This is a genomic window from Corynebacterium kroppenstedtii DSM 44385, from assembly GCF_000023145.1.
GTDB lineage: Bacteria > Actinomycetota > Actinomycetes > Mycobacteriales > Mycobacteriaceae > Corynebacterium > Corynebacterium kroppenstedtii.
Map to the genome: position 1 here is coordinate 1,903,157 of NC_012704.1, position 55,704 is coordinate 1,958,860.

Here is a 55,704-nt window from a genome sequence, read left to right on the forward strand (position 1 = left end):
GGTGTAAGGAACTGTTTTGTCTGTTTTGTTGGTGAATTGGATGTTTCCATCACCGAGGTAGCGACGACCGGTTTCCCCATAGTGCCATTCAGGGTAGTGATCAGTGTGTGCTGATTCCGGAGTACAACTCTTGTACAGGTTTGTGATTGGGTAGCCTTGAGGCATATCTGGGATGGCCTGTGCGACGGGGGTACCGACTGTAGCCAGTGGGGCTGCGATGAGTAGTGCAGCTCCCAGCATCCGGGCACTTATGCTGGATATAGACATGAATGCTTTCCTGCTGGTTCATTTGCGAGGGGCGCTCCTTGATGGGGAGCTCAATGGGATCAGAATGCGATGATGCTTGCTCGATCCTTTGATAAGGATATAGCAATTCTTAAACATTACAACCGGAGCAGCCTCATGACAGGAACTATGGTTCAAGGTGCTGGTGGTGGTGTTGTACGGTGCTGGTGTGATTGGCGTGCCCTGGTTTTTGTTCCGTTTGAGTAGATGGGAGATTTGGAACATGCTGAGGAAATTTGATCAGGATGTGATGGGCGGCGTCGTTCGTTGAGTTGAGCATCGCATCCTGTCGGAGAGTCTTTCGGTGTGAGCTGTATGTCAGGCCATTGCGGTGTGTTCTTTCTATAGGTCGCTGTCGGGGCGGTCGCCGCGGATCAAGGCGACGAGGTCGTTGAGGGTCATCAACACGTATTGGGCGCCGGGGTTGGTGGTGCCCCTGCATTTGGCGACGACTATTCCCACCACGGCGTCATCGTTTTAACTTCGGTAAATCGATATTTGCATAGTTCTTAGTCGGGTATGACGGGTAGTTGAACCACTTCTACCCCTGCCTGATTAACGACCGAATTAATTACCTCCTGTTGCGCATTGGCTCGTCGTAGCAGGAACGGTGATGACGTCTCGGTTGCTGGGAGCGACTGGTTGATTACCCATGCCCACGGCTCGATACCTGCTCGCGATAGGTCGGCTGCGAGCGACTGTGCCTCGAGCATTGGCGTGGCTTCTGGCAGTGTCACGAGGATTGGCCGGGTAACTTCCGTATTTTGCAGGTGTTGGAGCGTGGTCGCAGAATCGTCACGTCCGGATTGACGCATGAGTTCGCGGTGGTAGGACCCAGTGGCGTCCAGTAACAGCAGGGTGTGCCCAGTGGGGGCGGTGTCGAGGACAACCCACTGGTTTTCGGCCGTTGCTACGATCTCCGAAAATGCATTGAAAACGGCCACTTCTTCTGTACATGGGGAGCGCAGGTCTTCCTCCAACTGTGCGTACCCGTCGGCATCGAGAGAAGCGCCTTTGCTGGCGAGTACTTCTTCTCGGTAGCTAGCCGTCACCGCGTCAGGATCGATAGATGACACCGTCAAACCGCTGATGCTGTCTTCGAGGGAACCGTCGAGGTGATTCGCGGGATCCGTGGTGGACAGATGTACCGGCTTGCCGCGCTTAGCGAGCTCCAATGCCAGCATTTGCGCCACGGTGGTTTTGCCAACCCCACCTTTGCCCATGCACAAGACGAGTTTCGGTTTCCCCTCTGCTAGCTCATCCACCAGATTGGATAAATCAACGTGCGAATTTGAAGTGGACTGCGTAAAGCCCGGCTCTAGTGCGGGACCCGCGTTCGAACTTTCATTACCGTCTGGCTCGCCCAGGTGTGATAGGCCGTCTACCCCCATCACCGGGTTAGCCTTCAACTCGAGCCGTACCGTTGGAATACTATTGATCGCGCTCAGTTCAGGATTTGTGGCAAGGCCATCAAGTAGTGCCTGTTCCCGGGCGTAAATAGACTCCGACAGCTGATCGGTAGCGGCGTTCGCTGGCAGGATTCCGTTGATCACCAACAGCGTCGGTTTGATTCCCATCTCAAGTAGTTCACCGGTGGAACGGTTAGCTTCTTGCAAGGTCGAGATTTGAGCTCTGGCCACCAGAACCAGTGAAGTTTGTGCCGGGTCAGCCAGAGCGGCGACCGCCTCGTGATAGGTTTGCCGGTTCTTCTCCAGTCCAGACATCGGCCCCAGACACGAGGCGTCACCCGCGCCTTTATCAATGAAACTCGACCAATCACCAGGTAAGGACAGTAACCGCAGAGTGTGTCCGGTCGGGGCGGTATCGAAAATGATGTGGTCATAGCGGCTAGTAATGTCTTCGTTTGTTAGATAGTCGACGAATCGATTAAAGCTAGCGACTTCAACGGTGCAGGAACCGGACAAGGTTTCTTCGGTTGTTGCCAGTACCTCGGGTGGCAGCAGGCCACGAACCGGACCCAGGATAGATTCGCGATACCGCGCCGCTTCTGCCTCCGGGTCAATCTCTACCGCATCAAAGCTGGTAGCGCCGGGCACAAGGTCGGTTAGCTCTGCTCCGCCCGACCCGATCTCACGGCCGAATACCTGCCCAATGTTCGAGGCTGGATCAGTTGACACTAGCAGCACTCGTTTACCTTCACTTGCCGCGCGGGTGGCTAGAGAGCAAGCAACCGTGGTCTTTCCGACTCCACCTTTACCGGTGAAAAACGCAAACTTGGTGCTCAGTTCAGGAAGGGACATTAGCAGCACCCACTTTCGCCACAGCAGCCAGACTCAACGACGGGCAAAGTGGTCTTTTCCTCCAGGGATACCCCGGCGAATTGACGGAGCTGATCAACTTGTGGGTAAGAACCAGTAGCAACGATAGTGCCATCGACCACAGTAACTGGCAGGCCGTCTGTACCCGCCACCTCGACATATGCGCGAACTGGCTCGCACGTCGCAAAATCAGTAGGGGCAGACGCCAGATTATGCCTGGTCACGGTAATGCCCTCCTTTTCCAGAGTGGTCAGCGCCGCATTGAAATCAACGAGAGCTTGGTCTACGTCGGTTCCGCAGAGCCCGGAAGAACAGCACAGGGCCGGTTCATAGACATCGATTTGACGCACAATTAACTCCTTACATTTCGATGGTTGTCGTACTGACTCGAACTCTATCACGTTTCGATGTTTATCGAAACATGATAGGGTTCTTGCATGACCAGCCAACATGCTCCGAATTGCTGCCCCGCACCTGCAGTTGCCGACGAAGGACGGTGTCGGGACGCGGCGAGTATTTTTGCGGCACTTAGTGATGTCACGCGGCTGCAAGTGGCTCTGTTCATATACCGCTGTTCACCGAACCCGGTGTGCGCATGTTCATTTCCCGAGGTTTTTAATATCAGCCGGTCAACCATTTCGCACCATCTCACCAAGCTGGTAAATGCTGGCATATTAGGCCGTGAACAGCAGGGTAAGTGGGCCTACTATTCGATCGCCTCGGAATTTGATACTCAATTCCTTGACGTTGTCGCTAAACACGTGCCTCAACAAACCACACGCCGAAAGGAAGCCGCCGTGACCAAAATCCTTTTCGCCTGCAGACAAAACGCTGGTCGCTCACAAATGGCAGCTGCCATTGCGCAAGAACTCGCAACATCTGACGTGACCATCATGAGCGCAGGCACCGAACCGGCCGAGGAAGTACACCCCGAGGTACGCGACGCCCTCGCCGAAATTGGGTTAGAGCCGTTTGCACAGCCAGAAAAACTGGATCCGGCGAAAGTGAAGATGGCCGATTGGGTGATCACGATGGGATGTGGCGAATCATGCCCAATTTTCCCCGGAACCCACTATGAAGACTGGGAGGTCGCTGATCCGTCGGGGGGACCCACAGAGGTCGTACGCGAAATCCGCGACGATATTACCAAGCGCGTAAAAGAGTTGTTGAGCCGAATTTCTTAAGGAAAATCTGCGCACCCCTAAGGGTATTTGCACACACCCACCCCGACCGGAACGGGGAAAACATGCATAGTCTGCGCCATCGGCGTCGTCGCATGTCAAGCCGGATACTCCGTGTCCTGCTACGGGCTGGACCGACTTGTAGAATGTGGTGCAGCGGTCACCATGCTGCTTGTGGGGGCCTTTTGTGTGGTGTTGTGGTGTCTATGATGGGTTTATGCTTGCTAAGCCAACTGTGACTCTTGACCGTGGGACCATCCGTCGTGGTTTGCAGGAGATGTCGGCGCATTGGCTCAGTCGTGTGGATGGGTGGAGGCAGGCCGGGGCGGGCCATATTGAGAAGTCGTATGCGCAGCAGTTTTGGTCAGATTTGTTGCGTTGTTTTGGGGTGATTCCTGAGCGTGTCAAGCTTTTTGAGCGCGATGCGATCCGTGCTTCGTCTGGGAGGACTGGCTACATCGACCTTTTCTGGTCTGGTGTTGTCATTGGTGAGGCTAAGTCGCCTGGTAGGGATCTTGATGCTGCTGAGCGGCAGCTGCTTGACTATCTTTCTGGTGGTTCGATCAGTCAGCATGAGTGGCCCCGCTACTCAATCGTTTCGGACTTTGAGCACCTCAGGGTGGCGAAGCTTGGTGAGGATGGTTGGAGTGTCTCGTTTACTATTGGCGAGATTGCGGATCATGTTGACCAGCTGATATTCCTAGCGGGACAGGAGACCGTCAGCAAGAAGGAGGAGGAGGAAGCCTCCATTCATGCTTCGAGGCTCATGGCGGATCTGTATACCGCGATGGTGGGCGATGACGATGCTGATGAAGCTGTTGGTGATGAGGCTCCCACGAATCCTGAGGATGAGGATTGGCAGATTCAAAAGACCTCCGTGTTCCTCACTCGCCTTCTTTTTTTGCTCTACGGTGATGATGCCGGTTTGTGGCAGGAGGATTTGTTCTACCGGTTTGTTTTGTATGACACGACTCCTGGCAATCTTGGTGGCCAGCTCTCGCAGCTGTTCCAGGTGCTGAATACGCCGGAGAGTCGCCGCCGTCACGTACCTGAATCAATGGCGGCTTTCCCTTACGTTAATGGTGGCTTGTTTGCGGATACGTGGCCTGCGGAGTTTTTCACTGAGGGGATGCGAGACGCCTTGCTGGCTGCGTGTCGTTTCCACTGGACACGCATTTCACCGGCTGTGTTTGGCTCCATGTTCCAGCTAGTGAAGTCGAAGGATGCTCGACGTGCTCATGGTGAGCATTACACCACCGAGACCAACATTTTGAAGGTCCTCGAGCCGCTGTTTCTGGAGGAGCTCCGAGATGAAGCAGAGCGGCTGATTGGAAATAAATCGACGACTGCTCGGGAGCTGCGGCAATTCCGGGATTCGTTATCTCAGATGGTTTTTCTTGATCCTGCGTGCGGGTGTGGGAATTTTCTTGTGGTGGCTTATCGTGAGCTGCGTCGTATCGAGACCGATATTATTGTCGCGCTTCGTGCTAAGGAAGGGCAGCAGACTGCGTCGATGGATGTGTCTTTGGATCAGCGGCTGTCGATCGGCCAGTTTTATGGTTTCGAGTTGAATTGGTGGCCTGCAAAAATTGCTGAGACTGCGATGTTTTTGGTTGATCATCAGGCTAACCGGAGGTTGGCGGAGGCTGTGGGGGATGCCCCGGAGCGTTTGCCGATTACGATTACGGCGCATGTTCGGCATGGTAATGCTCTTCGGATGGATTGGGCCCAGGAGGTGCCCAGTACTAAGGGTGATACGTATGTGTTCGGCAACCCGCCGTTTATTGGTCAGTACACAAAGACTGCAGAGCAGACTGCGGATATGAAGCAGGTCTGGGGCAAGGACTATGACGGATACCTTGATTACGTCACCGGCTGGCATGCAAAGGCAAAAGACCTTCTTGCCGAACGCTCTGGCGATTTTGCTTACGTGACCACCAACTCGATTACTCAAGGCCAGCCAGTCCCTGCGTTGTTTGGGCCTTTGTTCCGGGAGGGGTGGCGGATTAAGTTCGCCCACCGCACGTTTGCGTGGGACTCGGAGGCTCCTGGCAAGGCTGCTGTTCACTGCGTCATTGTTGGATTCACTCGCAACAGTAAGGCTAGTCCTCGCTTGTGGGACTACCCAGATGTGAAAGGCGGAGCCGTTGAGCAGCGTGTAGGCCAAAGGATTAATGCCTACTTGATAGATGGGCCAAACGTGCTCGTTGCTAAGCGGATGAAGCCACTCAGCTCAGTAATCAGTCCCGCTGTACGAGGAAGCCAACCAACAGACGGTGGGAACTTAATCGTAGAAAAGAAAGCCTACGGCGAGGTAGCAGCAGACCCAATTGCGGCAAAATATCTTCGCCCTTTCCGCATGGGCAGGGAACTGGTGCGCGGTCTTGACCGCTGGTGTTTATGGATGGGGGATGATGATTTCAATCCTGCGGATATTTCTAAATCGTCAGTGCTAAAAAAGCGGGTAGAAGCAGTGCGCGAAATGCGCCTTGGGAGTAAAAAGAAGGCAACACAGCAGTCAGCTAACACTCCCCATCTTTTCCAAGAAGACCACCAACCAGACTGTGCTTACGTGGGAATTCCAGCAGTGGTTTCCGAAACCCGGAAGTTCTATACTGCCGCCCATCTGGGAGCAGAAGTAATTGCCGGAAACAAACTTTATACAGCGGTAGATCCGGATGGACTTCTGTTCGGGCTTATTTCCTCGTCAATGTTTATTACGTGGCAACGCGCTGTTGGCGGAAGGCTCAAGTCCGATCTTAATTTTGCTAACACTTTGACGTGGAATACTTTCCCCGTGCCAGAACTCGACGAGAAAACCCGGGAGTCGATCATCAAGGCTGGTCAGGGTGTTCTAGCGGCGCGTGCGCGGCATCCAGACCGCAGTCTCGCTGATGCTTACAATCCGCTGGCTATGGATCCTGCTTTGGTGAAGGCGCATGACAGGCTGGATCGTGTGGTGGATAAGGCTTTCGGTGCTGGCAGGAAGCTGACTACGCAGCGGCAGCGACTGGAGATTCTTTTTGCTCGGTACACTGAGTTGGTAGGCTGAGTGCGCTTATTCGACGACTTCCGGCTCCCCCACCACGCGGCGGACAACGCGGGCATCATCCGCGCCAGTTCCCTCCATGATTTCTTGAGCGGTGTTTAGGTCACGGAACCATACGTCGGGGGCAGCTTCTGGACGTAGTTTGAGGTCGAGGTATCCGGGTGTCCATTCCCATCCGTAGAGGTATTTCCATTCGTCGTCCACGGCTAGAACTTGTACGGCGTACTCATAGCGTGGAGTTTCAGGCGCACTGTGTTCTATGAGTTGTTCCAGTTCTCTAGTCTGTTCGGCTAGCTTCTTAGCGTCACGCTTAGCGTCCACAATTGCGCGCATAATCTCCTTTAGCGGGGCGTTGTCATGCATGGACACGTACAGTGCATGGCTAAGACCGGCAGTTGTTATCTTTGCCTGCTCACGCATTTCATGAGCCTTCATTACTAGCGAGCATAGGAATTTATCTACGCGCCGGCCGGTAGCCTCGCATTGCTCCAGAGGTACGTTTATTAACCCATTTCGGTGATTGAATGACCACGCGAGGACGTATCTTCCATTGCCCCACTCGTCAATGACGACTATTTCTCCGTCACCGTATTTAGCCACCTGCCCTACCAGGTCGTCTGACCATTCAGTGATTGCACCCATTGTTCTTTCCTTCCTTAGAGGTCGTTGTCTGGTCGGTCGCCGCGAATCAAAGCGACCAGATCGTTAACAGTCATCAACACGAACTGCGCGCCAGGGTTGGTGGTGCCGCGTCGTTTGGCGACGACTATTCCGGCTACTGCAGAATCGTTGCCCATTTCGATGTGAGCTTCTTTGACCCATGTGCCTGGCTCGAGTTGGCCTCCGTAGTTTTTGCATTCGATGCATAGTCTTTGGCCGCGGCTGTCGCGTACTCCGGCAATGTCTCCCCTGTCGTTGGCGCCGCTGAGTCTGCGTCGCTCGATATAGTCGCTGTCGAGCTCTTCGGCTAGGTAGGTGGCGATCAGTGTTTCGAATGATCGTCCGGCTTGTTTGGCGGATTGTCTGTTACGCGACATGGGTGTGTTCCTTTCTGCAAAGTTCATGGCGACAGGGCGTCTTTCAGCTAAAATCGTGGGGAGAAAGAGCCTGCATAAAGATGGTGGTGAGCAACGAATGAGCGGCGAGCTTTTGTATCACCGTGCGCGACGCGAGGCGGCTAGTCTTAACCCGGCGGGGCAGCCCCTGGGGTGGGATTCGTTAGTCGCAATCGCTCATAGCCTTGATATCCGTGTTGATGTTGGACCTCTACAGCATGATGTGTCGGGCATGATAATCATGCGCGGAGAAGAATCGTCACCACGTATTCTCATTAATGAGCAAGATTCGCCGATGCGCAGGAAATTCACCCTTGCGCATGAGATCGGGCACTTTATTGATCGGACCTCAGTGGCGGGTGATTTCGAGTTTTCCTTTGTTGATTACCGCAAACCGGGCGATTACGACTTGCACGAGTTTTTTGCCGATGAATTTGCCGGGGCGTTACTCATGCCCCCTGGCCGGTTTGCGGAGTGCTATCAATCTGACGGGCCGATTAGTACGGCTCGCATGTTCGGCGTGTCGGTGCCGGCTGTACACAAGCGCCATGAGCGGTTAATAAAGCAGGATTAGTTGTGGCTGACTTCAATGATTCCCCGGTTGAGGGCATCGCTGCCGATCGTCCTGTTAATCCTGGCGCTCAAGCTATTGAGCAGAACTTCGATGACTTAAAACGGAAGAGGCTTGCTCAGGCGCATAAGTTCCGGTCAGTGACGTTTTATACGATTCTTGGGCTTGTCGTCATAATGATTGTAACTAGTGTAGCAGCGCTTGTTCATGAGCTATTTCGCAAGGGCGGCCCCTCAGATGTAGTCATTGTTGCGTTTATTTCTGGGGCGACGATTCAGGTTATTGGTTTATTGGCGATAGTGACTCATTATCTGTTCCCTCGGGAAGAGCCTGAAAAAGTGTGATTGTCTGACTGAGTACACAATGTTGTCGGTTACGTGGCATGGGTGTGTTCCTTGCGTTGTTCGCCGGATAGCGTCATTGGTTGTGCCGTTCGCAGGTTCTGCAGTAGAGGTAGCCGCCTCGCATGGCTGTGGTGGCGAGGGTGAGTGTGTGGCCTTTCCGGCAGGTGACGTTTCCGGTGTCTCCCCACTCGCGTCCGGCGACAACCCCGGCAATGGGGAGTTTGGCTTTCTCGTAGGTTTGTAGGTAGGCCTCGCACTGGGCTAGTGCCGGGCACTGGTGGCAAGCTTGTTTGAGTTTGGTGCGTGCACTGTCGGTGAGTTTGGTGGCTGACCACTCGGGCCGGCCTGCGCAGAGTGTGCGTCGTGTAATAATCGGCGGGTCAATGGCTGGTAGTGATGGTAGTGTGCGTTGGTTGGTCATAATGCTCCTTTGTAGTAGGTTCGCCCGGCTACCACCCCAAAGATGGGGGCTCCTACTTGTTCATGGGCTTGTAGGTAGTCTTCGCACTGGTTGAGTGCTGGGCACTGGTGACAGATGGCGATGAAGTCGGGGGCCATGTCCTCCTTGTCGCTGTCGGTGGTCCACTCTGGGTGATCTTGGCATAGTTTGCGTTTGGTGATGGGGGGCGGAGTGAATCTTGATGGGGTGTGGATGTGGGGAATGCGGTTTGTTGTCATTGTTTGCTCGCCTTGCGTGGGGGTGTGATGTCGAGCCAGACGGGGTGTGGGGTGTGGCCGGGTTTGTGTAGTGCGGGGTCGGTGACGGTGGCTGTGGGGTACACCGTGTGGGTTACTTGCTGGAGTAGCACGTTGGTGAGTACGAGTCGGAGTTTGTCGTCTGTGCTGGCCTCTCTGGGTTGGTAGTGGAGTGTGACGATGCCGGGTTTGTGGGTGTGGTGGGTGCTGCACCATTTGCGGATATGAGCTTCCAACATTCGGCCTATGATCGTGGCCAATTTCCTGTTTTGTGGTGTGGGTCTGGGGTCGTGGATGGGTGGGCGTGTGTAGGGGATTTTGATGGTGCTCATTGCGGTGTCTCCTTGTTGGGAATGTCTATCAGAAGGGAGGTTCGTCGTCGGTGTTGAATCCGCCCGCGTTCCAGCCGTCACTAGCGAGGGTGGTGTTATTCCATCCGTTTCCGTTTGACGGGTTGTTGTTTTGGTTTCGGGGCTGCTTAGTGTTACCCCCGTTCTTGTCACCCGAAAATAGAACACTTGTTCCAACTTCGTCGGCGGTCAGCTCCAACTTCGACCGCTTCTGACCATCCTGCGTCTCCCACCGGCGCTGCTTCAACACACCAACCGCAACAACACGCTGGCCCTTGTGGAGGGTGGCCACACCCTCGGCGAGTTTCCTCCATGCTGTGCACCCCAGGAAGGTTGCTTCACCGTCTTCCCACTGGCCGGCCTGCTTATTGTAGACCCGCTGTGAGCTGGCAATAGTGAAGCTCGCGACGGGTTTGCCGTCGTTGGTGTAGCGGACTTCAGGGTCGGCAGTCAGTCGGCCGACAATCGTGGTGTGGATAGATGTTTGTGCCATGTGGGGCACTCCTTTCGAGAAAATAGGGTTTTAAGACGTTTGAACCCCCGCGGGTAGGCCAGCTACACCAGCGGTGGCGTGTTCGTGGCTCTGAGGGGCCAATGAGCGCGGATTTAGAGCTTCTTAGGGCTCCACCAGTGGCCAGGCTCCGCCCGATACGGCGGGGAATTCGTCCGACGCTCGGTCATCTCGGCGATCATGCGGGCAAGCTCCGGGTGGACACGCTGCTGGTACTCGCCCGGTGTTTCCTCGCGTTGAACAGGGGTTTTGCTGTAGTAGGCTTCGATCTCCGCCTGTGTGATGGGTTGCCCTCCCCGAGCTTTCGCTATCGCAGCCCTCCCCTCAGGTGACTGCTCCCAGCGTGTTTTAGCTGCTCTAGCTGCCTCGATAATGTCCAGCGGGGTCACCATCCGCTGAGTGATCTTCTCCGTGCAAAAGATCGTGACCGCCTCAAGCCACAGCCAGTCGGGCAGGTTGTAGCGGCCCACCACCTCCGACCAAGCCTGCACCGTCTTCGTGTCAGGGACGGGAAACCGGTCTTTCGCCAGGTAGCGGCCCTTTTCGAGGATGTCGAGGGCTAGTTCTTCGGCTTGGTCTTGGTTCATGGTTCGATCTCCTGCTGGTCCAGGACTTCGCCGTCAATAATGGTTGCTTGGTTGCGCATTTCTCGTTGTTGTCGCAGCTCACGGCGTACGTCGTCCCACTGCTCGGCTTCGCTCTTTCGTTGAGATACCTGCCTAGACGGGGAACGAGACGGGAGCGGTTCGTCATCCCAGCCGCCACGCTCTAGCCAGGTGGTCGGGTGAGGAATGAACTGCTTATCCGGGAGGTTGGGGTCTGCGGCTAGCCGCCTTGCCCCGTCAATGACGCGTTGAGCATCCCCGGCAGCCTTGATGGCCGCCGTGAACTTGGCGCGAGCTTTCTTCTTGCCGACCTTCCGTGGGTAGGCATCCCAGAATTCATCGAACCGATCAGACCGGGGTTCACGCTCGCTCGAACCGGAGGTTTGAGCATGATCTTCTTGAGATAACGAAGTTATCTCTTTAGTTTTCTTGGAATATAGTCTTCTTATGCGTCCGGAATTTCCGGATGCGGGTTTTCCGGATGCGGGTTTTCCGGAACCGGCCAAATCGCCACTTCCGAATTCCTCGGACACGGGGAAGTAACCTGAAAGCACTTCATAGTCCCAACCTGCAAACCTCCCACTTTCAGCACGTTTCTCAATCCGCCGCATATGGCCAGACTCGATAAGGTCATTAATAGCCTTAGCGACCGTGTCTTTGTTCATCCCCAGAGCGTGCGCAACCGACGTGGTAGTGATGTTCCACCCGTCCCTGTGTGACCGCATGAAGATGTAGACGGCCTTGGCCCTTGTTGGTAGCTCAGTAGATCTTGAGATGCTGTTTGGAATCAGCGTGAAGTCGTCTTCAGGCCCTGGGCCCTGAAATATTTGCGACATTACTTTTCACCTCCTACAGATTTCGCTAGCTGCATCCGGGCGAGCCAATGAGCGCGAAAATCCTCATCACTCAACCCGGCAATAAACCCAATCCAAGACTTCACAACAACCTCCAAAATCCGCACAATTGTTCGATAAAAAAGAGTGAGGTAGCCACAGCAACTAAACGCACGCAACTACCCCACCCGAAAAGAAAGTTCACACAACGGGGGTGACTATCCCTCCATGATCGAATACGTCACCCCGCCCGCATCATCCAACACAGCCGGGCGACCCCGATACGCCACCGGAACCTCCCCGGGCTCCTGCCAGGTATGAACACTCAACCCAATCTCCGCCGATTCTTTCGGGTGGGCATGGGCCCAGTCATGACAAGCCTTACAGATAAACACGAGGTTCGTTACCGTGTGTTCACCGCCACGTGACCTGTACTTACGGTGGTGAAGCTGCTCAGCGCCCCCGGTGCACACCGGAAACACCATCGCCTCACACCGGCCAGCAGCACGGTCACCAACAACACGGGCCACCTCAACAGGCATTTTCTTCCGCCTACCCATCGTGACCCGCCGCCTGATACGCCGCATTCACCGACTTCTGCACCGACTGCAACGCCGACAACTTATCCCTATACGAGCGCTGATAATCCACAATCCGCTTATACTTCGCCTCAGCAACACGAGCCGCCGTCGCAGCGTCATACGAGTTCAACACCGCCTTTTGTTTACGGTCCTCGACAGACCCCGACTCAGAGACAAAATACTCAGCGAACACCTTCTTAAACTCCAGCTCCGCTAGCTGCCATTGGCTATACGCCTCACTCGCTGGCTCGATACATTGAGCAATCTTCGTTGTCGCTTTACGTATCTCAGACTCAATCTGAACCGGATTCAACGGCGCATACTCACTCACCGTCCCCACCGCCTTCCAGCTCATCCGTGCGCTTCTTAAACGCCTGCCACAACGACTGATCAGTCACCTGAGCAGCCTTCGCGTCCTCCCACAACGCGCGCAAAGCCCCCACATCAGGCACCGACTTCAACCGGGAAACAATCAACCGGCGGTCCTCATCACGCTTCACCTTCCGCATTTCCTCACGGGTGACACGACGGTTCCCCCCATACCCCAGGTTCGCCAACGCACGCCCAATAGCCGACGTCTCGCACGTCTCCAACGCCGCCGTTTGCTGAGTCTTACCCGCACCATCAAGCTCAAAAGCGTAGCCGGTCGCATCCGGCATCCCCGTATTCTCAGCATCACGCCACACACTGGCCTTAATAATCCAGCGTGTTTGACCCGGATCACCCTCATAGGCCAGCTTAGTCAAACAACGGAAATTCGGATAATCCCTCCTAAAACGCAGTATGCGCTCCTCCACGGACTCATAGTTATCCAGATTGATCTCGTCCATTACGCGGCCCCCTTCCACTTCAATGTGACCCGCTGAGAAGGGGCCTTCCCCGGCTTCACAAACCGCTCATACAGCTCAGGCTCCGCCCTCTTGAACCCGGCGGTATCAAACCGGGACGACCGCTTCGGCGTAGAGAGGGTTACCTGCACCCGATCATCCGAATAGCTGAAATCCTCGCCGCCCGTGAACTCCCGAATCTCCGCTTTAAGCTCATCCTCCAAAGCCCGGGCCTGTTCTTTCAGCTTGGATAGTTCGCGGACACGATCAGCAAAGAAATCGGGCAGCGTGGCCTCAACATGGGTGGCCTCAAACTCCCGCTGCTGAGCCAACAGGGCCAACAGCCGATCCTGCATATCCTTATCCGGGCGAATGATGAAATAATCAATCCCCCGCGGCTCGAAATCCTCGTGATACTCAAACACAAGAACACACGCCTCAGCACCAGTCACCAACAACTGCCACTGAACCTGCCACAAGTAGCGGTCGGGAACATCCTCACGCTTCCACCACATGTTCTTCGTGGTCTTAGCTTCAGCCAGCACCGCCACGGTGCCGTCCTCGTGTGTGCCAACAGCGTCCGGGGTACAAGCAGCGTCTTCTATCTCTGTTGAGACGTAAAGGTCGGTGCTGTGAACCAGCCTCGAGTCCACATGCTCCCGCGCGTAATTCACCAGCACCGGCTCACGCTCATGCCCCCACTGCGTATACGAATTGCCGGCAAACGGCTTATTTAACCCTCGCCGATCCCGATACACCCGCTCACGGGCACCAGAACCACCAGTCGCCAAGTCAGCCATCATCGTCGCCGTGAAATACTGCTTCCGCGCCTCAAGCCACGATTCTTCAGAATCAAACTCCAATACCTTATATTTCTTCTCCGCCATTGCTAGCTCACCGTCCCTAACCAAATCAGATCAACAAACAACACCCCGATAGCCACAACACCGATCAGCGCCCGGCCAAACAACCCCCACGACCAGCGAAAACGACCCCGATTATCCTCGTAAGCCTCATTCGCCACATCAATAAACGTCATATCCAGCTCGTCGTCGTAGCGGGATGCGCGTTTCCCGGCCGGGTGATCCATCATCGACCGCAAAATCTCTTCATCACGAGTCATTTCGCCGACCCCCACATCGCGAACCGCTCAACCTCAGCCGCCGGAATCCTCCACCGACTACGCGCCACATGCTGCGTAGCCCTCAACTCCCCCGACCGACACAAGGCCAAAACTGTTTCCTTATGCATACGGAGCATGTCTGCGACTTCGGGGACCGTATAGATTAATTTGTCCCTCGCCTGTACTGTTTCCACTGCAGACTCCTTTCCTATTGGTCTGTGGATAGGAGGCCCCGCGCATTGATAGCCAAATCCATACTGCGGGGCCTCCTTGCACATCAGGGGACACAAAGTCCCCTTGTGGGTGGGTGGGGAATCGAACCCCACAGGTGGCCGTAGTGCGTTAACCACCCCGCAAACCTTGTTGCACGGGCACCAGCGCCACCCAAAAGTTTTGTTAACACCCCGTGTCGTTACCTCCACTGCGGCCGACGCCAGCAGCAGGTGTAGGAAGGTCATCGCGATCTAAGAAACACGCTCGCTCCCCGTATCCCACAGGACTATTCACTATCCGATTTTCAAATAACACGGGCCGTCAGGCCTTGTGCCCGGACACGGAATCGAACCGCGTAGTAACCACTCGGGCTAACATTCGTTTTATGAACATTGAGAACTGGATCGCAGCCGTATCAGCAGCAATCGCATTCGCCTCGTTCCTCTTGTCACTGTGGAAAGCACACCAAGCAAGCGAATCTGAGCAACAATCTAGAAACTCTGCTGAGCGCGCCACCTCCGCTGCCGAGCAAGCAGCGGACTCCCAACAGCGCATCGCGAATGCATTGGAAAAACTTGAATCGAGGTATTCCAACCCGTGGAAAATCAGACACCAAAAGGACGCCATATACCTGCTCATCAATGACTCCGATGAAAACGCTGTCGACGTCGAGTTCGCCACCGACTCACCCTCGGACCAGGGGCAGGTCCACGACGTCGGCACTCTCGGCCCCGGCGAGGAAGTGCAATTCTGGTATGAAGCAGTTATGGGGTGTGATCGCCAGATCGTTGTTCAGTGGCGTCGCCCCTCCGAGACGGAGCCTCGTCAATGGAGGGGTCATCTCCCCGCCTGAACTCCCATATAGTCACCGCCACCGTGCCTACAGCCGAGATGGCAGCGATAATCGCCGCGATTATTGTGATCATTTTTCCTTCTTTCTTTTTGTGACGTTATTTTCTCTGCGGCCCGTCGGCATGGGCCGTTACGTCAGGTGTGACGAAATAAAACGGCGTAGTTATTCACCCGTTCATGCGGCTTGCCCACCACACGAACCACAGCGGCCAAGAACTAGACGGCCCTTTCCTCAATCCCGAAGAGTTTGTCTATATGAGACCGGGGGAACACCGTGCGACTCCCACATCGGATTGGTCTCAACTCAGGACAGCGCCCTTCCCTCGCCTGCTGATATAGCGTTGTTTTAGGGATGCCACTGATATCCGAAACCTCCGACACTGTGTAAGCACGGGAAAAAGCCATTACTCCTCCCTGCCCGCATCTACCTGGTCTAAAATCTCCGCCAACACCGCTTTAGCCACCTTCGGCAGAATCTCGTACTCAATGAGAATCCCCTCCGGGGCACCATCAATATTGAGATTGATCCCCAACGAATCCGCCTCAATATTGAGCTTCGCAACCTTGCGCATCACTCACTCCTTTCACATAGTGTTCGGGCTATCTACGTTCATTCCGGATACGTACCCGTGGTCGGCTAAGAAGTCGGCAGCACGAAGAACCCTTACTAGGGCTTCAACATCCTCACCGTTTAGCCTTATGGACTTATCTCCAAGGGAGAGCACAACAACACCGTCACCGGTCGCTAGATGGAGCTCTGACGACCGAAACTCCAAAGCTGGTTTCATCACTCTTCACCCCTATCCGTGTAGTCGTATTCAATGTTTTGTTTTTCCATGATCCTTATCCTCTTTTCCTTTTAGGCGGTGACGGCAAAGTATTCGTCCCAAACCTGCTGCATCAAAGACCGGTCCGCCTCCGTGTAGCCATAAGCCTCAATCACCCGACCGTTCGGCAACTCGACCGGAACCTTCTGTGGAACCACGCCATGAGCATCCGTCCACGCAGCCTTCAAACGCTTCCCAAACATGGGGGCTTTAGCCGACAACTGTTTCTTCGACAGGCCCTTGCTCTTGAGGAAATCCTGCACATACAGCGGTTTCCGGGCCGGGTCCAACTGTGGGGCCTCCCCCATACCGCGGGCCAGAATGATGCGGGCTTTAGCCTCAAGGAAATCGTCATGAATGAGGCCTTTCGCTGCCTGCGCTAGCTCCATCTGAGAGCGCAGCTCAAACATCAACGCCTTCTGTTGGTGCTCGGTAGCGCGAGGGTTGATCGCCCCGCCTTCGTTGAAATAGCGGTCGAGAGCGTCGGCTGCTTCGTTTTGGAACGCTTCGAGCGTGGGCCGAGCTTCCGGGGCGACGCGGTTGGTGTCGATAGTGGCTAGCCACATCGTGAGTGTCCGACGATCAACCATGAACATCTCACGGCCTTGCCCGGATACCTGCATGGTCATCTTGACCACGCAGGCCCACGACTTGTCATGCAGCTTTCGATGCTGACTCTTCCAATCGAGACCTAGCACCTCGCAGATGTGGCGGGGTGACGCCCATTCTTTACCGTCCTCGGTTTGAACGGCTTTCAGTTCCGCGTTAGCACCCGGAACTGGTATAGTTACTAACTGCTCCATTTTGTTCCTCCTTTGGAACTCCGCGCCCCGGTTGCTGCCGGGGCATTTCTTATGCGGCTTGTGCAGGGGACAATGGGTCGATACAGGGCAATCCCAGCTTCCGGCGGATGAAATCAATCCCGCTGGGCTGCACATAGGTGGTGTAGCTCGTGCCCTGTGTCCCGTCTGAGCGCTCATAGTGGTGCGGCAGTACCTCGAAGTGGTGCATGTACTGCTGGTATGGGGTGTTCCGCATCGCCCCCTTAGTGATCAGTACGCCCCGGTTGCGGAGCTCCCGAAACAACCAGTTCTGCCCCTTGCCCAGCATCTTTGCCACCGCCCCGACCGAATACTTGCCGGTTGCGTCAAGGAAGGTGTCGTAGGCTTCCGCCTTCGGCGAGAGCTCCTTATTCTCTGCTTCTAGCGCGAGGCGTTCTTCCTCCGCGTTTAACGCAATCTGAAGAATCTCCGCGCGAGTCAACGCAGCCGGGTCAAAGGAAGGCTTCGTCTCCGCTTCGCGGGTACGAAGTGCAAAATAGGACTGGGCAGCCGCAACTTCTGGCTTATTCGGGTCGCCGTTCATCGCCACCAGGTAAGCGGCCAAGCGGTTCAGATGGAAGTCTGTGCGAGGTCGCCCTCCCTCTGGGGCTTTTTCGGTGATCACCGAAAAACCTCCCTGACCTGAGTTCTTAGCAGATGCCTCTGCTCGACGAGTGATCTTGTAGAAGTCTTCCCACCGCGCGTACCCCATGAGTGGCATAAGGTCGCGGGCTGACCAGTATTCGGTACCGTCTTCGCGGGCTCGTTTAATCTGATCGAACGGGGTTACCCCGTCTGATGTGGTATGCTGTAAGTGCTTCATAATTTCCTTTCTGGGACTCTTCGCCCCTCGTTTCCGCGAGGGGCATTTTCTTATGCGGCAACAATGTCTTTGACATACCGCGCCCGACGAAGACGAACTTGCTCTTCAGTGACATCGAAAGCGTCCTGAAACTGAATTGGAAAAGCCGTGAGCACGGCACCGATGAACCGAGGGCTAGCCTCAACTCTCTGGTTAGCGTGACGGCTAACAGTCGAGGTCGTGACGTCCATTTTTTTCGCTAGGTTCGCCATTCCCCCGGCTTCAACAATCGCGTTATCGAGCCAGTCTTGACGGATGCGGATTGTATGTATTGTTTCCATCTCAATCCCTCCAAGTTGTTTTATCCCTCCATCCTGTTGCGGAGGAACAATATTGACCATACACAAGGTATTGGAATTGCGCAACAGTACGTTGTGTTGGAACTCTCCTTGCGGTGTTGCAGACGCGCAACTATTATGGAGTTATGACACAAACCCGCTGGTGGAAATACGTAACCAACCTCATTGGCGACTCCTCATATTCCGCCGCCGCCAACAAAGCTGGATTCGACAAATCCGCTTTCACACGGTGGAAGAAAGGGGCGAAAGCAGACCCAGAGTTTGTTATCAAGCTCGCCCGCGCTTACAACACCAACGTGCTCCAAGCCCTCGTAGAGGCAGAGTTCATCACCGCGAAAGAGGCAAAACTGAACCTTGTAGACACAGGTGGAACAAAACTAGCCGAGGCCACCGACGACGAACTCGCAGATGAAGTGCTCCGTCGTATGAAGCTCGGCGTCGAACGCGACGGACCACTAGACACCCCCATAGACGAGCTTGCACAACGCCGTCATGTCACACCCGACCCCTATGATGACGACGACACCATGCCAGAAGACGCAGCCGCATACGGAGGCCCCGATGAAGACAAACTCAAAGAAGAACGGGGGGAATACGGTTTCGACACGTAACCGACTCGACAAACTCGCCAAAACACTAGGTGTCACCATCACCTACCACCAAGGAGGCCACCCAGGCTGGTACAACCACCACCGCAAACAAATCAACCTCCGCCACGGAATGAGCACCACACAAGAAAACAGCGTCCTCGCCCACGAACTCGGCCACGCCGTCCACGGCGACCTCGGCCACGGCGACACACGGCAAGAAGCCCGGGCAGACCGGTTCGCCGCCCGCCTACTCATCTCAGAGGACGAATACCGGCTAGCCGAAATACTGCACGGCCCCCACCCAGGGGCCATAGCCCACGAACTCGGCGTCACCAACCACCTCGTCACCGTATGGCAAAACACCCACCGGCCAGCCACCACACACCCACACCCGTGAATTAAGCCCAGAAAGACAACGCGCGTGACCACACCCGACATACACCATGACAACCTCGGCGAATTCATCATCTACACCACCGACGACGGAACCACCGAAGTCCAACTCCGACTCATCGACAACACCGTCTGGATGACCCAAACACAAATGGCCGAACTATTCGACGTATCCCGATCCAGTATCAGCGAACACCTCAAACACCTATTCAACGAAAACGAACTCAACCGCGTAGAAGTTGTTCGGAAATTCCGAAAAGACGCAGGTCGTACCCTAGACCACTACAACCTTGACGCGATCATGGCCGTCGGATTCCGCATCCGAGGCCCCCGAGGCATACAGTTCCGACGCTGGGCTACTGAAGTACTCACTGAGTACCTAATCAAAGGGTTCGTGCTCAACGATGACAAACTCAAAGACCCCCTCGGCGCGGACTACTTCGACGAACTCCTCGCACGCATCCGCGATATCCGCTCCTCCGAAGCTCGCCTCTACCTCGAACTACGCAACATCATCAGCCTTGCCGATGACTACGACCCGAACTCGCAACGCACACACCAATTGTTTGCCACAATTCAAGACAAACTGCACTACGCAATCACCGGTAACACTTCATCCGAAATCATTGCTACCCGCTGCGACCCCCAAGCCGACAACCTAGGCCTAACCTCTTGGAAGGGTGACATCGTCCGCAAAGGCGACATCCGCACGGCAAAAAACTACCTCACAAACAACGAGCTCAACCGCCTTAACCTGCTTGTATCCGGATTCTTAAACTATGCGGAAGACCAAGCCCAACGCCGGAAAGTTGTGCACATGAATGACTGGATCAAAAAAGCTGACCAATTCATAGAATTCAATGACTACGAGCCGCTAAAAGATCACGGAAGAATAACTCGCGACAAGGCCAATGAACTAGCACAACAACGCTACGAGATCTTCAACCAAGGGCGAAAACAACTGGAAGACGACAAAGCCGAACGCGAGCTAGTAGAAACCCTCCGCAAAGCTGATCGAGAGCTCCTAGCTCAACGTAAAAGACTCTCGCCACGCCACAAGTCGGATAGAGACGAAATCTCTAGATAGTTTTCGCCCACGAACTCGGCGTCACCATCCACCTAGTAGAGGTATGGCGGGAAACATGTGCCACCCGGATCACACCCCACCCCCGACCGAGCACACGCCCGCGAATTAAGCCCAGACAAGAATAAACAACTTTTACAACAACCAGGTCACGTTGGATTCATTAGATGAGTAAGCCCAACAAAACATAGAAAAAGTCCCCGTCCGTCAATGGACCAAAGACGAACGGGGACTCTGCTGCCCTTTGCCTCTCCGAAGAAAAGGCACCTCCCACTATACACAACAACAAGCCCAGCCACCCACCCCACAAGGAAACACACATGGCTATCAGCAAACGTACCACCACAACAGGAAAAACCAGGTGGGTTGCCCGCTACCGCGACCAGATCGGCACAGAACACTCCAAAACATTCCCCACCCAAAAACAAGCCAAAAACTATCTGCAAGAACAAGAGCGGGCACTCAGGCGCGGAGAATGGATCAACGAAAAAACGGCACCCACCCTAGGCGAACTGTGGGAAACCTGGGAGGCTACCGCCACCACCCCAGGTACTCTCACCGTCCGACAACGAGCCGGAAAAAACCTCGGCAACCTCGCCGAATTACACATCAACCACATCACCCCAGCGCTCCTCCGAACCTGGATAAACCAACTCCGCACAGGCAGACCCTGGGCCAAAAACCACACCGGACTATCAGAACGCACCGTGCGTAACTATTGGTCTCAACTATCCGGATGCCTACACATGGCAGTCGACGACGGACTTCTAGCAGCCTCCCCTACCAGCAAAGTCAGTATCGGTAGATCACCACGTATGGCCGTCGAACGATGCCACATCCCAGACATGGAACAAGTACAAAACCTTATTCACGTCTGCGACGCAACAGGTAGAGACACACTAGCCACTATGGTCATCCTGGCCGCCTCAACCGGAATGCGGTCAAGTGAAGTCGCAGGCCTGAGATGGAAAAACATAGACCGACGACAACACATGGTGCGGGTAGTTGAACAGGCCGCCTCATCACATATCAAAGAGCCACCCACCGGGGAGGCCCGCTGGGCGAAGCTAAAAACGCAGACCTCCCGCCGCGACATTCCTCTACCCGCAGCCACACTGCAACGGCTTCGGAAACACCGCCTCAAACACCGGACAGGACCCGACGAACCCATGTTCCTCACACCGTCGGGGAAGATGTGGCGAGCAGACAATGTCTGCAAGGCGATGGCCCCGTTTGGGTTTCGTTTTCACGATCTTCGGCACCTCTACGCTTCACATCTCATCCGGCAAGGGTTAGGGGTGAAAGCGGTCCAGGAGCTGCTTGGTCATGCGTCGGCGTCAACGACGTTGGATACGTATACGCATTTGTGGATGGATGAGACGGAGCGGGCTCGTGGTGCTGCTGACGAGTTGGTGCGGACTTTTTGCGGATTTTTTGCGGACTCGGCGGAAAAAGAGCACCTGCCGGAGGTGCGTTGAGGTGGTCTCCTGTGGCGACGACGACAGAAAATTTATGCCCTTTGACCTGCTATTTTAGTTCCTTGGAGCTTAGTCCCAGCTCGCGACGGGCAACAATCAACTGCTGGATCTGCTGCGTCCCTTCGAAGATGTCCAGAATCTTGGAATCGCGCCCCCACTTCTCCAGCAGTTCGCGTTCGGAGTAGCCCCACGGACCAGCCAATTCCACAGCCTTAAGCGTGACATGAGTACCAACACGCCCCGCCTTCGCCTTCGCAATCGACGCTTCCTTGGTGTTTGGCTTCTTATTATCCGCCATCCACGCCGCGCGCAGCGTCAACAGGTACGCAGCTTCCCAGTCGCTCTCCAAGTCGAGGTATTCCGCGACGGCAGCCGACTGAGCATACTTCGGCTTGTCATAATCGATGACCTCACCAGCGTCTTCCAGCACCTCACGGAGCTTTTCCAACGCACCGCGGGCACATCCGACAGCCATCGCAGCAACTAGCGGGCGCGTGTTGTCGAACGTCGCCATCGCTCCGGCGAAGCCCTTCTTCGTGCTCACCTCCGGCGAACCCAACAGGTTCTCCTTCGGAACGCGCACATTATCCAGGCGCAATACCGCGGTATCCGACGCCTTAATACCTAGCTTGTGCTCCAAACGTTCCACAGTGAAGCCGTCGGCTGACTTCGGAACGACGAACGACTTGATAGCCGCGCGACCTTTGGACTTATCCACACTCGCCCACACGACGACGTGGTCGGAACGCTCACCGGCCGTCACGAAGATCTTTTCACCGTTAATGACGTACTCGTCGCCGTCGAGAGTTGCTGTTGTTGACACGGCAGCGGAGTCCGAACCAAAACCAGGCTCGGTGATGGCCATCGACGCCCACACCTTGCCGATGCGCTCCAACTGTTCATCCGTCGCGACGGCCGCAATGGCGGAGTTTCCGAGGCCCTGGTACGGAATGGACAGTGTGAGGGCCACGTCGCCCCAGCACAGCTCCAGCACGTTCAGCACCGCGGCCATATTTCCGCCATTGCGGATGCCGTCGGACTTTTTCTTCTTATCTCCGCGACCACCCGACGCACCCGCCATTCCGCGGCCAGCGTCGGCCATGCCTTCCACCATGCTGGCCATGGTGTCCAGTTCGACGGGGCGCTCGTGCTCGGCGAGGTCGTACTTACGGGAAATGGGTCGGAAGATTTCGGCGGCCGCCTGATGCCCAGGGTTCGCACCCTTCTTCAAGAAGCCAGGAAGTTCTAGGTTAATCATGATTGTGTCCCTCCGGGGTCACATAAGAGCGTTCAACGCTGCGGGTTTTATTCGGTTGACAACATCGTGTTCATGTGTGCGTGCATCGCGGGCCAGGTGCCACCTAACGCCGGTGCTGCCTGGCCGTTTACAGAACGATCGTTCCTTCAGCGACGCCGATTGCACGCAAATCCCTGTACCACCGCTCCACGGGATGCTCCTTGGTATAACCATGACCACCCAGCAACTGGACTCCGTCTGACCCGATCGCCATGCCCTTCTCGGCCGCCAAGTCACGGGCAAGGGCGGCCTCGCGGTGGAACGTCAGCCCCTGGTCCGCGCGGGAACAACCGCGCAGCGCGACCAAACGCATGCCGTCGAGTTCAATGCGGATATTCGCCACCGCGAACGCCACCGCCTGACGGTGAGAAATCGGCTCACCAAACGCCTGACGCTCGTTGACGTACGGCTTCACATAGTCCAGCACCGCCGAACATGCCCCCACAGCCAACGCAGCCCAGCCCAACCGGGACCGCCGAATAATGTTCCGGTAGTCGCTCTCCCTGTCCTCGGCAGAGCGATCCGTCCCACCAAGAATGTTCGACGCGGGAACACGCACGTCGTTCAAGAGCAGCCGTCCCAGTCCTGCCGCGCGCAACCCCATGCTCGGATCAGGCTCCACCACGACACCATCAGCATCAGATTCGACGATGACCAGCGTCGGAGCGTCGTCAAGCATGGTAGCGACGACGAATAGTTCGCAATTACCGGCGTCGGGAACCAGGGCTTTGACGCCCTCGATCACTACGTCATCGCCCTCGCGGCGAGCAGTCGTCGACAAGGAGAAAGGATCGAACAGCGGCTGAGGCTCGGCGACGGACACCGCGGAGATCGGAATATCCTCGCCCGCGAACGCTGGCAAATACGTCCGCTGCTGCTCATCAGAGCCGTACGCAGTCAAGGTCGCGGCGACACCGGCCGGGGCCATCACGGAGAGGGCAATGCCCGGATCCGCGTGGGCTAGCGCCTCCGTGACGAGGAAATTCGTCGTGAGGTTGGACCCGGTGGCGATCCCCTCGAACTCCTCCGGCACGTTCACCATGGAAATGCCCAGGCCAAGCGCCTCTTTGCGGAGATCCTCGGAAACGGCTGCCGCTTCGTCGGCGTCGTGGGCCGCGGGGCTAATGCGCTTCTCAGCGAAATCCTTAATCGTCTCGACGATCATCTCCTGGTCCTCGTCGGGCGTGAGGTCCCACACGATCTTCTTGGATTCCGCAGCCTTTTCCTCGGCCTCGGCGTCGGGTTTTTCGTCGCCAATCTTCTTATCATCGCCCAAGCCGAGGAACGGGAGGCGGATCGGGGACTGCCCGCTGGTGACCCGCTTAAATTCGCGGGTGGCCGCGCCGAGAGACTTCATGCCTGTCTTCGTCGACTCATAGGTAATGCGGTCAATGCGTTCATTGAGGCCATACTTCGCGGCGAAATCGGAGCCAGTCACCCGCGTCAACAGGCGCATCGCCGTGCCCATCGCGTCCCGCTTAATGCTATTTTTCCCGACGGTCGAGTCGTTGCCGTCAGAGTTCTTGCCGCGGGATTTCGCAGCGTCGTCGCGGGGGCCTGCCGCGGAGCCAGAGCCATTGTCGCGTTCATTCGTTGAAGACATTAAAGGCCTTTCGGTCGTTCGTATCGGCCACGCACCGGTCGACGATGCATTGCCAGGAAGCTTACATAAGCATAACGCACAAGCGCGTGATCGGTATCACAATTACGAAAGAAAACCGACAAAGCCACGATCAGAACCCCAGTGAAAGCGAGCTCACGACAAAAGCCCCAGGTGAGTACTCACCCAGGGCCACGGCGCGCGGACTACGGCGTGCGGTTTACGGTTTCGCGGTTTACCGCTCCGCCTATTACCGCTCCGGCTTCACCAAGGGGAACAGCACGGTTTCCCGAATCCCCAACCCGGTTAATGCCATCAGCAAGCGGTCAATACCCATTCCGGTTCCCGCCGTCGGGGGCATCCCCTGCTCCATCGCCTGGAGGAAGTCCTCGTCCAAGACCATGGCTTCGTCATCGCCGCCAGCAGCTAAACGGGCCTGATCCTCAAAGCGCTGACGCTGGATCACGGGATCAATCAACTCGGAGTAGCCCGTCGCCAATTCGAAACCTCGGACATACAGATCCCACTTCTCGGTCACACCGGGCTTCGACCGGTGATCACGCGTCAACGGCGACGTCTCGACCGGGAAGTTACGGACGAACACCGGCCCATCCAGTTGGTCAGCGCACAGCTCTTCCCAGATTTCCTCGACGAATTTCCCGTGGCCCCATCCTGTGCCCGGTTCCACACCAATCGTGTCCGCGATCGCCTTCAATTCGTCGACCGTCGAATGAATGGTCACCTCGGGCTGGCCGGGGAACTTGCGCTGCAAAGCCTCGTTCAAGCTGTCGTACATGTCCAGCTTCGGCCACTCACCGCCAAAATCATAAGTGGAACCGTCGGCAAGAGTGACGACCAGCGAATCCGGGTCCTGCTCCGGGTCCCAGTTATCATGCACCAGCTTGTTGACGGCGCGCGCACAGTGCTGGATCAGGCCCTGCGTCGAGGCGGCGTTATCGTCATACGTCGCGTAGGCCTGATAGGTTTCCAACATGGCGAACTCCGGGCTGTGGGAGGAGTCGATCCCCTCGTTCCGGAAATTCCTGTTGACTTCGAAAACCTTCTCAATACCGCCGACGACGCAGCGCTTGAGGTACAGCTCCGGCGCAATGCGCAGGTAGAGGTCCATATCCAGAGCGTTGGAATGCGTCACGAACGGGCGCGCGGCCGCCCCACCATGCAACGTCTGCAGCATGGGAGTCTCGACCTCGAGGAACCCCAGGCCCTGGAGGTATTCACGCACAGCACGCACAACAGTCACGCGGGTGATCATCATGCGGCGGGCGTCGTCACGCATAATCAGATCGGTGTAGCGGTAGCGGATGCGGGTGTCCTCATTCATGTCGGCGAAGGACACGGGCAGGGGGCGCAGCGCCTTCGACGCCAATGTCCAGGTCGACGCGAACACCGACAGTTCGCCGCGGCGCGACGACACCACACGGCCACGAATGGACACGAAGTCGCCCATATCGACGTCGGACTTCCAGCGTTTGAGAGCGTCCTCCCCGACCTCAGCGAGCGACAGCATCGCCTGCAGCTGCGTCCCATCCCCCTCTTGCAGCGTGGCGAAACACAGCTTGCCGGTATTGCGCATGAAAATCACGCGCCCGGCCACGGCCACCTCGGTGTCCGTCTCATCACCGATACCTAAATAACGACGAACGGTCCCGTCGGCACGTTGTTCGGTGGTCCCTGCTTTGTCTTCATCGACGACGAAGGCGTCGCGAATTTGTTTCAGCGTGTGGGTGCGCTCGACGTCGACTGGGTACGGCGCAGTTCCCTCGGAGAGCAACCGCTCCCTTTTTGCCTTGCGAACTTTAACTTGCTCTGGGACATCCTGGTTTTTCGTCGCTTTACTCACGCGATAAAGAGTAGCTGACCTTGCCTCACAGGCAACCGGTGGGCCATCCCTAGCGGGCTTAGCGGGCGACGGTGCTGTCGTCGGCTGTGTCGGGGCTGTCGGCGGGAAGCTCCCCTAACATGACGCCGGCGTTATCAATCAACCGCACGCCACCAACTTTCGCGGCGACGAGCAGACGTCCCTCCCCGTTCTCGGGAGCCGGCCCCAAATCTTTCCCGCGGACGACGGTGTAAAGCACATCAATGCCTTCGCCCTCCATAATCCGCCGTGCTTCCGCCTCGACAGCGCGAGCACCGTCTTTTGCTTTGTATAGCGCAGCGGTCATCGCGGCCGAGATCGCCGTCGCGGTGACGCGAGCCTCCGGGTCGAGGCGCACGTTACGCGACGAGAGCGCCAGCCCATCATGTTCCCGCACGATCGGCACCCCATGCACGGTGACCTCCATGTTGAGGTCCGTGACCAGCTGCTGGATGATCACCAACTGCTGGTAGTCCTTCTCCCCCATCACGATGTCCGTGGCATGGGACAGGTTGAGCAGCTTGGACACCACCGTGGCCACACCGACGAAGTGCCCATCGCGGTCCCCCTCGAGCCCCTCGGCAACGGGTCCAGGGTGGACCATCGTCCGGGTCCCGTGAGGGTACATGTCCTCAGCCTTGGGCGTGAACGCGAGGGACACACCTTCCTCGCGGAGGATATCCAGGTCACGCTGGAGTGTCACGGGGTATTTTTCGAAGTCATCGGGGTTATCGAACTGGGCCGGATTCACGAAAACTGACGACGCCACCACGGCCCCGGGAAGTCTGTGCGCTGCTCGGAGGAGAGCACGGTGCCCCGCGTGCAGGGCCCCCATGGTGGGGACAAGAACAATACGCTTCCCGGTTTTACGCAACGCCCTCGTCGTTGCCGCGAATGTCTCAGCGGAATCATGAACACGCAGCTCGCCGGCCGCAAACCCGGGATTCGTCGGTGTAGACATGGTGGGTTATTACTTCTCGCTATTCTTCTTCAGCTGTTCAAGTAAGGATGCGACGGTGACGTTTTGGCTTGAGTCTCCGTTGTCTGCCCGACGCCGACGACCGCCCGAGGATGAATCCTGCGGCCCTTCGTGACGGCCTCTCGGGTCGGGGGTGTTCGACGAACTTGCCGACGAGCTATAATTCAGGCTCTCCGTGAACATGCCCTTGTGCGGAGAGCGGCCACTGGCTTGGCTACCGGATGCAGGTGCGGATCCTAAGCTGGGTGATTGCGCCCGGAAACCGCCCGTGGTTGGGGCGTGGGTTCGGTCATAGGACGGTGCCGAGGAGCGGCCCGAACCGAACGCAGCGAAAGAACCTGTATCGGGATCTGTGTTCCGACGAGATCCGCCCGTGGTGCTGCTGCTTTGTGTGGTGCTTCGGCTCGGCGTGGAATTGCCGTTCGGGTTAGGTCCGCGATGAGAACCGACATATGGCGTCGATTCCGTTCGAGACGACTGTGGCTGCGACGATCCGGATGCAGGCTGGGCCGAGGATGTTGGCGACGATCCAGCGCCGAATACAAAGAATTGCGAGTTGTCACGGTCTGCGCCGCGGTACACCGCGCTCCCCTGCGGCGCGCTCGACCGCTGGTTGTTCTGGGCCGCACGGTCAAACTGCTGTTGGGTTGCCTGCCGCGTGGGCTGCTGTTGAGCCTGCTGTTGTTGCTGCGGCCGAGACTGCTGGGTCCGCTGTTGTGAAGGCTGAGATGCCCGCTGCTGCGATGCACCGTACCCGGTCGACCGCTGCTGAGCCTGTGGGTTCGATTTCTTCTCCACAGAAGGCAACACCGTGGTTTGATCCGCAGAGTATCCCGAGTCTGAACGGCGCGATGGCTGAGCAGTCCACTTCACTGCATTAAATGAACCCGTGCGCAAGGAATTATCACCCTGCTGCGTGGAGGTCGAATCGGCAGCGCGTGATCCAGACGAGGACTGGTTCGCCCGTCCCGGCTGGCCGGCCGCCGTGTTCCCAGCACCCGATGTCTTCCTTGCACCCTGCGTTTGCCCAGCTCCACCACGGTTCTGCCCACGCTTACCCGATGGTGCGTGTGACGACGCCGGCACAGATGACGTCCGGGACGTCGACCCACTCGTGCGCGCTTCCGTCGTCGATGATGAATCTTTGCTGTCGCGTTCCAATTCCAGGATGCGCTGCGCCTCGGCCTTGAGGGCGGTACGCTCGGTGTCCAGATCGGTACCCATCATGGCGGACAGGTTTTCCCGAAGCACGGTGAGTTCCGCGCGAATATCGGCCAGCGTGTTCTGCTCTTGTTCCTGCAGCGAGTCGTAGTAGTTCTGCTCCAGGATGAGTTCTTGCTCGCGGTGAGTGGCCAGTTCCCGCTCGAGCTCCGCTTGGTGCAGGCGCTCAAGGTTGTCGGTGTCCCGCTGCTGGTTATCCACCTGTTTCCGCAGCCGTGCTACAGCAATACACCCGACAATGGCGGCCCAGAGGGCACACAGAACAGCGATTTTTGTCCATGTTTCGCTGTCCGTAAAGAGCATAAGGATCGTCGCAACAACGGCAAAGACCAGCATGACGACGATGGCTGCGAAGGAAAACTTGCCGCTACCACCTGTGTTGGCGGGCGGGTAATCGTCGCGATAGTCAGGCGACTGGTCATCATAGTGTCCCTGGTTGTTGGAGCTGTCGTAACCATCGTGGGATTGCTGTGGGCCGGTCATGAACTCCACACTACATTGCTAGACTGCGTATCTTCATCGTTTGGTGGGGGTGCCCCGCAACAACGCTCCAGCCATAAACCCGATGCGGCAACGAGAATGGCGGCAATTAGTCCGACGACGACGGCGGGCGTGTCCTCCCGGGCGGCGATCAGCCGGCTGTAATTGATCCACAGGTAGAGGGCGATACCCGCGTACGATCCTGCGCAAATGGACCCAAACCACGCTGTGGACGTTCCCATGACGAAGCATCGGGCAATGGTGAGCGGATGTATTTGTGATCGATCTTGCCCGACTTCGTTATCGGCGATCCGCTTTCTGATGATGAAACCCGCGATAGTGCAGATGACTGCGAGCACGATCAGGATGACCGGGAGCGTCAGATTGAACCCCGGGATGGAGCCATAAAAGCGCCAGATCAGCATGAATGCGCCGAACCCGACGATGAGGGCGGTGGCCACAAGGTAGGTGGGTTTGGTGGAGGTCATTGCGGTTTCACCTCTCCTACCTCGCGGGAATCCAGGTTATCCAACAGGGATGCAATACTCTGCCGCCCTAACCGAGCATGGGGTTCCACTTCCAACCACGGCTTGAGCACGAAGGCACGTTGGTGTGCCCACGGGTGTGGAAGGGTGAGGTCGTCCGTGTCGTAGTGTTCTTCGGAGCCGTTGTTAATGCTGGTGATGAGGTCGATATCGAGGGTCCTGGGCCCCCAATGAACCTCGCGCGTGCGGTGCGCGTCGCGTTCGAGTTCGTGCGCGTCGTCGAGAATATCGTGGGGTGTTTTCATGGTTTCGACGACGGCGACGGAGTTCATGAAGTCGGCCTGCTCGACGCCGCCCCAGGCTGGTGTCGCGTACAGCGAGGACGTGGCGATAACGCGGTAGTCCGCGCTGGTCTCAAACCAGTGCATGGCACGTTCTACCCGTTGGCCTGGGGTGATCCCGTCGGCAGTGATGTTGGAGCCGAGGGAAAGCACCACGTGGCGTAGGTCTTTTCGGCTTCGACGTGCGACGACGGCGACGTCCGCGAACGGGTGCGGGATGGGCGCGTCGGGTTTGTGAATGGTGACTTCGATGGCGTGGACGCGGTTGTTGAGGATGAGGGTGTCGGCGATCTCGCTGGCGACGGTTTCGATGAGGTCGCGGCTGGGCCCGCCGACAGTGGCGTGAATGAGGTCGGCGATGTCGGCGTAACTGATCGTGTGCATGAGGTCGTCGGTGGCGGCGGCCTGTCGGAAGTCGGTCCACACTGTGACGTCGGTGAGAAACCACTGGCCATCGCGTTTTTCGTGCGGGAATACCCCGTGGTGTCCATATACCTCGACGCCTGTGAGTTCTATTCGGTCAGCCACGTCGTGCTCTCCATCCTTGGGGTACGTCGGGTCCGTGGGCGGTGGCCCAGGCGTGGGCGACTTTGACGGCGTCCACGTTGGGGCGCACGTTGTGTACGCGGACGGCCCATGCCCCGTGGCTGGCGGCCAGTGCGCTGACGGCTGCGGTGGCTGCGTCGGCGTCGGCGGGAGCCGTGGGTATGCCGTCGGATCCGGCGATGAGGCTGGTCAGGAAACGTTTTCGGGAAACTCCGATGAGCACAGGGTATCCGAGCTCGGTGAGTTGGTCGAGGCCGTGCAACAGCGACCAGTTGCCGAGCGCCGATTTGGCGAACCCAATTCCGGGGTCGATGATGATTTTTCCCTTGTCGACGCCGTGCTCGCTGGCATACGTGGCGCGGTGGCGGAGGAACTCTACGACGCGGCGGACGAACTGCGGGCCGTGGTCGGCGCCCTGGTTGGCTCCTGCTGCGCCGTGAGAGTCGGCGTCGCCGAAGCGGTCGGTTTCCCAGTGCATGAGGCACAGGTAGGCGCCGGTGTCCGCAGCAACTCGGATCATGTCTGGGTCGGCTAGCCCTCCGGATACGTCGTTGATGAGCGTCGCCCCTGCTTGGACGGCTTGTCGAGCGACGGTGGCGCGCATGGTGTCGACGGAGAGCATGACGTCGTCGTTCGCGAGGGCTTCGACGACGGGGATCACGCGCTGGAGTTCGGTCTGTTCGGTGACACGGACGGCCCCGGGGCGGGTGGATTCGCCGCCGATGTCGATGATGGTGGCTCCGTCGCGGATCATGTCGCGGGCGTGGGTGACGGCGATGTCGGGGCGTGTGAGGTCGGTGGGAAGCCATTGGCCGCCGTCGGAGAAGGAGTCGTCGGTGATGTTAAGGACACCCATCACGTGTGTGCGCGGTGCATCCATGGTGTTTGTTATGGCTCCTTCCGCCTGTTGTGGTGCGTGTGCTCCGACGCTGACGAGGTTATCCGCGGATGAGGCTGAGTACTTCGGCGCGGCTGGCGGGGTTTGTTTGGAACCCTCCACGAACCGCCGAGGTGGTGGTTGTCGCCCCCGGTTTGCGGATACCGCGCATGGCCATGCACAGGTGTTCACATTCGATGACGACGATGACCGCTTGCGGTTGCAGGCGGTTGACCATGGCGTCTGCGACCTGCTTAGTCAGGCGTTCTTGCACTTGTGGTCGTTTGGCGTAGAGGTCAACCAGCCGGGCCAGTTTGGAAAGCCCGGTGACTTTCCCCGATTTCCCCGGGATGTACCCGATGTGCGCTTTCCCGTAGAACGGCACCAGATGGTGTTCACAGGTGGAGTACACGGGAATGTCCCGGACGAGCACGAGTTCGCGATGATCTTCGTTGAAAGTCTTGGTGAGAACTTCCGACGGGTCTTGGTGGAGGCCGGCGAAGATTTCTTCGTAGGCTCGTGCGACGCGCTCGGGGGTGTCAACGAGTCCTTCCCGATCGGGGTCTTCCCCCACGGCGATTAACAGGTCGCGGACGGCTGCCCGCGCCCGTTCATGGTCGACGGCCATTAGTGGTCACCGTCTTCACGGCGGTTGCCTTGCTCGGACGAACCGTTGTGGTCGGACCATTTGTAGCCAGAGGCGTCGTGGTTGTGTCCACTTTCGCTCGAGTTCTGCTCCCCGGTGCTGTGGCGTCCATCGTCCCAGGGGTGGTCTGGGCGCTCATTCTCCGGGAATCGGAAACCGTGGAGCCCATTATCAGCGGGTTCACTTGGTTGGCCGACGCCGTAGTTCTGCATTCCTGGGTGCTGACCCGGTTGCCCTGCTGTGGTGCCGCGGTTCTCGGCAGAGTGTCGAGCACCTGCCTGATGAGCACCAGAGGTCTGGGACTCACCTGATTCCGAGTACCGGGGGGCACGATCCGATGGTGGCCATCCCGGGGCAGTCCATCCGGCGGGGGGTGGGGTTCCACCGTAGACGGGTGTTCCGTCGTCATTGGTGGAGCCCGGTGTCTGCTGGTTTGTTGGCGTTCCGGCTGGGTAGCTTCCGTAATTCGACGATCCATTATTGCGAGGTATGACCGTCGTTTGGCCTTCATATCCAGCGTTGGAGTTGCCATTCGCACCAGTCGTGGCATCGTTCGCCGACCAGCCTCGGGCGTCGGAGCCCTGCGCACCAGGCCCCTGCGCGCCAGGTCCCTGCTGCACCGATTCTTGTTGGCCAGCACCCCCTGTGTTATTAGTGCCACCAGCATTTACCGACTGAGCGTTCGCCTGGTTGGCAGCGGATTCGCGTTCACGCCGTGCCTGCCGGGAGGCCTCCAGAAAATCGTGCCGCTTGGGTGGCTCTTCGCCACGTTCGCGTGCTAATTCCACAGGGGTCTTGACGGGATCTTTGTCATCCTTGGGGTGGAGGACGTCTTCGTTAGTGAAGATTTCCAGCCGCTCGCGCGGTTTCACATTCGTAAAGATGGCTTCGAGGTCGGGGCGCCGCAGAGTCTCTTTCTCCAGCAGCTTCTGTGCCAAGAGGTCGAAGGTTTCGCGGTTCTCTTTCAGAATCGCGTAGGCCTCGTCGTGGGCTTTCTCAATGAGGTAGCGCACCTGTTTGTCAATGGTTGCCGCGACATCGTCGGAGTACTCCAGCTTTCCGCCACTTCCCCGCCCGGAGAACGGGTCGCCCTGTTCCTCACCGTATTTCACGGCTCCAAGGTCGGGGCTCATGCCATATTCGGTCACCATGGCACGGGCGATTTTCGTGGCCTGCTCGATATCCGCGGAGGCCCCCGTCGTCGGGTTACCGAAAATGAGCTCTTCACCGGACCTGCCGCCCATGGCGAAAACTAACCGCGCGAAAAGCTCTGCTCGGTTATACATTTCCTTGTCGTCTTCGCTGGCGGTCATGGCATGGCCACCTGTGCGCCCGCGGGCCAGAATGGTCACCTTGTACACTCGTTCGATGTCTTTCATCGCCCATGCGGCAAGCGTGTGCCCACCTTCGTGATAGGCGGTGACTTTCTTCTCGTGCTCGGAGATGATCTTCGAGCTTCGACGCGGCCCACCGACAACACGGTCGGTCGCTTCTTCGAGTGCGTCGGCGGTGATGATGTTGCCGTTCACACGCGCGGTGAGCAGTGCTGCCTCGTTGAGCACGTTGGCCAGGTCCGCACCGGACATACCGGCGGTTCGCTTAGCCAACGAGTTGAGGTCCACGTCCGGCCCCAATGGCTTGTTCTTGGCGTGAACACGAAGAATCTGCTCACGGCCTGCAAGATCAGGGTTCGTCACCGGAATCTGTCGGTCAAAACGCCCCGGGCGCAGCAACGCGGGATCCAGAATGTCCGGCCGGTTCGTTGCAGCAATCAGGATGACGCCTTGGCGGTCACCGAAGCCATCCATTTCGACCAGCAACTGGTTCAGGGTCTGCTCGCGCTCGTCGTGGCCACCGCCCATTCCCGAGCCGCGCTGACGCCCGACGGCGTCGATCTCGTCGATAAAGATAATGCATGGCGAGTTTTCTTTGGCCTGGGTAAACAGGTCACGAACGCGGGATGCACCCACACCGACGAACATTTCGACGAAGTCTGAACCAGAGATGGAATAGAAAGGTACGCCGGCTTCACCTGCGACTGCGCGCGCCAGCAGGGTTTTACCGGTACCGGGAGGTCCGTAAAGCAGAACGCCGCGCGGGATTTTCGCACCGAGCCGCTCATACCGTTCCGGCCCTTGGAGGAAGTCACGGATTTCGGTGAGCTCCTCGACGGCTTCTTCTTCACCGGCGACGTCGCCGAAGTTGGTTTTCGGCATGTCTTTGGTCAGTTCTTTAGCCTTGGATTTACCGAAGCCGAACATGCCGCCCATGCCGGATCCACCCTGCATGCGGGAGAAGAAGAACATGATCAGCAGGAAGAAGAGGATCATGGGGCCGAGGACGGCGAACATCTGGCCCAGCCATGAATCCTGCGTCACCTTGGTTGTGTAGCTCTCAGGATTGGATTTCTGAACCGCGTCGAAAACCTGATCCGACGTCCTGGCCGGGTATTTCGCTATGACTTTGTCGACGTCCTTGTGGTCGCCTTCGTCAATTTTCTTCTTCAGGTCTAGCTGGAGCTGTTGCTCCCTGTCATTAATCTGGGCTTTTTTGACGTTGCCGTCTTTGAGCTGCTTCAGGGCGACGGAGGTATCGACATCTTGATACCCGCGCGTCGAGCTAGAGAACACCGAGAAAGCGAAAATCCCGAGCATGATGATAGCGATGACCGTCGCTATGCGCATGACTTTCTTGCGGTCCATGGAACCTCTCATTGGGAAAAATATGAATACCTGTCGTCGCAGGTACGGTGGCGATTGCTACCAGGGTAGTCGAACCCTAGGACACGTCGGCCAGACAGGCGTTCGCTGTGCGCGAACAGTGCGAATTCGTCCGCCGCTTGCCCGTTCTGACCTCAACGTCCTCCGGGTTACGCGTCCTCCGGCGTCGGCATCGTCGTGTTCAGTTGTCCTTGTTTGTTTGTCCTGAGCTATTTTTCGTAGACCTGGGGTTTCAACGTCCCTACCCACGGGATGTCACGATAGCGCTCGGCATAATCCAACCCATATCCGACGACGAACTCGTTGGGGATATCAAACCCGACGTCGAAGAGATCAATGTCCACTTTGATGGCCTCGGGCTTGCGGAGGAGCGTCACAATCCGCAGCGAGTTAGGCTTCCGGCTCTTCAAGTTCTTGATGAGCCAGTGCAACGTCAAACCGGAGTCAATGACGTCCTCAATAATGACGACGTTGCGCCCGTGGATATCACGGTCGAGGTCTTTCAGAATGCGCACGACGCCCGACGAGCTGGTGGCATTGCCGTAGGACGAGACGGCCATGAACTCTAGCTGAGTCGGGATGCTCATCTGCCGGGAAATGTCGGTGATGAAGTACACCGCGCCTTTGAGCACACACACCAGGATGAGGTCGTCGTCCTCATCGGCGTAGGTTTCGGAGAGGCGATCGGCCATCTCTGCGATGCGGTTATGGAGTTGCTCTTCGGTGATGAGGACGTGGTCAACATCGTCGCCATAGCCGTGTTCGGGGACGGGGACGGGTTGATGGGATTGCATCATTAGCTCTCGATCATGTGGCGTTGTTGTCTGTGTGGTCCGTAAATATATGGTCGCTTATAGGCGCCCGTCTGGCAATTTTCGCTGAACACTAACGGTCACCCGTACCCTCCGCGGTCAGCTGTAGTTCATCGTGACGACGAACGACGAGCAAGCGTCCAGGCGGGGCGGGCGTGCGCGCCCAAGGAATGGCGACTCCCCCCTGCCCATGCCATTGCGTGGCCAGCGCATCGATCGCGGTCACGTGTGCCCTGGTCAGCGGCCCAGCGCGATGATGCAGCCACTGTTTAATAATTCTCCCGCGCAACGCTTGCGGTTGACGTAGGTACGTGGCGATGTCCAGCCCGCTGCTTTCGGGACTGCCGGAGTTATCTACAGAGGAACCGTGGCACTCACACTCTTTGAGGGCGTCGGTGGCTCGTTGTGCCAGGTAGTCGTCGTCGGTGCGGGTCATGGCCGCGGTGGCAATGGCATTGTCGACGGTACCTTCCCCCAGGACAGAGCGAATCTGCGGAATAAGCTGCGTGCGGACCCGTGATCGGAGGTTATCCCCGGATGTGTTGGTGGGATCGTGCCACGGTGTGATGCCTAGTTCGGCGCACGCTCCGATGGTGTTGTCTCGGCGGATCGAGAGCAGCGGGCGTCCGAGTGCTGTGGCTCCGGCGTCGACGACGGGATGATGGAAGAGAACTGGTGGCATTCCTGCGATGCTTCCTAGGCCGGCACCTCGTGCCAGCCCAAGGAGTAGGGATTCTGCCTGGTCATCCCCGGTGTGTGCCACGAGGACGGGGAGACCACCACGCTCTTGCGCTACCTGGCCTAAGGCGCGGTAGCGTTCTTCTCTCGCAGCGGTTTCGGTTGCCTCGCGAGGGCTCACTTTTACCACCTGAGAGCTCGCCCCCAGGGCTTGGCACACGTTCGCAGCTCGCGTCGCGACGCCGGCTGAACCCGCTTGGAGTCCGTGATCGATAACTACGGCGTGAACTCTCCAGCCTTGTTTGATTGCACAGCCCACTAAAGATAAGGAATCGGCCCCACCCGAACATCCGATGATGCATGAAAAGCTCAGTTCATCGGCCTCAGATTGCTCCGTCGCTGTCAGCCGGGAACTCCAAGTCGCGTGCCACGCTTCGAGTGCATGGCGGATGCGCAACACATGGGGCCCGGGTTTGGTTGAGGGTGGCGAATAAGACGGCGTGGGTTCGCCGGTGTGGTTCACGCTGCAGTTCGAGTTCATGATGGTATTCGTCACGGCGCGTTCCCTATGACGACGTCCTCAAAGCGGACGCCAGATCATCCAAGGCAGAACGGGCAGGCTCAATATCGGAGCCATTCGACATAAACGCGAAGGTCAAGACGCGGCCTTGCTGGTTCATGACAGTTCCGACCAGCGCAGACACGCCATCCAGTGTTCCCGTCTTCGCACGAACCCATCCTGCTCCGGGCCCGGACGATGATCCGGGAGTGAATCGGCCGGCCAGGGTTCCGTTACCGCCGGCGACCGGCAGGCCGTCGAGAATGGGGCGGAGATCATGGCTTTGGCTATCTGCCGAGGACGAATCGGAATTGCCCTCGTTGGTCACCGGAGATGAGGCCTTTACCATGATGCGGTCGAGAAGGCGCGGAGTAATGCGGTTATCCGGGCTCATTCCCGAATTGTCTTTGAGGACCACGCTCTCGAGGGGGAAACCGTGCTGGGAGAGAACCTCTTTCGTCGCGGACGTCGCGCCCTCGAAGGTCAAGGGCTTGCCTTCTTTCTTCGCGATTTCTCGGCCGATCGCCTCAGCTTCCATGTTGTCGGAATTCACAAGCATGTCGTGGATCCTGATGTCTAGCGGTGCGGATTCCACAGCGCCGAGTTCGCCATCCTCGGTATCCACGGATTTCTTGGACACGGACACTCCCTGGGAGTTGTCGTCTCCCCCGCCCGAGTTGCCGGACTCATCATTGGATTCACCGAAGTCGCCGGAGTCGCCAGCATTGTCGGCACCGTTACCGTCGTCGGAACTGCTGCTAGAAAGCCCCAAGGCATTAGCCAACGCTTGTCCGGCAACCAACGCAGGATTATCGGTTCGCGGGGAATCGGCGTCGCTGGGATCCTGCCGTCCCCCGTTGAGCATGACAGAGTCCACGGATGTCACATTGCCCCCGGAAATATCCCCGCGGCTCCACGTCGAATTAAAGGTATCGCCCTGGCCAGCGCGCGAATTATCGACCACCACGCTCGTCACCGGCTGGCCGCCCATGTTTTTCTTCACTTGGCTCGCCAAGTCCTGAATCGTGGGGGCATTGGTATAAAACGCGTTGTCTTTCGACGCAGCGAGCGTCACGTCACCGCCACCAACCAGCACAATCTGCCCGGGCTTCGTGCCGCGTTTCACCACCGTGCGAACTCGATCCTTCGGGCCAAGAGTTAACAGTGCAGCCGCCGTCGTCATCATTTTTGTTGACGACGCCGGAACCATCGCGGTGGACGAATTCTTCTCCCACAACGTCTTCCCGGTGGACGCGTCGGTCACCTGGCCAGCCAGCTGACCCAAAGCACCATTGGATGCTGGCCCCTGGAGGGCTTTCGTGATGTCGGGAATAGGGGCATCCGCGTTCGGCCCAGACACGGAGACGCCACTATCGACTGGACCTGCCGGTTTGGCCGATGTATATGCGTTGCGCTGCTGGTACATGACCACAGCCCCAACGATCACCGCTGCCACCACGATGATGGTGAGCACGGTGAGGACAGAAGAGACAGCGGAACGTCGAAAAGAGCCAGTACGAACGGCCGTCGACCCACCAGAGTTCTTCTTACCTTTTTTCACGGTGGTGAGTTTAGCCGAGACCCCGGACACAACGCGGAACACTTCACCTTCCGGCCCGATGCGCGGCGACGGAAAAGTAGAAAGAAAGGCAGAAATAGCGCCGGTTCTCCAGCGTGGCACCCCCGGTTGCGCGGCGGTTCAGTACAGTAGGACTTATGAGTATTGAAGTTACGATCGAAATCCCGAAGGGTTCACGCAACAAGTACGAAGTCGATCACGAAACGGGCAAGGTCTACCTGGACCGGTACCTCTTCACCCCCATGGCTTACCCCGCCGACTACGGCTTTATTGATCACACGCTCGGCGAGGATGGCGATCCGCTCGATGCGCTGGTCATTCTTCCTGAGCCGGTATTCCCCGGCGTGATCGTTGAGGCCCGCCCGGTTGGTGTGTTCAAGATGACCGACGAAGCAGGTGGCGACGACAAGCTGCTCTGCGTCATCGACGATGTCCGCTACGAACGGTACCAAGACATCAACGACGTCGAAGATCACATTAAGGACGAGGTGGAGCACTTCTTCGTCCACTACAAGGATCTGGAGCCGAATAAGGAAGTCAGTGGCTCTGGCTGGGGCGATAAGGCAGAAGCCGAGCGCATCCTGCAGGAAGCTAAGGATCGCTACGAAGACTAGTTCTGACAGCTAGTCGCGCCTTTGCACCTCGGAGGGTTGGGTTAGGCATTGCTGTTTTCTTGTTTGCGGAGGGTGCGGATCCGTTTTTCTTCACCGTAGGCTACGAGGAGGAGCATGAGGATTCCTGCAATAGCGGAGACGTGGAGAACGGTAAATACTGCTTGCCAGCCGTGGAGGGTGTGGCCGAGGATGCTTAGGCCATTTTTCTCGGGATCGGCGATGGCTGCGAGGCCTACTTTGGCCATGGAGTCGCCGAAGAGGTAGCCGAAGGTGCCGGTCATGCCATTGGTAACGCTTACTGCTTTTTTGGGGACGAAGCCTACCAGGGATACACCGATGAGGAGTTGGGGGCCGAAAACGAGGGCTCCGAGGGCAAAAAGGGAGGCGTTCACGGCCCCTGGGGTGGTGGCGTTGGCATACCAGCTAATGACTCCGATGATGAGGACGAGGGCGCCAGTGGCGACGAGGGCACGGCGTCCTCCGGCTATATCGGAGATCCAGCCCCAGGCTAGGCTGGCAACGAGTGCACCTATTTCGAAGTAGAAGATGGTGTGGACTGCTTGGTCAATAGTGAATCCGAGCTCTTCGGATACATAAACTGGTGCCCAGTTGTCGATACCGATGCGCACAATGTAGGTGAAGACATTGGCTATACAGAGCAGCCAGATCCAAGGGTTGGCGAGGACGTAGCCCCGGAAGATTTCCCATTTGCTGAGTTGCTCGGCGGCTAGATTATCGGCTTCGATGGGTTCTTCGAAGATTTCTTCGCAGCGATTCCAGCCAAGTTCTTTGGGATCGTCTTTGCCGTAAAAGTAGCCGATGACGCCGATGCTAATGCCGATGATGGCGGGGAAGATGAGCATACCGGCTACGTGGCCTCCGAAGAAGGTGCGAGCGCCCCAGAGGGCGATAACGCCGGCGAGGGCGCCACCAATATTGTGGGAGGCGTTCCAGAATCCAAGATATTTGCCTCGTTTGGTGCGTGGTGCCCAGCGGGTGATGGTGGAGTAGCTGGCTGGTCCTCCGACAGATTGGAAAAGGCCGTTGAGGCCCCACAGCACAATAAAGATCGAGACGATTGAGCCGAAGGTTGCCAAAATGATTCCCATGGCCATGACAATCAGGGAGGAGAGTACCAGGAGGAAACTTACGAGTTTTTTGGTATTTCGGCCGTCGGCAAAATAGCCGACAGCAGTTTTACCGATGCCATAAGTAATAGAAAAGGCGAGACCAATGTACCCCAGTTGGGTGGTGGTGAGTCCGTAGTCTTCTTTGAGGAGTGGCTGTGCTGCTTTGAAGTTATTGCGCACCAGATACATGCAAAGGTAGACCACGAAAACCACTATGAAGGCTTTAAGGAAATTGTGAAGCCATAAGGCGCGTTGTTGTTTGATGCTTAAACCCGAGGGTGGAGGAGCATCGTGGGAAAAGAGCGTAAGCATATTTGCCCTTTCTAGAGAAATCATGCCCGAAGGCTTTCGATATAAGTTCTTTTTATTGTAAGTAGGGTGCTGCCTGAAAAATTATCTAGTGAGGTCAATCTCATATAGAACGTAGTGCCCCAGTAAGAGAGTGCTCCTATAGGTTTAGCGAGTCGTGATGACGTGGTTTCGGTCACTTTTAGTTTTTAGGTTGGGCGGGGGATTGAGCATCCGTTTTCCGACTTGGTTCGGGGTGGGGCATGGGTAGAAGCCGGATGTCCGCTTCGGATATCCGGCTTATTGTCTCGCCCGTTTTACGCTGCCGTGGGTTTGTTAACGGGTGGTTGGTTGTAGCTTTCGCTGTAGAAGGCCATGTTCTTCATCAGTGCGAATATGACGTTGCATTTTCTGCGTGCTAGGCACATGATCGCCGCATGATGATGCTTGCCTTCGGCTCGTTTTCGGTCGTAGTAGTGGCGGGAACGCTCGTGGTTTTTGATGCTGGCGAAAGCGCAATGCCATAGGGCCTTTTTTAGTGTTTTATTTCCACCTCGGTTAGGCCCCGAGTTGTTGATCGACACTCCCGACAGTCGTTGTTGGGGACAGATGCCGGCGTAGGAGGCCAGGTGCGCTGGCGTGTCGAAAGCGCTGAGATCACCGACACGCATGAGTATCCGTCCAATACCTAAGATGAGGTGATCTCTGGCGTCCATGGATACGCTTTGTTGCCGTATTGATTGGCACGTGGCGTTGATGAGTGATTCGGGTGATCGGGCGCCATGGCGCCGGGCAAAGCTGGTAAGCCGCCGATGTCCGACTCGGCGTAGACGTTTCGGGTTTTGGTCATGGGCGAGCAAGATAACACCCAAATGAGATGTAGTTTTGAGCCTCGTAGAGTGGGTGCATTCGCCGTTGGATGTGTCTGAACAGGCCGAGAATTGGCAACCACATGACGGAGGCTTCACTGCGCGGCGGGCAGGGGCCAAGCTCCTATCAGCAAACCTCGGACGCCACTGAAATCCGGCGGCAACACCCCCGGATCATCACGGACAGGGCAAAAAGAGCCATACCGGAATCCAGCGACTAACCCCCTCCCCATCGAGAGGGAGCTAGACTCACCCTATTTCCACAACCCGGGTAAGAGGATCACCTAAAACGGTAATGGGATTACTACGACGGGGGATTACTAACGCGCAGAATCACCGGGGGAATTGATTCGGTTACCAGTTTCTGGGTCGAAATAGTGGGTTCGTGTCGCGCGAACAGTGATCACGTACCCGACGGCCACATCAGCAGTCGTAACCTGCCCATTATGTGAAGCGATGCCCGACGCGGCCTTGTTCTGCCCGCTTCCCGGGGAACTATCTCGCGGGAGGAGCACGGCAAGCGCGTCTCGGCCCGTCATGGGATTGATCTGCACACGATGCTGAGATCCTTGTGAGACCGTCGGCGTGCCATAGGCAAATGACTGCGCTCCGAGCTCCTCATTGTGCGTAACGGTTAGGTCCAACACGGGCGCATCGCCTTCCCCACCCGCATTCTGTGCGGCGACCTCCCCCGTCGATTCCGAGTTGTCACCGGACGCCACCGATAGAACTTCCCAGTCCTCCGGGCGCACACCCATAATTGGCCCATCATCAATCGTGAACAGGCCCATCGTCGGCGATCCAATAAACGACGCCACAAACGTGTTTGCCGGATTCTGATAAACATCGCGCGGCGAGTCGACCTGTTGCAGCACCCCATCCTTCAACACGGCCACGCGGTCACCCATGGTCATTGCTTCGACCTGGTCGTGCGTCACATACACAGTGGTTGTTCGCAGCTTCTTCTGCAGGGAGAGAATCTGGGACCTCGTCGAGACCCGGAGTTTCGCGTCAAGGTTCGATAGCGGCTCATCCATGCAGAACACCGCGGGATCGCGAACGATCGCCCGGCCCATCGCGACGCGTTGCCGCTGCCCACCCGAGAGAGCTGCAGGTTTGCGGTCAAGCAGATCGGTGAGCTCCAGCATCGCCGCCGCCTCGTGGACGCGCCGTCGCGTCTCCTTCTTCCCCATCCCACGGTTGCGGAGAGCAAAGCTCATATTCCCCTCAACCGTCATGTTGGGGTACAGCGCGTAATTCTGAAACACCATCGCCGCGTCGCGCTCGCGCGGGGGCACACCCGTCGCGTCCCTGTCGCCAATAAAGATTGACCCCTCATCAGCGGGTTCCAGGCCCGCGAGCATCCGCAGACTCGTGGATTTGCCGCAGCCGGACGGCCCCACGACAACTAAGAATTCACCATCGGCGATATCTAAGCTCAGATTATCGACGGCTTTACGGTCACCATAGATCCGGGAGACATTATTAAAACGTATCGACGCCATTCTTGTGCTCTTTCTTTCTGCAGTCACGTTCTGTGAACAATTACGTGGTCAACAGCGTGATGAGTGAAGGCAGTGCTATAAAAACCCATCACGACGGAATTATCGGTTTAATTTGCGCCTCATAGGCCCGGCTGATTTCCTTATCAACCTTTTTCATCGTGGACCGTATACCGGCGTTATTCGTGAGGATCGATTCGAAAGCACCCCCAATAACCTGGTCTGCGCCAGGAACGAATACGCGCGCCGGATCTTGAATACGCGTATGCGGGAGCTGATTGATCGCGGTCTGATAGTTGGGGTGTTCATCCAAGAATGTCTTCATTTCCGGGTCAGCCGATGCGTCTTTTCGAACCGGCATATACCCCACTTCCCTCGACCAGAAGCATGTATTAGCTGTGTTCGTGATGTAGTTGATAAAAGTTGCCGCGTTTTTCTTCCTTTTATCGGAAATGATGGCCGGGATAGCGAGCCCTGCCCCACCGGTCGGGCATCCACCTGTTCCCCGGGGATTAGGCAATGCTGCCGTTCCCACCGGGAATGAGGCATTGGATACGATGCCGTTCAAATCTCCTGTCGACGCAATCACCGAGGCATATAATCCGGCCGAGAAATCATTGGCCAGCGATTGAGAAATTGCAGCGTACCCATCACTCGACACGGTACGTTTGAGCCATTCCACCGCGGCGATTGTTTCGTCGGATGTAAAAGTAAAATCCCACTCTTTTGAGTACGCTCCGCCTTTTGTCCACAACGGGCCCTCAAACGTCCATGACAAATAATCGACGGCGTTGCCCCACCCGTGCCCTTTCTGCCGATCTGTCTGTAGGCGCGGACCCCACTCATCCATTTCATCCCATGATTCGGGCCCACGGTCGGGAAGGACTGCTCGTTTCCACACGTCTTTGTTGTAAAAGAACAGTGGCGTCGAGCGGGCAAAGGGCAGCGCGAAATGCTTACCGTTGAATGCATAGTCCTCATAAAGAGATGTCACATATGTTGACGTATCCAGCCCCACTTCGGACGCCACATCTTCAATCGGCGTGATCTGCTCATTCAGTGCAAAGTTGAACCACCACACATCCGAGAGCATGACGATATCGGGAACGGTTCGTCTCGTCAGCGCCGCATTGAACTTCTGGGCGCATTCTTCGTAATTCTTCCCCGCATCAATGAGATTGACCGTGAGATCCGGATGATCCTTTTCAAATCGGCGGATCAATTCTTGTTCCACCGGCTTTGATTGCCCCGGGTGCGACGACCACCACGTGATCGTGTTGTCATCCTGGTGCGCCTGGCCTCCTGGGGAGAATCGTGTTCCCGCGCATCCGCTCAGCGCCGTCGTCGCCAACGCGGCGCCCGCGAGCCCCAAGAAAGAACGACGCGATATGCCCGCGCGCTGTGAATCCGAGCGTTGTGAATCCGCGCGTTGTCCCCAATCCGAAATTTTCATTAGCCTTTCACTGCCCCCGTCGTTAAGCCTTTAATCATGTATTTCTGTAGGAAAATGAAGAGGAGCAATATCGGGACCATGGTGAGCAGAGTCGCCGCCATCACGGGACCCCAGTTCGTCACTCCATCTGAGTTTTGGAGTAATGCCAGGCCGACGGGCAGCGGCGCCACTTTGTCGGTATCTGCCATGACATAGGGCCACAAGTATTGGTTCCATTCATTGACCACGGTGATCATGGCGAATGCCACCAATGTGGGGCCTGACACCGGGAGAAGCACTCGGAAGAGCAATTGCATGGGGCCGGCACCATCCATCCGCGCCGCTTCAATTAACTCTTTTGGCAGGCTCATGAAGTGATTACGCATTAAGAACGTTCCGAATGCGATTCCGGCGAGCGGGATAATGATGCCTTGGAAAGTGTTTCTCCATCCCAATCCAGCAACCAATGCATAGTTAGAGATCACGGTGATTTCACTAGGAACCATGAGCGCAGAAATGATGATGATAAAAATCAGGTTGCGTCCGGGGAATCGGAGAATAGCGAGTGCATACGCACTCAGGACCCCCAGCGTAATTTTTACTGTGCACAGAATGACCGTGATGATGAGCGAGTTTCGCAGGTAATGCCAAAAGGGCACCCGCTGTGTTGCTTCATCATAATTTTGTGGATGCATGTGGTGCGGATACCACGTCACCGGGTTGGTATAGATCTCTGGATGCGTTTTCAATGATCCGCTGAGAGTCCAATATAAGGGCAGCCCGATAAGCAGAAGGATAAAAATCATTCCGGCGTAGCCCGCGGCTTTCTTTCCCATGTCACCTCTTCCTGTCTTGTTATGGCTCTTGTTATGGCCAGATGTATGGCTTTCCTTCACAGTCACCGTCTTTATCTCCCGTTATCCATTTGCCGGTCCATATAGCGAACCTGAACAAGAGTGAGGCACAACAGGATGAGGAAAAGGATGGTGGCGACGGTGGCTCCGTACCCCGCCCTGAAATTCGTGAATGTTTCCTGATAGACCTGGTACACCAACGTGGTCGTGCCGGTTGTTTGCGGGCCACCCCGGGTCATTACTGAAATGATGTCGAAGACTTGGACCGAGTTGAGCGTCACGGTGATCGATAAGAAAAAGGTGCTCGGCCGCAGCTGGGGAAGAATGACTTTCCATAATCGTGTCCACGGGCCGGCACCATCGATGGCTGCTGCTTCATCCAGTTCTTTATTCACGCCCTGCAATGCGGCGAGATAAATGACGAATGTGTATCCCAGGTTCTTCCAAATAAAGGTGAAGGTCACCATAAAAAGGGCCCATGCTGGCTCCGAGTAGAAGTTAGGCACGGGGATGTGAAAACGGCTGAGAATGTCCTGGATCAACCCAAAGTGAGGGTCGAAAATGAACTGAAATGCGACCCCGATGGCAGCCCCTGATAATGCGAAGGGAGCAAAAGCAATAGACCGGACAGCATTACGACCAAATAACTTTTGATCCAATATCAAAGCAAGAATAAGGCCTAAGGCCATGGAGCCGATCACGGCAAAGCCGGTAAACACAAGGGTGTTGAGAACAATGGTTCGGGTGTCATCCCGAGTGAGCCATTCCTTGTAGTTATCGAGCCCCACAAACGTCGCCGAGGTCGACGAAATATTCCACCGAAAGAATGATAAACGGATGTTGTCTATTAACGGCCGATACGTAAACACGGTCAGCAGCAGGAGATTAGGAAAAAGCAGTGTTGCAGCTAGCAGCCCTTCTTTCCGTTGAGCCCGCTTGGTGTCCGGTGCGTGAGTTGGTTGACTATCGAGCACCCACGCAGGCTAGCTCTCCTAACGAATCTTCCCGTGACCTTAGAGTAAACCGTCGAGAACATTTAGGTGAACAAACAGAAAACACTTACGCTCTTCCGTTTAGGGGAGGCTAGGGTTAGGATTTAAGTATGTTCTCTCGTTCACGCTCCCCACTAGTACTTTTTGCCAGTTCTACTGCCCTCACCGCGGCTCTCGCAGTGGGTGTGCCAGCACTAACGGCACCGGCGCCCGCAAACGCGGCACCCAGCATCCCGGATAACCTCCCTGTCTTCCCTCAGGTTCAGGAGAACCCGTCCATCACGGTCACCTTTGAAGATGGCACCCCCGCCGAAGGTGCAACCGTGCACCGCGGCGACGTTCTCCTGGTCCACGGTTCCGGGTTCTCCCCGCAAGCCAACAAGGGCGGCTTCCCACTTCCGGTACCCCCGGGCACGTCCAACGGCGTCTTCGTTCTCTACAGCGGGTTCCCCGATCAGTGGAAGCCCAGTGAAAACGCCGACTCCTCCACCCGCAAGCACCCCCACGATCAGATGGCGTGGGTCATGCCCAAGGGAACACTCGACGCAATTCCGCAGCAGCCGATTGACATGCACCGTTCCATCGCTCGCCAGGCTCAACCCATGAACGACGACGGCACCTTCACCGCTCGTATCGTCGTCGATCCCCCTGAGCAGACACCCGGTACCAACTTCGGCGTGTACACCTACGCCGGCGGCGGATCCGTCAACCCTGCCGAGGAGCTCTACGTTCCCATCAACTACTCCCCCGAGCCTGGCCCGAACACTCCGCCAGCACCCACGGAGGACCTCGTCGTTAAGGCAAACGAGCTTTTCACGGCGACGAAACTGGCACAGGGTGGCGTTAATCCCAAGGATGGTGCAGCCAAGCAAGACGATGCCCAGACGGTGTCGTTTAGCCGCGACCGTGCCGCCGAAAAAGCTGCAAACGATGGCATTCGTCGCTACAAGGGTTCCGTCACGGGGTCCGCACGGTTCAATGTTGTTGAGCTGACCGTCGCTAATCCGTGGATCATTACGCTGCCCAATGGCACCGAGATCCTGACTGCGGAGACATCGGACGGTAACGTGGGGCCAGACTCGTTGACTCGGCGCCCCATCGGCATCTTGTCGCCCGCCAATGAGAATGGTGCGAAAACCTATGGCATCGGGCCACTGCAGTACGGCGAGTTGACCGAGCAGCAGTAAGACCGCGCCGATGGTTGCGCCGGTAGGTACGCCGAGTACGCCGAGATCGAACGCCATATACCCGACAAGGAGCAGATTTATGGAAAGTGTGACAGTCCACGACATTCCCGACGGCGCGCAATTCGTCGACGTCCGCGAGGCAGATGAATATGCCGACGGCCATGCCGCGGGAGCTATCAACATTCCGCTCAGCGAATTAATGGGTCGCTACCAAGAACTGGACTTCGATCAACCGGCGTACATTATCTGTCTCTCCGGAGGACGGTCCACCCGGGCCTGCCAATTCCTGGAGCAAAACGGCCTCGACGTCATCAACGTGAAGGACGGCACCCTCGCGTGGCGCGAAGCTAATCTCCCCATGGAGACGGGATCCGGCGACTAAGCTCCGACAGTTTTGGCAGCTAGGTCGGCCACGAAACGTCGGCTAGCCCTTATAAACCTCGGTTACGCTGTGACAACTCGGTTGAGTTGCGCGCGCCGCCGAGGTTTTTCGCCGTCAATAATCGTTATTGAATAACTACGCTCTCGTAGTCAATACATAAGTCAATACACAATGGTCGAAGACGATAACGACATCATTTTTGTGGGAAATATCAATTGTTTTTAATACCCCACTTTCGGCTAAGATCAGCAATATGGCGAAGTCGAGCAAGAAAAAGAAATCTGGTCATAAGCCAGATAAATCAAACAAGGATGAGAATAAGGCTGCCCAAGGTGCAGATGGCACCGAAACCGCGCCAGCTACCCTCACCTCGGAAGTCGAAGACTCGCTTTTTTACCAGGTGTACCAGCTGAACAAAATGTTCAGAGAGGTCGCCGATAACACCCTCAATGAATTCGAACTCTCTCAACGCGCGTACTGGCTTCTTGAATGCGTCCGACGCGACAAGGGCTATTCCCAAAGTGAGCTCGGAGAACTCCTCGGCGTTGACCGTTCCGACATGGTCCGCCTCATCGACTCATTAGAGGAAGACAACCTTCTCCAGCGGGTACGCTCGACAGAAGACCGTCGAAAACAACTTATTACAATTACGCCAGACGGTATTACTGTTCGACACAAGATTCGTCACGCGCTGACCGACGCCGAAAATGATCTGCTCGACGAACTCAACGACAAGCAGAGCAACCGCCTACGGAAATACACCAGCAAGCTAACCACGGGAGTGTCATTGTGAATTCGCGGAGAGTGTTGGGGAACCATTCGCTCGCTTCACAACCACACACTCTCACACGGATTTTTGCTGATCAGGCCGACGCCACTCCCGATGCCCTCGCTATCGACACGGGCACCCAAACCATCACATACGCTCGCCTCTCGCAGCGGTATCACGAGATTGCCGACGAACTACGCACTGTCGCCGGACGTGGCGACCGCGTCGGTATCGCCATTGCCTACCCTATCGAGTACTACGCTGCCCTCCTTGCGACCATGTCTATCGGAGCAGCGTATGTCCCTGTTTCGGCGGATTCTGTACACGGTCAGGGACGCCAGGACGCCAACCGGTCCGACACTGAACTGTCTGCGGACCACACTGCCCACGACTCGGCGAACTCGCGGGATTCGATCGCTCGCCGGTCGGCCGCGGGAGAAAACCGGTCACGCGCTGGAAACAACGGAAGACAACAATCCCACGCCCACGGTGGAACGGTCCCTTACTCGGCGTTGACCTCGCGCCCACGCGCTATACCACGGTCACCCGAACCGGCCTCCGGATATTCCCTCGCCGAGGTGAGCGCCGGACTCCGGCTCACCGCCGCTGTAACAGACGCGGGCGTTCAACCCCTCCGGCCGGCAACGCGCCAGGCCCACAAGCCATCCCCCTCCGACGCCGCCGCTGTGTTCTTCTGCCGTCGATCATTGGTGCTCCCCCATCGTTGCGCCACCGCCGGAATCAGTGCGGAAACACACCTTTTTGTGCCCGACGAACCCATCGGCGCTGGCGACCGCATCGGCCAGATAGCGTCACACACGGATCCCCGCAGCATCGAAGAAATGTGGCTGGCCTGGTCCACCGGCGCGTGTCTCGTGCCCTACACAAATAACCGTTACACAAATAACGCTGCCCACGAATCCGTCGCCCCGATGACCATTGATCGCTGGATCGCAGACCGCAGCATCTCTGTCATATCGACGACACCGAGCGACGTGTTGTCCTGGCACACCGACCCCACCGCATTACGCCTACTCATCCTGGGCGGCGAGCCCTGCCCCGCCGACATCACGCGCGTCATGGCCGGACGCGAAGTATGGAATACGTACCGCACTGAAGCGACAGGGGTCACGTCGGCAGCCAAAATAACCCCGGAGACTCCCCTATCGCTCATGGGGCAGCCGCTGGCCGGGTGGGAAGCAATCGTCATTGACGAAGTGGGGCACCCCGTCGAGCCTGGGCGGGCCGGAGAGCTTGTGATCAGCGGTGTTGGGCTCGCCCACTATTTCGACCTCATCCACGATGCGGAGACCTTCGCGCCCGTGTCCCAATTCGGCTGGAACCGCGCGTACAGGACCGGCGACCTCGTCACCGTCGGTGATGACGGGCTGCATTTCGTGCGGCATATCGATGAACAGGCGCGCATCAGTGGGCACCGCGTGGACCTCATCCATGTCGACGCTGTTCTCCACGACCTTCCGGGTGCCGACGACACCACGGCGGCGCTCACGACGTCGACGCACGGGCCGAAGCTGCTGGGGTACGTCCAGAGTAAGAGCCTGACGGAAAAGTCGGCGCAAACGTATCTTGCCCGGCGCGTGCCACGGGCGCTGATGCCATCTATTCACGTCGTGAATGCGCTGCCCCACCAGCCGGAGGCCTCTCATCCGCCGACGTCATCTGGGAAAACGGCTTCTGAGCATGAGTCGCAGAGCTCCACCCAGAAGGCCGCCGATACTAAGACACATGATGAGGCGACGACAATTCCGTCGACACGTGATACGTCGACACCCCCGACCACGCCTCCACAGCAAAGCCCCACTACTGCGATCGTGCCGGCTACACAGGGCTCGTCGTCGCAACGAAAAATGAGCTTCCGCGGTGGATGGCGGAAGCTTATGGCAACGATCGGTCGCTGGTTCAGAGGGAACTAATCACCAGAAACTCATCACCGGGGACTAGTCACCGATTTGGTCGCGGCCGCGCTTGACAATCTTCGGATCGGGCTGGCCGACAATGTCGTAGTCCTTATCCGTGTACTCGAACTTTGAGAGCACATAGCGCATCGCGTTGATACGTGCGCGCTTCTTGTCATTGGATTTAATCGTGATCCACGGCGACTCGTTGGTGTCCGTGTAGCGGAACTGCTCTTCCTTGGCCCGGGTGTAATCGTCCCACTTGTCCAGGGACGCCAAGTCCATTGGCGAGAGCTTCCACTGTCGCACGGGGTCAACCTGGCGGATGGCGAAGCGGGTGCGCTGCTCTTTCTGCGTCACCGAGAACCACAGCTTGGTCAAGCTAATTCCGGACCCCATAATCATGTTTTCCAGCATGGGGACCTCGCGCAAGAACTCCGCGTGCTGCGACTCTGTACAGAATCCCATCACGCGCTCGACGCCGGACCTGTTGTACCAGGAGCGGTCGAAGAACACGATTTCACCAGCCGCGGGATAGTGCTCGATGTAACGCTGGAAATACCAGGACGTGGATTCACGCGGCGACGGCTTTTCCAAAGCGACGGTCCGCGCACCACGGGGATTCAAGTGCTCATTGAAGCGCTTAATCGTGCCACCCTTACCTGCGGCGTCACGCCCTTCGAAGAGAATGATGTGCTTCTGGCCCGTGTCCTTCGTCCAGTTCTGCCATTTCAGCAACTCGATCTGAAGGGCACGCTTAATATGCTCGTATTCCTTACGAGTCATGCGCTCGTCGTAGGGGTAGTTTTCACGCCATGTATCTACACGATGCCCATCGGGGGTAATGAGTACTGGGTCATCTTCATCGGAGTCATCGACGATATAGCCTTCGGTATCAGCAAGGTCGACGACGTGGAACTCCTCATCGTTCGAGGTTTTTCCCTCCTTAGCACCGTCCTCGGCGCTAGTGGTGTCCTTTTTCCGATCGTCTTCATCAGCCATATTCAAAGTCTATGACGAACGGGCGTTGAACCGGGCATCAACTAGGCAGGTCGGGGGGTTAATGTGGGGGTTACCTCCCCCACACCGCCGCTATTCGGCACGAATCACCAGACCCAACCGACATAACAAAAACAGACCGTTCCGAGATCGGAACGGTCTGTCAGTGCTTATCAGGTGTCACGGTCATTGACCACGCGGTTAGAAAACCCGCGGTCCAACAACTCAACCTTTATGTGGTTCTATTTAAAAGCCACCCATGCCGGCCATCTCATCGGCACCCGGTGCAGCCGGAGCAGCAGGCTCAGGCTTGTCCGCGACGACGGCTTCCGTCGTCAAGAACAGGGACGCGATGGAGGATGCGTTCTGTAGTGCGGAACGCGTCACCTTCACCGGATCGTTGATGCCAGCGTCCATCAGGTTGACGTACTCGCCGGTGGCTGCGTTCAAGCCGAAGCCTTCGTCGAGGTTAGCAACCTTGTCTGCAACGACGCCAGGCTCGAAGCCAGCGTTGACAGCGATCTGCTTCAACGGAGCTTCCAGCGCAGCACGGAGGATGCGAACACCGATGGCTTCGTCGCCAGCGAATCCGAGGTCATCATCCAAGACGGAGGATGCCTGCAGCAGTGCAGATCCACCACCAGCAACGATGCCTTCCTCAGCAGCGGCCTTAGCGTTGCGCACAGCATCCTCGATGCGGTGCTTACGCTCCTTCAGCTCAACCTCAGTTGCGGCACCAACCTTCAAGACAGCGACGCCACCGGCCAACTTGGCCAAGCGCTCCTGCAGCTTCTCGCGGTCGTAGTCCGAGTCGGAGTTCTCAATCTCTGCACGGATCTGCTTGACGCGGCCTTCGATCTGCTCGGAGGAGCCGGCGCCCTCAACGATGGTGGTCTCGTCCTTCGTGACGACGACCTTGCGGGCACGGCCCAGCATCGGGAGGTCAGCGTTCTCCAAGGTGAGGCCAACTTCTTCGGAGATAACCTGGCCGCCGGTCAGAATTGCCATATCCTGCAGCTGAGCCTTGCGGCGGTCACCGAAGCCCGGAGCCTTCACAGCAACAGACTTGAAGGTTCCACGAATCTTGTTCACAACGAGGGTGGACAGGGCCTCGCCCTCAACATCCTCAGCGACGATCAGCAACGGCTTGCCGGACTGCATGACCTTTTCAAGCAGCGGGAGGAGGTCTTTCACATTCCCGATCTTGGAGGACACGAGCAGGATGTAGGGGTCCTCAAGAACGGCTTCCTGGCGCTCCATGTCGGTAGCGAAGTAGCCGGAGATGTAGCCCTTGTCGAAGCGCATACCTTCGGTGACTTCGAGGTCAACGCCAAAGGTGTTGGACTCTTCAACGGTGATCACGCCGTCTTTGTTGAGCTTGCCGTCGCCCACCTTGTACATGGCCTTGGCGATCAGCTCACCAATGGTCTGGTCGGCGGCAGAAATGCCAGCGGTGGCGGCGATTTCTTCCTCAGTTTCGATGTCCTTAGCGGAATCCAGCAGCTGCTTGGTCACAGCCTTGGTAGCAGCCTGGATACCGCGCTTAATGCCCATCGGGTTGGAGCCCGCAGCAACGTTGCGGAGGCCCTCACGGACGAGCGACTGTGCCAGAACGGTCGCTGTCGTGGTTCCGTCGCCAGCGACGTCGTCGGTCTTCTTCGCAACCTCTTTAACGAGCTCCGCACCGATCTTTTCGTACGGATCCTCAAGTTCGATTTCGCGGGCGATAGTCACACCATCGTTGGTGATCGTGGGAGCGCCCCACTTCTTCTCTAGGACGACGTTGCGGCCCTTTGGCCCTAAAGTCACCTTGACTGCATCAGCAAGGGTGTTGAGTCCCTTTTCCAATCCGCGGCGAGCTTCCTCGTCGAAAGCAATGATCTTGGCCATGAGGCTTTCCGATCCTCCGTTTATGTTGACGACACACGATCCGGCAGCGGCGCCCGCGACGGCACGAGAAATATGTGTCTTCTATTTCTCTCACCACAGCCGGTGAACATTTGTTGTAACTCTCTGGCACTCACAGTCCCGGAGTGCTAACTCTTGTTTAGCAGTCTCGGGCTTAGAGTGCAAGGTTTCTGGTGGAGATGGTTGCAGTCCGACGCTGCCCCTCCCCTCGAGGGCGCTACCCTAGGGAGCATGACTCACGACGCTGCAGACAGCAAAGACACACACTCGACGGATACGGCGAGCATCTATTCTTCCGAGGAAGCCACCCGCTACGTCACCTCACGAATGGACGACGTTCGCTCGTGGTTAACCGAGCTCGTGGGCTGCGCTTCTGTCCACGACTTCGCCGGCCTCGAGGAGGAAACAACCCGCGCCGCAAACTGGGTGGTCGACGCGTTTACGGCCGCCGGCATCCCCGTCGAAAAGCACAAGACTGCCGACGGTTCCACTGCCGTGATTGGCTTGCGCCAGCCCAGCGACGGTATGCCGACCGTCATGCTGTACTCGCATTATGACGTCCAGCCGGCGACTGATACCGACGCCTGGGATTCCGACCCGTGGACGCTCACCGAGCGCAACGGACGGTGGTACGGGCGCGGCACCGCGGATTGCAAAGGCAATGTTGTGATGCACCTCGCGGCTCTCCACGGGCTCAAGGAGTGGGAGGAACTGCACCCGGAAGCACCGAAGCTCGGTATCCGCGTTGTCGTCGAGGGGTCCGAAGAGCGCGGCGGTGCCGGATTGGACGCACTATTAGAGGAGCGTCCCGAGCTTTTTGCTGCCGACGACATTCTGATCGCTGATTCCGGTTCCGATCGTGTTGGCGAACCGGCGCTGTGCACGTCGTTACGCGGTAGCGCAGGGGTAAAAGTCACCCTGCAGACGCTGGAAGGGCCTGTTCACTCGGGACAATTCGGCGGAGCTGCGCCCGATGCCCTTCTGGCGATGATCCACCTTCTCGGCACGCTGCACGATGAGAATGGGCTTCTCGCTGTCGACGGTTTGGACACCTCAGGTCATTGGGATGGTAACCAAGCCGATCCAGAGAATTTCCGTAAAGACGCGTCTGTGCTGGATGGTGTTGAGCTTTACGGAGCGGCCGGCACCACGCATGGCGACGGACCCAGCGTGACCGACCTCACCGTCGCACAGCCAGCCATTACGGTCACGGCTCTGGACGCAGTTCCCACCAAGGACGTCATCAATGCTGTGCCGGCCAGCTGTGCTGCCGTGTTGAACCTGCGTGTGCCCTCGACCATGGATCCCGTGGAGGCGCAGGACACACTCGTCAAGCACTTGGAAAACCATGTGCCGTGGGGTACGCACATCACCATCGAACGCGAGTCGATCGGCGAGCCTTTCCACGCCGACACCTCCGGGCCGCTCCACGCCACCCTCGGCCAGGCCATGACCGACGCTTTCCAGACGGACGTCGTGTACAACGCCTCTGGCGGGTCGATCCCGCTCTGCGCGGGCCTGCTCAAGGCCAATCCCAACGCTGAGCTCGCACTCTTCGGTGTCGAGGAACCCGAAGCGCGGATCCACAGCGCTAACGAGTCGGTTGATCCGTCCGAAATCAAGCACTTCGCGATCGCGGAGTTGCTCTTCCTCGCACGATTCGGGAGGGACTGACCACACCCCACCCACTACCCCCGCTATAACCCCCTCAAGCAGATATTCCGCATGGCGAGAATCTGCATGTTCAGGGGGTATTTTTATGCACTTTTTCTCCAGCTACAGCTCAAGCGCGGCGTCGTTTTACCCCCGATCCACAACCGTGTATCCAAACCATGTTGCGTGGGCCACACGACGTCGATACAGTTGCCACCATGCTTAAGGCGAACCTTAAGGGACTTCGCAACCTCAAGCACTCGGCTCCGGCCACCTCGGGCACCCTCGAGGTCACCGCAGCGTCGGCCCTCATCGCGGCCCCCGCGCTACGAGTACTTAAGGCTAGCGACCTCGGTGGCGAGCAGGACTGACCTCGTCCACCCAGGATTGAGCCCAGAACCCCAGGCCCCGTCAGTCCGCCCGCCCGTGATGGCCACCGCGCTATCACCCCGGCTACAACTGACGATGGCACCGTCCGATAACGACGGATTCGCTCGATCCTGATGGCCCACACACGGCCCCTGATCACACTGAGCGACCACCACGACGACTGGCCAACATTTTCCAGCGTCATCACAACACCATCGCGGTCCCGTCGACACAAGACAAAGTCGACACAGGACAAAGCTGTACCCAGGGTGAAGCGCCAAAGAAATAAGGATTCCGCCCCCGTGTATATCTACACCCCCAGCCGACGCCGCACACACTCATTCACCCGGGACACCACCAGAGCTTTCTCCACACCCAACCAGGGCACGAACTTCGAGGCGCAACCCACCCGTCGCACTTTTGCCGACGACC

At 57.3% G+C, this 55,704-nt stretch carries 60 protein-coding genes (2 of these 60 only partly in view); 18 read left to right on the plus strand and 42 right to left on the minus strand.

Features of this window, described 5'->3' with window-relative positions:
* The 3 genes from CKROP_RS07975 to arsD all read right to left on the minus strand — a co-directional run.
* Positions 1 to 267 carry the 5' end (the start) of a hypothetical protein gene (locus tag CKROP_RS07975; RefSeq protein ID WP_012732226.1) on the minus strand. It extends 1,023 nt beyond the left edge of the window, so the window shows 267 of its 1,290 coding nt (coding positions 1-267); it begins with the start codon at positions 265 to 267; the stop codon falls past the left edge of the window.
* Between the two features lie 527 nt (positions 268 to 794).
* Positions 795 to 2,546: an arsenical pump-driving ATPase gene (gene arsA, locus CKROP_RS07980; protein ID WP_012732229.1), complete on the minus strand. Its 1,752-nt coding sequence runs from the start codon at positions 2,544 to 2,546 to the stop codon at positions 795 to 797.
* Positions 2,546 to 2,914, minus strand: coding sequence for an arsenite efflux transporter metallochaperone ArsD (gene arsD, locus CKROP_RS07985; protein ID WP_041628889.1), 369 nt, complete (start codon positions 2,912 to 2,914; stop codon positions 2,546 to 2,548). Before arsD ends, arsA begins: the two co-directional genes overlap by 1 nt.
* Before the next feature lie 87 nt (positions 2,915 to 3,001).
* Here arsD and CKROP_RS11165 point away from each other — a divergent pair, with 87 nt between their 5' ends.
* The 3 genes from CKROP_RS11165 to CKROP_RS07995 are packed head-to-tail and all read left to right on the plus strand — an operon-like array spanning position 3,002 to position 6,797.
* The gene (locus CKROP_RS11165) at positions 3,002 to 3,748 is read left to right on the plus strand and encodes a metalloregulator ArsR/SmtB family transcription factor (protein WP_012732230.1); all 747 of its coding nucleotides are present in this window, start codon (positions 3,002 to 3,004) and stop codon (positions 3,746 to 3,748) included.
* 27 nt (positions 3,749 to 3,775) lie between these two features.
* Positions 3,776 to 3,955, plus strand: a complete 180-nt coding sequence (locus tag CKROP_RS11925; RefSeq protein WP_081429441.1) for an ATP-binding protein — start codon at positions 3,776 to 3,778, stop codon at positions 3,953 to 3,955.
* 7 nt (positions 3,956 to 3,962) lie between these two features.
* On the plus strand, positions 3,963 to 6,797 hold the full coding sequence (locus tag CKROP_RS07995; protein WP_041628890.1) for a DNA methyltransferase: 2,835 nt from the start codon (positions 3,963 to 3,965) through the stop codon (positions 6,795 to 6,797).
* A 6-nt stretch (positions 6,798 to 6,803) separates the two neighbouring features.
* On the opposite strand, the gene CKROP_RS08000 is transcribed toward CKROP_RS07995, so the two are convergent.
* Both CKROP_RS08000 and CKROP_RS08005 read right to left on the minus strand, forming a co-directional pair.
* Positions 6,804 to 7,229 (minus strand): hypothetical protein, encoded by a 426-nt coding sequence (locus CKROP_RS08000; RefSeq protein WP_148209671.1) that lies wholly within the window; start codon positions 7,227 to 7,229, stop codon positions 6,804 to 6,806.
* 221 nt (positions 7,230 to 7,450) lie between these two features.
* A complete protein-coding gene (locus tag CKROP_RS08005; protein ID WP_012732233.1) occupies positions 7,451 to 7,831 on the minus strand; it encodes a hypothetical protein in 381 nt (126 codons plus the stop codon).
* 55 nt (positions 7,832 to 7,886) lie between these two features.
* On the opposite strand from CKROP_RS08005, the gene CKROP_RS08010 reads away from it, so the two are divergent.
* On the plus strand, positions 7,887 to 8,423 hold the full coding sequence (locus CKROP_RS08010) for an ImmA/IrrE family metallo-endopeptidase (RefSeq protein WP_169302962.1): 537 nt from the start codon (positions 7,887 to 7,889) through the stop codon (positions 8,421 to 8,423).
* 2 nt (positions 8,424 to 8,425) lie between these two features.
* Positions 8,426 to 8,764: a hypothetical protein gene (locus tag CKROP_RS08015; RefSeq protein WP_012732235.1), complete on the plus strand. Its 339-nt coding sequence runs from the start codon at positions 8,426 to 8,428 to the stop codon at positions 8,762 to 8,764.
* 73 nt (positions 8,765 to 8,837) lie between these two features.
* On the opposite strand, the gene CKROP_RS08020 is transcribed toward CKROP_RS08015, so the two are convergent.
* From CKROP_RS08020 to CKROP_RS11480, 10 genes are all read right to left on the minus strand, one after another.
* Positions 8,838 to 9,185, minus strand: a complete 348-nt coding sequence (locus CKROP_RS08020; RefSeq protein WP_012732236.1) for a hypothetical protein — start codon at positions 9,183 to 9,185, stop codon at positions 8,838 to 8,840.
* A gap of 635 nt (positions 9,186 to 9,820) precedes the next feature.
* Entirely contained in the window at positions 9,821 to 10,303 is a 483-nt protein-coding gene (gene ssb, locus CKROP_RS08030; protein WP_012732237.1) for a single-stranded DNA-binding protein, read from the minus strand.
* A gap of 113 nt (positions 10,304 to 10,416) precedes the next feature.
* A complete protein-coding gene (locus CKROP_RS10805) occupies positions 10,417 to 10,908 on the minus strand; it encodes a hypothetical protein (protein WP_012732238.1) in 492 nt (163 codons plus the stop codon).
* Positions 10,905 to 11,762 (minus strand): helix-turn-helix domain-containing protein, encoded by an 858-nt coding sequence (locus CKROP_RS10810; RefSeq protein WP_012732239.1) that lies wholly within the window; start codon positions 11,760 to 11,762, stop codon positions 10,905 to 10,907. Before CKROP_RS10810 ends, CKROP_RS10805 begins: the two co-directional genes overlap by 4 nt.
* Positions 11,763 to 11,977: 215 nt before the next feature.
* The gene (locus tag CKROP_RS08045) at positions 11,978 to 12,301 is read right to left on the minus strand and encodes an HNH endonuclease (protein ID WP_169302963.1); all 324 of its coding nucleotides are present in this window, start codon (positions 12,299 to 12,301) and stop codon (positions 11,978 to 11,980) included.
* Between the two features lie 10 nt (positions 12,302 to 12,311).
* The gene (locus CKROP_RS08050) at positions 12,312 to 12,671 is read right to left on the minus strand and encodes a hypothetical protein (RefSeq protein ID WP_012732241.1); all 360 of its coding nucleotides are present in this window, start codon (positions 12,669 to 12,671) and stop codon (positions 12,312 to 12,314) included.
* Complete coding sequence (locus CKROP_RS08055) at positions 12,664 to 13,170, minus strand: hypothetical protein (RefSeq protein WP_012732242.1); 507 nt, start codon at positions 13,168 to 13,170, stop codon at positions 12,664 to 12,666. The genes CKROP_RS08050 and CKROP_RS08055 overlap by 8 nt, the downstream gene beginning before the upstream one ends.
* Positions 13,170 to 14,054 carry a YqaJ viral recombinase family protein gene (locus CKROP_RS08060; RefSeq protein WP_012732243.1) on the minus strand — a complete coding sequence of 295 codons (885 nt, stop codon included), beginning with the start codon at positions 14,052 to 14,054 and terminating at the stop codon, positions 13,170 to 13,172. Before CKROP_RS08060 ends, CKROP_RS08055 begins: the two co-directional genes overlap by 1 nt.
* Before the next feature lie 2 nt (positions 14,055 to 14,056).
* Positions 14,057 to 14,290: a hypothetical protein gene (locus CKROP_RS08065; protein ID WP_041628894.1), complete on the minus strand. Its 234-nt coding sequence runs from the start codon at positions 14,288 to 14,290 to the stop codon at positions 14,057 to 14,059.
* Positions 14,287 to 14,484: a helix-turn-helix domain-containing protein gene (locus CKROP_RS11480; RefSeq protein WP_041628895.1), complete on the minus strand. Its 198-nt coding sequence runs from the start codon at positions 14,482 to 14,484 to the stop codon at positions 14,287 to 14,289. The genes CKROP_RS08065 and CKROP_RS11480 overlap by 4 nt, the downstream gene beginning before the upstream one ends.
* Positions 14,485 to 14,888: 404 nt before the next feature.
* On the opposite strand from CKROP_RS11480, the gene CKROP_RS08075 reads away from it, so the two are divergent.
* Entirely contained in the window at positions 14,889 to 15,356 is a 468-nt protein-coding gene (locus CKROP_RS08075) for a hypothetical protein (RefSeq protein ID WP_237698411.1), read from the plus strand.
* Between the two features lie 215 nt (positions 15,357 to 15,571).
* Here the strand turns inward: CKROP_RS08075 and CKROP_RS11890 are convergent, their stop codons facing one another.
* The 5 genes from CKROP_RS11890 to CKROP_RS08095 form a co-directional block, all read right to left on the minus strand.
* Positions 15,572 to 15,760, minus strand: a complete 189-nt coding sequence (locus tag CKROP_RS11890) for a helix-turn-helix domain-containing protein (RefSeq protein WP_081429442.1) — start codon at positions 15,758 to 15,760, stop codon at positions 15,572 to 15,574.
* Entirely contained in the window at positions 15,760 to 15,927 is a 168-nt protein-coding gene (locus CKROP_RS11485) for a hypothetical protein (RefSeq protein ID WP_012732246.1), read from the minus strand. The genes CKROP_RS11890 and CKROP_RS11485 overlap by 1 nt, the downstream gene beginning before the upstream one ends.
* A gap of 287 nt (positions 15,928 to 16,214) precedes the next feature.
* On the minus strand, positions 16,215 to 16,985 hold the full coding sequence (locus CKROP_RS08085; RefSeq protein WP_012732247.1) for a phage antirepressor N-terminal domain-containing protein: 771 nt from the start codon (positions 16,983 to 16,985) through the stop codon (positions 16,215 to 16,217).
* 49 nt (positions 16,986 to 17,034) lie between these two features.
* Positions 17,035 to 17,826 (minus strand): phage antirepressor KilAC domain-containing protein, encoded by a 792-nt coding sequence (locus CKROP_RS10815; protein WP_012732248.1) that lies wholly within the window; start codon positions 17,824 to 17,826, stop codon positions 17,035 to 17,037.
* A 50-nt stretch (positions 17,827 to 17,876) separates the two neighbouring features.
* Positions 17,877 to 18,146, minus strand: a complete 270-nt coding sequence (locus CKROP_RS08095) for a hypothetical protein (protein WP_052292403.1) — start codon at positions 18,144 to 18,146, stop codon at positions 17,877 to 17,879.
* Positions 18,147 to 18,289: 143 nt separating this feature from the next.
* Here CKROP_RS08095 and CKROP_RS10820 point away from each other — a divergent pair, with 143 nt between their 5' ends.
* From CKROP_RS10820 to CKROP_RS08110, 4 genes are all read left to right on the plus strand, one after another.
* Complete coding sequence (locus tag CKROP_RS10820) at positions 18,290 to 18,775, plus strand: hypothetical protein (RefSeq protein ID WP_012732250.1); 486 nt, start codon at positions 18,290 to 18,292, stop codon at positions 18,773 to 18,775.
* Entirely contained in the window at positions 18,726 to 19,151 is a 426-nt protein-coding gene (locus tag CKROP_RS11185; protein WP_081429443.1) for an ImmA/IrrE family metallo-endopeptidase, read from the plus strand. The genes CKROP_RS10820 and CKROP_RS11185 overlap by 50 nt, the downstream gene beginning before the upstream one ends.
* Positions 19,152 to 19,175: 24 nt before the next feature.
* Positions 19,176 to 20,234 (plus strand): RhuM family protein, encoded by a 1,059-nt coding sequence (gene rhuM, locus CKROP_RS08105; RefSeq protein WP_012732252.1) that lies wholly within the window; start codon positions 19,176 to 19,178, stop codon positions 20,232 to 20,234.
* A gap of 317 nt (positions 20,235 to 20,551) precedes the next feature.
* On the plus strand, positions 20,552 to 21,709 hold the full coding sequence (locus CKROP_RS08110) for a tyrosine-type recombinase/integrase (protein WP_012732253.1): 1,158 nt from the start codon (positions 20,552 to 20,554) through the stop codon (positions 21,707 to 21,709).
* Positions 21,710 to 21,758: 49 nt separating this feature from the next.
* On the opposite strand, the gene CKROP_RS08115 is transcribed toward CKROP_RS08110, so the two are convergent.
* From CKROP_RS08115 to dacB, 13 genes are all read right to left on the minus strand, one after another.
* Positions 21,759 to 22,967, minus strand: coding sequence for an acyl-CoA dehydrogenase family protein (locus CKROP_RS08115; protein ID WP_012732254.1), 1,209 nt, complete (start codon positions 22,965 to 22,967; stop codon positions 21,759 to 21,761).
* Between the two features lie 127 nt (positions 22,968 to 23,094).
* Positions 23,095 to 24,609: an acyl-CoA dehydrogenase family protein gene (locus CKROP_RS08120; protein WP_012732255.1), complete on the minus strand. Its 1,515-nt coding sequence runs from the start codon at positions 24,607 to 24,609 to the stop codon at positions 23,095 to 23,097.
* Between the two features lie 247 nt (positions 24,610 to 24,856).
* Complete coding sequence (gene lysS / locus CKROP_RS08125; RefSeq protein WP_012732256.1) at positions 24,857 to 26,467, minus strand: lysine--tRNA ligase; 1,611 nt, start codon at positions 26,465 to 26,467, stop codon at positions 24,857 to 24,859.
* Positions 26,468 to 26,525: 58 nt separating this feature from the next.
* A complete protein-coding gene (panC, locus tag CKROP_RS08130; protein WP_012732257.1) occupies positions 26,526 to 27,446 on the minus strand; it encodes a pantoate--beta-alanine ligase in 921 nt (306 codons plus the stop codon).
* A 9-nt stretch (positions 27,447 to 27,455) separates the two neighbouring features.
* Positions 27,456 to 29,168, minus strand: coding sequence for a DUF6779 domain-containing protein (locus CKROP_RS10825; protein WP_012732258.1), 1,713 nt, complete (start codon positions 29,166 to 29,168; stop codon positions 27,456 to 27,458).
* Positions 29,165 to 29,653, minus strand: coding sequence for a DUF3180 domain-containing protein (locus CKROP_RS08140; RefSeq protein ID WP_012732259.1), 489 nt, complete (start codon positions 29,651 to 29,653; stop codon positions 29,165 to 29,167). The genes CKROP_RS10825 and CKROP_RS08140 overlap by 4 nt, the downstream gene beginning before the upstream one ends.
* Positions 29,650 to 30,519: a dihydroneopterin aldolase gene (gene folB, locus CKROP_RS11835; protein WP_012732260.1), complete on the minus strand. Its 870-nt coding sequence runs from the start codon at positions 30,517 to 30,519 to the stop codon at positions 29,650 to 29,652. Before folB ends, CKROP_RS08140 begins: the two co-directional genes overlap by 4 nt.
* On the minus strand, positions 30,512 to 31,417 hold the full coding sequence (folP, locus tag CKROP_RS08150; RefSeq protein ID WP_012732261.1) for a dihydropteroate synthase: 906 nt from the start codon (positions 31,415 to 31,417) through the stop codon (positions 30,512 to 30,514). Before folP ends, folB begins: the two co-directional genes overlap by 8 nt.
* 58 nt (positions 31,418 to 31,475) lie before the next feature.
* The gene (gene folE / locus CKROP_RS08155; RefSeq protein WP_012732262.1) at positions 31,476 to 32,042 is read right to left on the minus strand and encodes a GTP cyclohydrolase I FolE; all 567 of its coding nucleotides are present in this window, start codon (positions 32,040 to 32,042) and stop codon (positions 31,476 to 31,478) included.
* A complete protein-coding gene (gene ftsH, locus CKROP_RS08160; RefSeq protein WP_081429444.1) occupies positions 32,042 to 34,762 on the minus strand; it encodes an ATP-dependent zinc metalloprotease FtsH in 2,721 nt (906 codons plus the stop codon). Before ftsH ends, folE begins: the two co-directional genes overlap by 1 nt.
* Before the next feature lie 227 nt (positions 34,763 to 34,989).
* Positions 34,990 to 35,577, minus strand: coding sequence for a hypoxanthine phosphoribosyltransferase (gene hpt, locus CKROP_RS08165; protein ID WP_012732264.1), 588 nt, complete (start codon positions 35,575 to 35,577; stop codon positions 34,990 to 34,992).
* A gap of 88 nt (positions 35,578 to 35,665) precedes the next feature.
* Complete coding sequence (gene tilS / locus CKROP_RS08170; protein WP_052292404.1) at positions 35,666 to 36,826, minus strand: tRNA lysidine(34) synthetase TilS; 1,161 nt, start codon at positions 36,824 to 36,826, stop codon at positions 35,666 to 35,668.
* Between the two features lie 10 nt (positions 36,827 to 36,836).
* Positions 36,837 to 38,390 carry a D-alanyl-D-alanine carboxypeptidase/D-alanyl-D-alanine endopeptidase gene (gene dacB, locus CKROP_RS08175; RefSeq protein WP_081429495.1) on the minus strand — a complete coding sequence of 518 codons (1,554 nt, stop codon included), beginning with the start codon at positions 38,388 to 38,390 and terminating at the stop codon, positions 36,837 to 36,839.
* A gap of 155 nt (positions 38,391 to 38,545) precedes the next feature.
* Here dacB and CKROP_RS08180 point away from each other — a divergent pair, with 155 nt between their 5' ends.
* Complete coding sequence (locus tag CKROP_RS08180) at positions 38,546 to 39,022, plus strand: inorganic diphosphatase (protein ID WP_012732267.1); 477 nt, start codon at positions 38,546 to 38,548, stop codon at positions 39,020 to 39,022.
* A gap of 41 nt (positions 39,023 to 39,063) precedes the next feature.
* Here CKROP_RS08180 and uhpT read toward each other — a convergent pair whose 3' ends face one another.
* The 7 genes from uhpT to CKROP_RS08210 all read right to left on the minus strand — a co-directional run bounded on the left by uhpT (position 39,064) and on the right by CKROP_RS08210 (position 46,071).
* Positions 39,064 to 40,464, minus strand: coding sequence for a hexose-6-phosphate:phosphate antiporter UhpT (gene uhpT / locus CKROP_RS08185; protein ID WP_012732268.1), 1,401 nt, complete (start codon positions 40,462 to 40,464; stop codon positions 39,064 to 39,066).
* Between the two features lie 293 nt (positions 40,465 to 40,757).
* Positions 40,758 to 41,111, minus strand: coding sequence for an IS110 family transposase (locus tag CKROP_RS08190; protein WP_041629541.1), 354 nt, complete (start codon positions 41,109 to 41,111; stop codon positions 40,758 to 40,760).
* A gap of 17 nt (positions 41,112 to 41,128) precedes the next feature.
* A complete protein-coding gene (locus tag CKROP_RS11490; RefSeq protein ID WP_169302964.1) occupies positions 41,129 to 41,290 on the minus strand; it encodes a hypothetical protein in 162 nt (53 codons plus the stop codon).
* Positions 41,291 to 41,629: 339 nt separating this feature from the next.
* Positions 41,630 to 42,814 carry an ABC transporter ATP-binding protein gene (locus tag CKROP_RS11930; protein WP_012732270.1) on the minus strand — a complete coding sequence of 395 codons (1,185 nt, stop codon included), beginning with the start codon at positions 42,812 to 42,814 and terminating at the stop codon, positions 41,630 to 41,632.
* 88 nt (positions 42,815 to 42,902) lie between these two features.
* The gene (locus CKROP_RS08200) at positions 42,903 to 44,264 is read right to left on the minus strand and encodes an ABC transporter substrate-binding protein (RefSeq protein ID WP_012732271.1); all 1,362 of its coding nucleotides are present in this window, start codon (positions 44,262 to 44,264) and stop codon (positions 42,903 to 42,905) included.
* Positions 44,264 to 45,079 (minus strand): carbohydrate ABC transporter permease, encoded by an 816-nt coding sequence (locus tag CKROP_RS08205; RefSeq protein WP_052292406.1) that lies wholly within the window; start codon positions 45,077 to 45,079, stop codon positions 44,264 to 44,266. Before CKROP_RS08205 ends, CKROP_RS08200 begins: the two co-directional genes overlap by 1 nt.
* Before the next feature lie 71 nt (positions 45,080 to 45,150).
* Positions 45,151 to 46,071, minus strand: a complete 921-nt coding sequence (locus tag CKROP_RS08210) for a carbohydrate ABC transporter permease (RefSeq protein WP_012732273.1) — start codon at positions 46,069 to 46,071, stop codon at positions 45,151 to 45,153.
* Positions 46,072 to 46,199: 128 nt separating this feature from the next.
* On the opposite strand from CKROP_RS08210, the gene CKROP_RS08215 reads away from it, so the two are divergent.
* The 4 genes from CKROP_RS08215 to CKROP_RS08230 all read left to right on the plus strand — a co-directional run bounded on the left by CKROP_RS08215 (position 46,200) and on the right by CKROP_RS08230 (position 50,361).
* Complete coding sequence (locus CKROP_RS08215; RefSeq protein WP_012732274.1) at positions 46,200 to 47,276, plus strand: hypothetical protein; 1,077 nt, start codon at positions 46,200 to 46,202, stop codon at positions 47,274 to 47,276.
* A 79-nt stretch (positions 47,277 to 47,355) separates the two neighbouring features.
* Positions 47,356 to 47,658, plus strand: coding sequence for a rhodanese-like domain-containing protein (locus CKROP_RS08220; RefSeq protein WP_012732275.1), 303 nt, complete (start codon positions 47,356 to 47,358; stop codon positions 47,656 to 47,658).
* 253 nt (positions 47,659 to 47,911) lie between these two features.
* On the plus strand, positions 47,912 to 48,451 hold the full coding sequence (locus CKROP_RS08225) for a MarR family winged helix-turn-helix transcriptional regulator (protein WP_012732276.1): 540 nt from the start codon (positions 47,912 to 47,914) through the stop codon (positions 48,449 to 48,451).
* Complete coding sequence (locus CKROP_RS08230) at positions 48,448 to 50,361, plus strand: AMP-binding protein (RefSeq protein ID WP_012732277.1); 1,914 nt, start codon at positions 48,448 to 48,450, stop codon at positions 50,359 to 50,361. The genes CKROP_RS08225 and CKROP_RS08230 overlap by 4 nt, the downstream gene beginning before the upstream one ends.
* Before the next feature lie 24 nt (positions 50,362 to 50,385).
* On the opposite strand, the gene ppk2 is transcribed toward CKROP_RS08230, so the two are convergent.
* Both ppk2 and groL read right to left on the minus strand, forming a co-directional pair.
* Entirely contained in the window at positions 50,386 to 51,345 is a 960-nt protein-coding gene (gene ppk2, locus CKROP_RS08235; protein WP_012732278.1) for a polyphosphate kinase 2, read from the minus strand.
* A 243-nt stretch (positions 51,346 to 51,588) separates the two neighbouring features.
* Entirely contained in the window at positions 51,589 to 53,232 is a 1,644-nt protein-coding gene (gene groL, locus CKROP_RS08240) for a chaperonin GroEL (RefSeq protein ID WP_012732279.1), read from the minus strand.
* 249 nt (positions 53,233 to 53,481) lie between these two features.
* Here groL and CKROP_RS08245 point away from each other — a divergent pair, with 249 nt between their 5' ends.
* The 3 genes from CKROP_RS08245 to CKROP_RS08255 form a co-directional block, all read left to right on the plus strand.
* A complete protein-coding gene (locus CKROP_RS08245; RefSeq protein WP_148209673.1) occupies positions 53,482 to 54,924 on the plus strand; it encodes a dipeptidase in 1,443 nt (480 codons plus the stop codon).
* Between the two features lie 197 nt (positions 54,925 to 55,121).
* Positions 55,122 to 55,274: a hypothetical protein gene (locus tag CKROP_RS11495; RefSeq protein WP_169302965.1), complete on the plus strand. Its 153-nt coding sequence runs from the start codon at positions 55,122 to 55,124 to the stop codon at positions 55,272 to 55,274.
* Positions 55,275 to 55,406: 132 nt separating this feature from the next.
* On the plus strand, positions 55,407 to 55,704 hold the 5' end (the start) of the coding sequence (locus CKROP_RS08255) for a 2-isopropylmalate synthase (RefSeq protein ID WP_012732282.1). It continues 452 nt past the right edge of the window; 298 of the gene's 750 nt are visible here — the first part of the coding sequence; the start codon lies at positions 55,407 to 55,409; its stop codon lies off the right edge, out of view.

Excerpts from the sequence above, each read along its gene's own strand:
- CKROP_RS11890 (WP_081429442.1), bottom strand. The coding sequence starts at position 15,760 with ATGGCTTTTTCCCGTGCTTACACAGTGTCGGAGGTTTCGGATATCAGT.
- CKROP_RS10805 (WP_012732238.1), bottom strand. The coding sequence starts at position 10,908 with ATGAACCAAGACCAAGCCGAAGAACTAGCCCTCGACATCCTCGAAAAG.
- CKROP_RS08190 (WP_041629541.1), bottom strand. The coding sequence starts at position 41,111 with ATGCGTGTCGGTGATCTCAGCGCTTTCGACACGCCAGCGCACCTGGCC.
- CKROP_RS08115 (WP_012732254.1), bottom strand. The coding sequence starts at position 22,967 with ATGATTAACCTAGAACTTCCTGGCTTCTTGAAGAAGGGTGCGAACCCT.
- CKROP_RS10820 (WP_012732250.1), top strand. The coding sequence starts at position 18,290 with ATGACACAAACCCGCTGGTGGAAATACGTAACCAACCTCATTGGCGAC.
- CKROP_RS08075 (WP_237698411.1), top strand. The coding sequence starts at position 14,889 with ATGAACATTGAGAACTGGATCGCAGCCGTATCAGCAGCAATCGCATTC.
- CKROP_RS08055 (WP_012732242.1), bottom strand. The coding sequence starts at position 13,170 with ATGGACGAGATCAATCTGGATAACTATGAGTCCGTGGAGGAGCGCATA.
- CKROP_RS08020 (WP_012732236.1), bottom strand. The coding sequence starts at position 9,185 with ATGACCAACCAACGCACACTACCATCACTACCAGCCATTGACCCGCCG.
- CKROP_RS08225 (WP_012732276.1), top strand. The coding sequence starts at position 47,912 with ATGGCGAAGTCGAGCAAGAAAAAGAAATCTGGTCATAAGCCAGATAAA.
- CKROP_RS10810 (WP_012732239.1), bottom strand. The coding sequence starts at position 11,762 with ATGTCGCAAATATTTCAGGGCCCAGGGCCTGAAGACGACTTCACGCTG.
- CKROP_RS08110 (WP_012732253.1), top strand. The coding sequence starts at position 20,552 with ATGGCTATCAGCAAACGTACCACCACAACAGGAAAAACCAGGTGGGTT.
- arsA (WP_012732229.1), bottom strand. The coding sequence starts at position 2,546 with ATGTCCCTTCCTGAACTGAGCACCAAGTTTGCGTTTTTCACCGGTAAA.
- CKROP_RS11165 (WP_012732230.1), top strand. The coding sequence starts at position 3,002 with ATGACCAGCCAACATGCTCCGAATTGCTGCCCCGCACCTGCAGTTGCC.
- CKROP_RS08140 (WP_012732259.1), bottom strand. The coding sequence starts at position 29,653 with ATGACCTCCACCAAACCCACCTACCTTGTGGCCACCGCCCTCATCGTC.
- hpt (WP_012732264.1), bottom strand. The coding sequence starts at position 35,577 with ATGATGCAATCCCATCAACCCGTCCCCGTCCCCGAACACGGCTATGGC.
- CKROP_RS08065 (WP_041628894.1), bottom strand. The coding sequence starts at position 14,290 with ATGACTCGTGATGAAGAGATTTTGCGGTCGATGATGGATCACCCGGCC.
- CKROP_RS11185 (WP_081429443.1), top strand. The coding sequence starts at position 18,726 with ATGAAGACAAACTCAAAGAAGAACGGGGGGAATACGGTTTCGACACGT.
- CKROP_RS08200 (WP_012732271.1), bottom strand. The coding sequence starts at position 44,264 with ATGAAAATTTCGGATTGGGGACAACGCGCGGATTCACAACGCTCGGAT.
- ssb (WP_012732237.1), bottom strand. The coding sequence starts at position 10,303 with ATGGCACAAACATCTATCCACACCACGATTGTCGGCCGACTGACTGCC.
- CKROP_RS11495 (WP_169302965.1), top strand. The coding sequence starts at position 55,122 with ATGCTTAAGGCGAACCTTAAGGGACTTCGCAACCTCAAGCACTCGGCT.
- CKROP_RS10825 (WP_012732258.1), bottom strand. The coding sequence starts at position 29,168 with ATGACCGGCCCACAGCAATCCCACGATGGTTACGACAGCTCCAACAAC.
- CKROP_RS08120 (WP_012732255.1), bottom strand. The coding sequence starts at position 24,609 with ATGTCTTCAACGAATGAACGCGACAATGGCTCTGGCTCCGCGGCAGGC.
- folP (WP_012732261.1), bottom strand. The coding sequence starts at position 31,417 with ATGGATGCACCGCGCACACACGTGATGGGTGTCCTTAACATCACCGAC.
- folE (WP_012732262.1), bottom strand. The coding sequence starts at position 32,042 with ATGGCCGTCGACCATGAACGGGCGCGGGCAGCCGTCCGCGACCTGTTA.
- groL (WP_012732279.1), bottom strand. The coding sequence starts at position 53,232 with ATGGCCAAGATCATTGCTTTCGACGAGGAAGCTCGCCGCGGATTGGAA.
- CKROP_RS08000 (WP_148209671.1), bottom strand. The coding sequence starts at position 7,229 with ATGAAGGCTCATGAAATGCGTGAGCAGGCAAAGATAACAACTGCCGGT.
- CKROP_RS11490 (WP_169302964.1), bottom strand. The coding sequence starts at position 41,290 with ATGACCAAAACCCGAAACGTCTACGCCGAGTCGGACATCGGCGGCTTA.
- panC (WP_012732257.1), bottom strand. The coding sequence starts at position 27,446 with ATGTCTACACCGACGAATCCCGGGTTTGCGGCCGGCGAGCTGCGTGTT.
- CKROP_RS08215 (WP_012732274.1), top strand. The coding sequence starts at position 46,200 with ATGTTCTCTCGTTCACGCTCCCCACTAGTACTTTTTGCCAGTTCTACT.
- CKROP_RS08220 (WP_012732275.1), top strand. The coding sequence starts at position 47,356 with ATGGAAAGTGTGACAGTCCACGACATTCCCGACGGCGCGCAATTCGTC.
- CKROP_RS08060 (WP_012732243.1), bottom strand. The coding sequence starts at position 14,054 with ATGGCGGAGAAGAAATATAAGGTATTGGAGTTTGATTCTGAAGAATCG.
- CKROP_RS08205 (WP_052292406.1), bottom strand. The coding sequence starts at position 45,079 with ATGGGAAAGAAAGCCGCGGGCTACGCCGGAATGATTTTTATCCTTCTG.
- CKROP_RS08005 (WP_012732233.1), bottom strand. The coding sequence starts at position 7,831 with ATGTCGCGTAACAGACAATCCGCCAAACAAGCCGGACGATCATTCGAA.
- ftsH (WP_081429444.1), bottom strand. The coding sequence starts at position 34,762 with ATGGACCGCAAGAAAGTCATGCGCATAGCGACGGTCATCGCTATCATC.
- CKROP_RS08045 (WP_169302963.1), bottom strand. The coding sequence starts at position 12,301 with ATGCCTGTTGAGGTGGCCCGTGTTGTTGGTGACCGTGCTGCTGGCCGG.
- CKROP_RS08180 (WP_012732267.1), top strand. The coding sequence starts at position 38,546 with ATGAGTATTGAAGTTACGATCGAAATCCCGAAGGGTTCACGCAACAAG.
- CKROP_RS07995 (WP_041628890.1), top strand. The coding sequence starts at position 3,963 with ATGCTTGCTAAGCCAACTGTGACTCTTGACCGTGGGACCATCCGTCGT.
- CKROP_RS11930 (WP_012732270.1), bottom strand. The coding sequence starts at position 42,814 with ATGGCGTCGATACGTTTTAATAATGTCTCCCGGATCTATGGTGACCGT.
- CKROP_RS10815 (WP_012732248.1), bottom strand. The coding sequence starts at position 17,826 with ATGAAGCACTTACAGCATACCACATCAGACGGGGTAACCCCGTTCGAT.
- CKROP_RS08085 (WP_012732247.1), bottom strand. The coding sequence starts at position 16,985 with ATGGAGCAGTTAGTAACTATACCAGTTCCGGGTGCTAACGCGGAACTG.
- CKROP_RS08245 (WP_148209673.1), top strand. The coding sequence starts at position 53,482 with ATGACTCACGACGCTGCAGACAGCAAAGACACACACTCGACGGATACG.
- uhpT (WP_012732268.1), bottom strand. The coding sequence starts at position 40,464 with ATGCTTACGCTCTTTTCCCACGATGCTCCTCCACCCTCGGGTTTAAGC.
- CKROP_RS11485 (WP_012732246.1), bottom strand. The coding sequence starts at position 15,927 with ATGCGCAAGGTTGCGAAGCTCAATATTGAGGCGGATTCGTTGGGGATC.
- ppk2 (WP_012732278.1), bottom strand. The coding sequence starts at position 51,345 with ATGGCTGATGAAGACGATCGGAAAAAGGACACCACTAGCGCCGAGGAC.
- CKROP_RS08095 (WP_052292403.1), bottom strand. The coding sequence starts at position 18,146 with ATGGAAACAATACATACAATCCGCATCCGTCAAGACTGGCTCGATAAC.